The 57671-nt window shown below is 41.8% G+C and carries 58 protein-coding genes (2 of these 58 running past the window's edge); 20 read left to right on the top strand and 38 right to left on the bottom strand.

Annotated elements, in window-relative coordinates:
• Together MKY14_RS04185 and MKY14_RS04180 are read left to right on the top strand one after the other, a co-directional pair.
• Nucleotides 1–339, top strand: partial view of an ABC transporter permease gene (locus MKY14_RS04185; protein ID WP_076126075.1) — the end only. The gene continues 423 nt to the left of window position 1, outside the view; 339 of the gene's 762 nt are visible here — the last part of the coding sequence; its start codon lies off the left edge, out of view; its stop codon occupies nucleotides 337–339.
• Nucleotides 340–350: 11 nt separating this feature from the next.
• Nucleotides 351–1058, top strand: coding sequence for an ABC transporter ATP-binding protein (locus MKY14_RS04180; RefSeq protein WP_076280763.1), 708 nt, complete (start codon nucleotides 351–353; stop codon nucleotides 1056–1058).
• 116 nt (nucleotides 1059–1174) lie between these two features.
• Here the strand turns inward: MKY14_RS04180 and MKY14_RS04175 are convergent, their stop codons facing one another.
• Complete coding sequence (locus MKY14_RS04175; RefSeq protein WP_076126071.1) at nucleotides 1175–1642, bottom strand: hypothetical protein; 468 nt, start codon at nucleotides 1640–1642, stop codon at nucleotides 1175–1177.
• Between the two features lie 84 nt (nucleotides 1643–1726).
• Here MKY14_RS04175 and MKY14_RS04170 point away from each other — a divergent pair, with 84 nt between their 5' ends.
• Nucleotides 1727–2107: a hypothetical protein gene (locus MKY14_RS04170; protein ID WP_076126069.1), complete on the top strand. Its 381-nt coding sequence runs from the start codon at nucleotides 1727–1729 to the stop codon at nucleotides 2105–2107.
• Here the strand turns inward: MKY14_RS04170 and MKY14_RS04165 are convergent, their stop codons facing one another.
• The 3 genes from MKY14_RS04165 to MKY14_RS04155 all read right to left on the bottom strand — a co-directional run bounded on the left by MKY14_RS04165 (nucleotide 2108) and on the right by MKY14_RS04155 (nucleotide 5033).
• Nucleotides 2108–2566 (bottom strand): hypothetical protein, encoded by a 459-nt coding sequence (locus MKY14_RS04165; protein WP_340975852.1) that lies wholly within the window; start codon nucleotides 2564–2566, stop codon nucleotides 2108–2110. It abuts the gene before it with no gap.
• 113 nt (nucleotides 2567–2679) lie between these two features.
• Nucleotides 2680–2865 (bottom strand): hypothetical protein, encoded by a 186-nt coding sequence (locus tag MKY14_RS04160; RefSeq protein ID WP_312147790.1) that lies wholly within the window; start codon nucleotides 2863–2865, stop codon nucleotides 2680–2682.
• A 212-nt stretch (nucleotides 2866–3077) separates the two neighbouring features.
• Nucleotides 3078–5033 (bottom strand): AraC family transcriptional regulator, encoded by a 1956-nt coding sequence (locus MKY14_RS04155; RefSeq protein WP_340975851.1) that lies wholly within the window; start codon nucleotides 5031–5033, stop codon nucleotides 3078–3080.
• A 374-nt stretch (nucleotides 5034–5407) separates the two neighbouring features.
• Here MKY14_RS04155 and MKY14_RS04150 point away from each other — a divergent pair, with 374 nt between their 5' ends.
• A complete protein-coding gene (locus tag MKY14_RS04150; protein ID WP_076280766.1) occupies nucleotides 5408–7471 on the top strand; it encodes a methyl-accepting chemotaxis protein in 2064 nt (687 codons plus the stop codon).
• Between the two features lie 165 nt (nucleotides 7472–7636).
• Here MKY14_RS04150 and MKY14_RS04145 read toward each other — a convergent pair whose 3' ends face one another.
• From MKY14_RS04145 to MKY14_RS04135, 3 genes are read right to left on the bottom strand one after another with little or no spacing between them, the layout of a single operon-like run.
• On the bottom strand, nucleotides 7637–9775 hold the full coding sequence (locus MKY14_RS04145) for a M56 family metallopeptidase (RefSeq protein WP_340977021.1): 2139 nt from the start codon (nucleotides 9773–9775) through the stop codon (nucleotides 7637–7639).
• Nucleotides 9678–9878, bottom strand: a complete 201-nt coding sequence (locus tag MKY14_RS04140) for a hypothetical protein (protein WP_254847649.1) — start codon at nucleotides 9876–9878, stop codon at nucleotides 9678–9680. Before MKY14_RS04140 ends, MKY14_RS04145 begins: the two co-directional genes overlap by 98 nt.
• Entirely contained in the window at nucleotides 9862–10239 is a 378-nt protein-coding gene (locus MKY14_RS04135; protein ID WP_076126059.1) for a BlaI/MecI/CopY family transcriptional regulator, read from the bottom strand. Before MKY14_RS04135 ends, MKY14_RS04140 begins: the two co-directional genes overlap by 17 nt.
• A 204-nt stretch (nucleotides 10240–10443) precedes the next feature.
• Between MKY14_RS04135 and MKY14_RS04130 the strand changes: the two genes are divergently transcribed.
• From MKY14_RS04130 to MKY14_RS04110, 5 genes are all read left to right on the top strand, one after another.
• Nucleotides 10444–11934, top strand: a complete 1491-nt coding sequence (locus MKY14_RS04130) for a 4-hydroxyphenylacetate 3-hydroxylase family protein (protein WP_248548143.1) — start codon at nucleotides 10444–10446, stop codon at nucleotides 11932–11934.
• Between the two features lie 214 nt (nucleotides 11935–12148).
• Complete coding sequence (locus MKY14_RS04125) at nucleotides 12149–12808, top strand: response regulator transcription factor (protein ID WP_076135640.1); 660 nt, start codon at nucleotides 12149–12151, stop codon at nucleotides 12806–12808.
• Between the two features lies 1 nt (nucleotide 12809).
• The gene (locus MKY14_RS04120; protein WP_340975847.1) at nucleotides 12810–14183 is read left to right on the top strand and encodes a sensor histidine kinase; all 1374 of its coding nucleotides are present in this window, start codon (nucleotides 12810–12812) and stop codon (nucleotides 14181–14183) included.
• Nucleotides 14184–14243: 60 nt separating this feature from the next.
• On the top strand, nucleotides 14244–15056 hold the full coding sequence (locus tag MKY14_RS04115) for a hypothetical protein (RefSeq protein ID WP_076189931.1): 813 nt from the start codon (nucleotides 14244–14246) through the stop codon (nucleotides 15054–15056).
• A gap of 80 nt (nucleotides 15057–15136) precedes the next feature.
• On the top strand, nucleotides 15137–15514 hold the full coding sequence (locus MKY14_RS04110; protein WP_076126051.1) for a PilZ domain-containing protein: 378 nt from the start codon (nucleotides 15137–15139) through the stop codon (nucleotides 15512–15514).
• Nucleotides 15515–15647: 133 nt separating this feature from the next.
• On the opposite strand, the gene mnhG is transcribed toward MKY14_RS04110, so the two are convergent.
• The 7 genes from mnhG to MKY14_RS04075 all read right to left on the bottom strand — a co-directional run bounded on the left by mnhG (nucleotide 15648) and on the right by MKY14_RS04075 (nucleotide 22232).
• Nucleotides 15648–16046 carry a monovalent cation/H(+) antiporter subunit G gene (mnhG, locus tag MKY14_RS04105; protein ID WP_076126049.1) on the bottom strand — a complete coding sequence of 133 codons (399 nt, stop codon included), beginning with the start codon at nucleotides 16044–16046 and terminating at the stop codon, nucleotides 15648–15650.
• Nucleotides 16021–16314: a Na(+)/H(+) antiporter subunit F1 gene (locus MKY14_RS04100; RefSeq protein ID WP_036686407.1), complete on the bottom strand. Its 294-nt coding sequence runs from the start codon at nucleotides 16312–16314 to the stop codon at nucleotides 16021–16023. The genes mnhG and MKY14_RS04100 overlap by 26 nt, the downstream gene beginning before the upstream one ends.
• A complete protein-coding gene (locus MKY14_RS04095) occupies nucleotides 16314–16787 on the bottom strand; it encodes a Na+/H+ antiporter subunit E (protein ID WP_076126047.1) in 474 nt (157 codons plus the stop codon). The genes MKY14_RS04100 and MKY14_RS04095 overlap by 1 nt, the downstream gene beginning before the upstream one ends.
• 4 nt (nucleotides 16788–16791) lie before the next feature.
• A complete protein-coding gene (locus MKY14_RS04090) occupies nucleotides 16792–18270 on the bottom strand; it encodes a Na+/H+ antiporter subunit D (protein WP_076189930.1) in 1479 nt (492 codons plus the stop codon).
• Complete coding sequence (locus tag MKY14_RS04085) at nucleotides 18267–18602, bottom strand: Na(+)/H(+) antiporter subunit C (protein ID WP_036686402.1); 336 nt, start codon at nucleotides 18600–18602, stop codon at nucleotides 18267–18269. Before MKY14_RS04085 ends, MKY14_RS04090 begins: the two co-directional genes overlap by 4 nt.
• Nucleotides 18602–21466, bottom strand: a complete 2865-nt coding sequence (locus tag MKY14_RS04080) for a Na+/H+ antiporter subunit A (RefSeq protein WP_076126230.1) — start codon at nucleotides 21464–21466, stop codon at nucleotides 18602–18604. Before MKY14_RS04080 ends, MKY14_RS04085 begins: the two co-directional genes overlap by 1 nt.
• Nucleotides 21467–21593: 127 nt before the next feature.
• Nucleotides 21594–22232: a universal stress protein gene (locus tag MKY14_RS04075; RefSeq protein WP_232061321.1), complete on the bottom strand. Its 639-nt coding sequence runs from the start codon at nucleotides 22230–22232 to the stop codon at nucleotides 21594–21596.
• Nucleotides 22233–22577: 345 nt separating this feature from the next.
• Between MKY14_RS04075 and MKY14_RS04070 the strand changes: the two genes are divergently transcribed.
• Nucleotides 22578–22910, top strand: a complete 333-nt coding sequence (locus tag MKY14_RS04070) for an ArsR/SmtB family transcription factor (RefSeq protein WP_076183577.1) — start codon at nucleotides 22578–22580, stop codon at nucleotides 22908–22910.
• A gap of 52 nt (nucleotides 22911–22962) precedes the next feature.
• Nucleotides 22963–23499, top strand: coding sequence for an SRPBCC domain-containing protein (locus MKY14_RS04065; RefSeq protein ID WP_076183573.1), 537 nt, complete (start codon nucleotides 22963–22965; stop codon nucleotides 23497–23499).
• A gap of 63 nt (nucleotides 23500–23562) precedes the next feature.
• Here the strand turns inward: MKY14_RS04065 and MKY14_RS04060 are convergent, their stop codons facing one another.
• The 7 genes from MKY14_RS04060 to MKY14_RS04030 all read right to left on the bottom strand — a co-directional run bounded on the left by MKY14_RS04060 (nucleotide 23563) and on the right by MKY14_RS04030 (nucleotide 29262).
• On the bottom strand, nucleotides 23563–24315 hold the full coding sequence (locus tag MKY14_RS04060) for an alpha/beta hydrolase (protein WP_081393943.1): 753 nt from the start codon (nucleotides 24313–24315) through the stop codon (nucleotides 23563–23565).
• A gap of 11 nt (nucleotides 24316–24326) precedes the next feature.
• Entirely contained in the window at nucleotides 24327–25127 is an 801-nt protein-coding gene (locus MKY14_RS04055) for an alpha/beta hydrolase (RefSeq protein WP_248548138.1), read from the bottom strand.
• 19 nt (nucleotides 25128–25146) lie between these two features.
• Nucleotides 25147–26151, bottom strand: coding sequence for a FecCD family ABC transporter permease (locus tag MKY14_RS04050; protein WP_340977019.1), 1005 nt, complete (start codon nucleotides 26149–26151; stop codon nucleotides 25147–25149).
• Nucleotides 26152–26176: 25 nt separating this feature from the next.
• Nucleotides 26177–27184: a FecCD family ABC transporter permease gene (locus MKY14_RS04045; protein WP_445669861.1), complete on the bottom strand. Its 1008-nt coding sequence runs from the start codon at nucleotides 27182–27184 to the stop codon at nucleotides 26177–26179.
• Nucleotides 27185–27206: 22 nt separating this feature from the next.
• Nucleotides 27207–28223: an ABC transporter substrate-binding protein gene (locus MKY14_RS04040; protein WP_076126035.1), complete on the bottom strand. Its 1017-nt coding sequence runs from the start codon at nucleotides 28221–28223 to the stop codon at nucleotides 27207–27209.
• Between the two features lie 220 nt (nucleotides 28224–28443).
• Nucleotides 28444–28896: a hypothetical protein gene (locus MKY14_RS04035; RefSeq protein ID WP_340975844.1), complete on the bottom strand. Its 453-nt coding sequence runs from the start codon at nucleotides 28894–28896 to the stop codon at nucleotides 28444–28446.
• A 27-nt stretch (nucleotides 28897–28923) separates the two neighbouring features.
• Nucleotides 28924–29262, bottom strand: a complete 339-nt coding sequence (locus tag MKY14_RS04030) for a winged helix-turn-helix transcriptional regulator (RefSeq protein WP_076126032.1) — start codon at nucleotides 29260–29262, stop codon at nucleotides 28924–28926.
• Between the two features lie 165 nt (nucleotides 29263–29427).
• Here MKY14_RS04030 and MKY14_RS04025 point away from each other — a divergent pair, with 165 nt between their 5' ends.
• The 3 genes from MKY14_RS04025 (at nucleotide 29428) to MKY14_RS04015 (ending at nucleotide 32298) form a co-directional block, all read left to right on the top strand.
• Complete coding sequence (locus tag MKY14_RS04025) at nucleotides 29428–30156, top strand: SDR family oxidoreductase (RefSeq protein WP_076279085.1); 729 nt, start codon at nucleotides 29428–29430, stop codon at nucleotides 30154–30156.
• Between the two features lie 991 nt (nucleotides 30157–31147).
• On the top strand, nucleotides 31148–31468 hold the full coding sequence (locus tag MKY14_RS04020) for a hypothetical protein (protein ID WP_076183557.1): 321 nt from the start codon (nucleotides 31148–31150) through the stop codon (nucleotides 31466–31468).
• A 5-nt stretch (nucleotides 31469–31473) separates the two neighbouring features.
• Entirely contained in the window at nucleotides 31474–32298 is an 825-nt protein-coding gene (locus tag MKY14_RS04015) for a DUF2971 domain-containing protein (RefSeq protein WP_076183554.1), read from the top strand.
• A 1658-nt stretch (nucleotides 32299–33956) separates the two neighbouring features.
• Here MKY14_RS04015 and MKY14_RS04010 read toward each other — a convergent pair.
• Nucleotides 33957–34121 carry a hypothetical protein gene (locus MKY14_RS04010; protein ID WP_175617294.1) on the bottom strand — a complete coding sequence of 55 codons (165 nt, stop codon included), beginning with the start codon at nucleotides 34119–34121 and terminating at the stop codon, nucleotides 33957–33959.
• Between the two features lie 222 nt (nucleotides 34122–34343).
• Here MKY14_RS04010 and MKY14_RS04005 point away from each other — a divergent pair, with 222 nt between their 5' ends.
• Together MKY14_RS04005 and MKY14_RS04000 are read left to right on the top strand one after the other, a co-directional pair.
• Nucleotides 34344–35444, top strand: a complete 1101-nt coding sequence (locus MKY14_RS04005; RefSeq protein ID WP_340975842.1) for a serine hydrolase domain-containing protein — start codon at nucleotides 34344–34346, stop codon at nucleotides 35442–35444.
• 42 nt (nucleotides 35445–35486) lie between these two features.
• Nucleotides 35487–36275 (top strand): tyrosine-protein phosphatase, encoded by a 789-nt coding sequence (locus MKY14_RS04000; protein WP_340975839.1) that lies wholly within the window; start codon nucleotides 35487–35489, stop codon nucleotides 36273–36275.
• 470 nt (nucleotides 36276–36745) lie between these two features.
• On the opposite strand, the gene MKY14_RS03995 is transcribed toward MKY14_RS04000, so the two are convergent.
• The 6 genes from MKY14_RS03995 to MKY14_RS03970 all read right to left on the bottom strand — a co-directional run bounded on the left by MKY14_RS03995 (nucleotide 36746) and on the right by MKY14_RS03970 (nucleotide 43555).
• Nucleotides 36746–37468 (bottom strand): sensor domain-containing protein, encoded by a 723-nt coding sequence (locus MKY14_RS03995; protein ID WP_076217792.1) that lies wholly within the window; start codon nucleotides 37466–37468, stop codon nucleotides 36746–36748.
• Nucleotides 37469–37623: 155 nt separating this feature from the next.
• Entirely contained in the window at nucleotides 37624–38763 is a 1140-nt protein-coding gene (locus MKY14_RS03990) for a toxic anion resistance protein (RefSeq protein WP_076280780.1), read from the bottom strand.
• A 24-nt stretch (nucleotides 38764–38787) separates the two neighbouring features.
• The gene (locus MKY14_RS03985) at nucleotides 38788–40476 is read right to left on the bottom strand and encodes a VWA domain-containing protein (protein ID WP_076279088.1); all 1689 of its coding nucleotides are present in this window, start codon (nucleotides 40474–40476) and stop codon (nucleotides 38788–38790) included.
• A gap of 13 nt (nucleotides 40477–40489) precedes the next feature.
• Entirely contained in the window at nucleotides 40490–41233 is a 744-nt protein-coding gene (locus tag MKY14_RS03980; protein WP_340975835.1) for a hypothetical protein, read from the bottom strand.
• Between the two features lie 152 nt (nucleotides 41234–41385).
• Nucleotides 41386–42627: a molybdopterin-dependent oxidoreductase gene (locus tag MKY14_RS03975; RefSeq protein ID WP_339190749.1), complete on the bottom strand. Its 1242-nt coding sequence runs from the start codon at nucleotides 42625–42627 to the stop codon at nucleotides 41386–41388.
• Between the two features lie 49 nt (nucleotides 42628–42676).
• On the bottom strand, nucleotides 42677–43555 hold the full coding sequence (locus tag MKY14_RS03970) for a LysR family transcriptional regulator (RefSeq protein ID WP_076281138.1): 879 nt from the start codon (nucleotides 43553–43555) through the stop codon (nucleotides 42677–42679).
• A 115-nt stretch (nucleotides 43556–43670) separates the two neighbouring features.
• Here MKY14_RS03970 and MKY14_RS03965 point away from each other — a divergent pair, with 115 nt between their 5' ends.
• Entirely contained in the window at nucleotides 43671–44960 is a 1290-nt protein-coding gene (locus tag MKY14_RS03965; RefSeq protein WP_076310423.1) for an adenylosuccinate synthase, read from the top strand.
• Between the two features lie 142 nt (nucleotides 44961–45102).
• Here the strand turns inward: MKY14_RS03965 and MKY14_RS03960 are convergent, their stop codons facing one another.
• Both MKY14_RS03960 and MKY14_RS03955 read right to left on the bottom strand, forming a co-directional pair.
• Nucleotides 45103–45291, bottom strand: a complete 189-nt coding sequence (locus MKY14_RS03960) for a hypothetical protein (RefSeq protein ID WP_036686376.1) — start codon at nucleotides 45289–45291, stop codon at nucleotides 45103–45105.
• A 119-nt stretch (nucleotides 45292–45410) separates the two neighbouring features.
• Nucleotides 45411–46652 carry a stalk domain-containing protein gene (locus MKY14_RS03955; protein ID WP_076126017.1) on the bottom strand — a complete coding sequence of 414 codons (1242 nt, stop codon included), beginning with the start codon at nucleotides 46650–46652 and terminating at the stop codon, nucleotides 45411–45413.
• 187 nt (nucleotides 46653–46839) lie between these two features.
• On the opposite strand from MKY14_RS03955, the gene MKY14_RS30775 reads away from it, so the two are divergent.
• Together MKY14_RS30775 and thyX are read left to right on the top strand one after the other, a co-directional pair.
• Nucleotides 46840–47136, top strand: coding sequence for a GNAT family N-acetyltransferase (locus MKY14_RS30775; protein WP_368665122.1), 297 nt, complete (start codon nucleotides 46840–46842; stop codon nucleotides 47134–47136).
• A gap of 47 nt (nucleotides 47137–47183) precedes the next feature.
• Nucleotides 47184–47849 carry an FAD-dependent thymidylate synthase gene (gene thyX, locus MKY14_RS03950; RefSeq protein ID WP_438357163.1) on the top strand — a complete coding sequence of 222 codons (666 nt, stop codon included), beginning with the start codon at nucleotides 47184–47186 and terminating at the stop codon, nucleotides 47847–47849.
• A gap of 53 nt (nucleotides 47850–47902) precedes the next feature.
• On the opposite strand, the gene MKY14_RS03945 is transcribed toward thyX, so the two are convergent.
• The 8 genes from MKY14_RS03945 to MKY14_RS03910 all read right to left on the bottom strand — a co-directional run bounded on the left by MKY14_RS03945 (nucleotide 47903) and on the right by MKY14_RS03910 (nucleotide 57074).
• Nucleotides 47903–49309 (bottom strand): GNAT family N-acetyltransferase, encoded by a 1407-nt coding sequence (locus tag MKY14_RS03945; protein WP_081390616.1) that lies wholly within the window; start codon nucleotides 49307–49309, stop codon nucleotides 47903–47905.
• Between the two features lie 171 nt (nucleotides 49310–49480).
• On the bottom strand, nucleotides 49481–50701 hold the full coding sequence (locus MKY14_RS03940) for an outer membrane protein assembly factor BamB family protein (RefSeq protein ID WP_340977018.1): 1221 nt from the start codon (nucleotides 50699–50701) through the stop codon (nucleotides 49481–49483).
• 432 nt (nucleotides 50702–51133) lie between these two features.
• Nucleotides 51134–52141 carry an ROK family protein gene (locus MKY14_RS03935; RefSeq protein ID WP_340975831.1) on the bottom strand — a complete coding sequence of 336 codons (1008 nt, stop codon included), beginning with the start codon at nucleotides 52139–52141 and terminating at the stop codon, nucleotides 51134–51136.
• Complete coding sequence (locus tag MKY14_RS03930) at nucleotides 52134–52820, bottom strand: N-acetylmannosamine-6-phosphate 2-epimerase (protein WP_038570497.1); 687 nt, start codon at nucleotides 52818–52820, stop codon at nucleotides 52134–52136. Before MKY14_RS03930 ends, MKY14_RS03935 begins: the two co-directional genes overlap by 8 nt.
• 8 nt (nucleotides 52821–52828) lie before the next feature.
• Entirely contained in the window at nucleotides 52829–53746 is a 918-nt protein-coding gene (locus MKY14_RS03925) for a dihydrodipicolinate synthase family protein (protein WP_076304195.1), read from the bottom strand.
• Between the two features lie 58 nt (nucleotides 53747–53804).
• Complete coding sequence (locus MKY14_RS03920) at nucleotides 53805–54692, bottom strand: carbohydrate ABC transporter permease (protein WP_340975830.1); 888 nt, start codon at nucleotides 54690–54692, stop codon at nucleotides 53805–53807.
• A gap of 12 nt (nucleotides 54693–54704) precedes the next feature.
• A complete protein-coding gene (locus MKY14_RS03915) occupies nucleotides 54705–55601 on the bottom strand; it encodes a carbohydrate ABC transporter permease (RefSeq protein WP_428323518.1) in 897 nt (298 codons plus the stop codon).
• An 81-nt stretch (nucleotides 55602–55682) separates the two neighbouring features.
• Nucleotides 55683–57074: an ABC transporter substrate-binding protein gene (locus tag MKY14_RS03910; protein ID WP_076183515.1), complete on the bottom strand. Its 1392-nt coding sequence runs from the start codon at nucleotides 57072–57074 to the stop codon at nucleotides 55683–55685.
• A gap of 262 nt (nucleotides 57075–57336) precedes the next feature.
• On the opposite strand from MKY14_RS03910, the gene MKY14_RS03905 reads away from it, so the two are divergent.
• Nucleotides 57337–57671, top strand: partial view of a response regulator transcription factor gene (locus MKY14_RS03905; protein ID WP_340975829.1) — the beginning only. It continues 1294 nt past the right edge of the window; the window shows 335 of its 1629 coding nt (coding positions 1–335); it begins with the start codon at nucleotides 57337–57339; its stop codon lies off the right edge, out of view.

Genomic DNA, 57671 nt, shown 5'->3' with positions numbered 1-57671 from the left:
TTTGCGGCGATCGATGGCAAATTGATGCGGATGGCCAAGGTCTATCATGTGCCCGGCAATAAGATTCTCCGGCATATCATATTGCCTTCGCTCAAAAGTTATCTGAAATCAGGCATGATCACCTCAGCGGGACTGGGCTGGAAGCTGGCCGTAATGGCGGAGCTGTTGACCTCCGTCGACGGGATCGGCAGCCTGCTGTCCGATGCCAGAACAAATCTGGAGACCGATCGTGTGTTTGCCCTGGCGTTGTTTATGGCTATTTTCTGGAATGTGATCAAATCTTGCATTACATTTCTGTTCCGCAGCAGGGTAAGCCTGCCGACGCATTTGAATAAATAAGGGTGGGGCTTATGCTTATTACACTACAAGAAGTTTCCAAACGCTATTCGGGAGTTCCAATCCTGGAAAAAATCAGTCTTGAAATCCAGATGCCGAAAATCATTTGTATTCTAGGCCCTTCAGGTGCGGGAAAGACAACGTTGCTGAATATCCTGTCACAGTCCGAAAGCGCCGATTCCGGCAGGGTCACTGTGCATCCAGAGCTAAAGCTGTCCTATGTCTTTCAAGAGGATTGTTTGCTGCCGTGGTCTACAGTTGGTGAGAATATCAGCTTTGTTAAGGAGGCTTCTCCGACCTCTGCGTCGGAAATCGAAGCATTTTTGGAAGAGGTCGGGCTTGCTGCCTACAAGAATCATTATCCTCATCAGCTGTCAGGAGGCATGCGGCAGCGCTGCTCCCTTGCCCGCGCTTTTTATCACGGCGGAAATATGCTGCTGATGGACGAGCCTTTTCACTCCCTGGACTATCATCTGCGGTTTGATTTAGTTCAGAAATTAATCGCATTGTGGGAGCGCAAGAAATGCGCCATCGTTTTTGTTACGCATGATATTGATGAAGCCCTGCTGTTGGGGGATGAAATTATGATCTTGTCCCGACATCCGGGCAGGATTGTAAAAATTATTGAAATTGATACTCCACAGCGCAGCCGTTCGCTGAAAGAGCTGAGCCTGCTGAAGATTCGCGCCGAAATTCTGGAGCAGCTGCTGACGGCACAGTAATTGCCTGAATGATGCAGAGCATTTCAAAAACAGGTATATAGAAAACGCGAGTCTGGGCGGCATTGCCCTGAACTCGCGTTTTTGTGCTAAGTGATTCGGTTATGTATTTCTAGCGCCTATTTTGCCGGGTATCGTTTCAACTGCTGCTCAAACACGGTATTATAGTAAAATTTTCGCGGATAGGTATCCTCCTTCAACACCTTGTAAAGCACGGATTGACCTTCTTCATAACGGACCGCAAATTCACATTCATCATAAAAACGCCGGGACAGCTCACGGATATTGTCTTTCTCGGACGAACAGCGCCATCCGAAATAAATCATGTCTAGCTGGTCCAGCGGATCACGGTAAGTGTCGAGGACAATACAAGCGTTTGGTTGCTCTGGATTGCTGTAAACGAGCACATGTCCGGTGTGAACAGGGTTGGCAAAAAAATGTTCATAAATCTCCGCAACGGGTACTGTAATACCCAATTGATCCATGATGATCTGAAAATTCGGGTGCGGAATATAGGTATCACTCTGCTCATCCGGGTACTCCACCAATTCTGTAATGGATGCCATGACCCCAAATTCATACTTCATATAAACATCCTTCCTGTTGATTGCTTGAAAAATATCCCTATGCTTGCTATGATAACAAAATTATTAGGATGAGAGGCGATTTTCATGAAAAAAAAGCTGCGTTCTATCACGCTCAGGGAACTGGAATACAGCTATATATTGGGCATGAGAATCCATGACGAACGGAGTCTGCTTGAATTAAAGATTTATCATAAAAATGTAAAGCTCCACCCCCTCCGCATCCAACTCCTAACATGGGATGATCCTATTGCCGGTTGTCCGCTAAATACAGGCTATCTGCTGCAAAACCATAAAAAGGGTTTTGAAGATGTCTATAATCTAAATCATCCACAGCGTATCCGCGAATGGATCGAATATGGAACGGCTAAAGGCTGGGACGGCACCCGGACAATAGAGATCATAAATGGATTGGATGCTATGCAGGAAATGGGCTATGATATTACTTCATTGCGCACCTCTATATAATCAGTCGAAAACCTGTTCCAGTGCTTGCGGATAATAAGGGCTGATAATTTTATAGGCATTCAAGTGAGGATTGCTTAAATCATTATCATAAATGATCATATGCTGTCTGCTTTTTAAAATAATATCAAATCGTTGCTTGCAGTCAGCCTGAACTATCGTAATATAATAGCTGAAGTTTTTGTCAGAACTGACATTTCGGGCCGATTTCATTAATTGAACATGAGAGAAATCAGCAAAAATCCGCTCAATAACAGCAGGATCAGTTATAATGATGTCTTTCTTTTCACCGGGAACTGAAGACAATCGCGAGATTTCTAGAGAGGAGATTTCTTCCAAACGGATGGTATTGGCTACGATTCGTTTAAACGAAGTATAGCGGCTTGCTGTATAGGCCATCAAAGAGACACCTACCCCTGTCAGAAGCGCACCGACAAGCATATATTTTCTATTTTTATCCATTTCCCCATTCCTCCCAGTAATACGATTAAGTAAACTACAATTATAAAACTATATAGACACCGGTGCAAATTCAGAAACATAAAGTTCAAACGGTACAAAAGGGCGGCGAGCTCCTAATCCTCAAGCTCGTCCAGCTTCGCTTCCAATTCAGCCAGCTTACGATTCGCTTGATCCAATATTTCTTGAAGCTTTGCAGCTTCTGCTCGTTTTATTTCTTTTTTAACGGCCTTAATCTGCTGCTCCAAATAAAGAATATCGGCTTCATTTCCTGAGTTGTTCCAGATCTGTGAGTAAGTCATAGTTAGCCTCCGTTTATCTATGTCGACGATTCAATCATAACCCGCATTCCACTTCTTCAGATTAATCGATGCTACTCTTGGAGTCTAGCTAATCAACAAAAAACAATGACCGATTACTATTCTATATTCAACCCTCTTTACTTTATAAACAAAATAAAGAAGCAGCGAGTTCCTCCTCTGCTTCTTTGTTGCGGATTAACCTGAGATCTCATTTATTTAGCCAGCAGTTTAGGGAACTCATCCAGCAGCATGCTGCTGGTCAACATATCGTCATAATTCCATTTAGTCTCCACAAAAGTAACTTTTCCGCTCTTTACAGCAGGGAGCGAGCTCCACAACGCAGTTTTCATTAACTCATTAAAGGAATTTTCCGCATCAGCATTGGCCGGATAGATGACAAACAAATGGTCACCAATAAGCATCTTATGCATTAGCTCAGGGGAGACCTCAATATAGGGTGCACCTTCTGCCGGCTCGATTTCCTTCACTGCCTCGGACATTTTGTAGCCCTGCGGCTGATACAGCAGTGCAGGAATACCACCAGTTTTCATCAAATACATTGTCTTGTTCCAATAATAAATCAGCACTACCGCTGTTTCTCCTTCGGCAAGTTTGCCTTCCTGACGCAATCCGCTCCACATATTCTCGGCCTTGCGATTATATTCGGACAACAGTTGCTCTGCTTCAGCCCTTTTACCCACTATCTCACCAATGACAGGCAGACGCTCAGACAAGGGTTTACTCTGGTCAAATACAACAGTAGGTGATATTTTGGACACTTCTTCATATTGTTTGTCCATCACATAACCCAGCATTGTCAAATCCGGTTCCAGATCCAAAACAAGTTCCAGATTTGTAGGAAATCCAATATCCTGAGCCGGGGTTGTCTCCTTATCCAAATAGACTGATTCTTCAATAAACCGGCGGTCGACACCGACCGGCTGAATCCCGAGTGCCAGCAGGTCTCCGATCGAATTACCTTGCAGCACAATCCGCTGTGGACGCTCTGGAATATCAACCTCATGCCCCTGACTGTCTTTATATACTCTTGTAGATTTTGAATTGGTGGCTGAGTCCGGTGGACTTGTCTCTGTTTGCACAGAGGATACCGGACTAGGGCCAGCATTCACAGAATTAACAGGACTGTTCCCTGAAGAACAAGCACTAAGCATTAAAACCAGACATAACAGCATCGCTGCTCCCATTGACATTTTTGTATTTCTAACCATCGGTAAATCCCCTTTTCTTCTATATTGATAATGATTATCATGATCATTAACAATATAACTTGGCTCAGCCCATCCTGCATTAGACAATCTTAGCCTGATTTTAGGACGATCTGATCCTTTGGCAGAGCCTAGGGCCAATGACTTAAAATTACCCGGAGTCACACCGGTTGTTTTCTTGAAAATACGGATGAAATAGGATAGGTCCGTGTACCCCACTCCGGCGGCAACCTCCTGCAATGATGCATCGGTATTTAGCAGCAGTTCCTGCGCCTTATCTATTCGCGTCCGAATAAGAAAATCAATCAGACTGGTACCCGTCTTGCTTTTAAACTGCTTCGCCACATAGGCCACACTATAATTAAGCTGCTCTGCAATAGAGGATAAGGTAATAGGCTGACTGTAATATTCTCGTATGTATCGAACTGCTTGCTCCACCAGATCCGGCTTGACGGAATAGACTCCATATGCCTGTCTCTGCCGCTCAACTTCGTAGACAAATTGATAAAGCATTGCTTTGATCTGAATCCGTTCAAGTGAACTTGAGTCCAGCCATTTCCGGTGCATCTCCTTTACTTGTGACAGCAAAGCCACTGGAGCATTCGGAGCAAATTCATATTGTTTTTGAAAAGGACTGTTTCTTTCAAAAAGTCTACGTACACCTGATCCGGACGTTAGCGAAAGTGAGGCTTTATAGAAAATAAAATAAAACTCCATTTCCTCCCTGACCCAATCAATATCCAGTTGCCCTCCTTTTCCGCTGTGTAGGATATGAAAACGTTCTGCAGCATGTTTATTTCCATTGAGCCGAAAAACCACGTTGCCGCGAACCATATATAAAAAACCTGCAGCCGGGAACCTATAGGAGTTCAGCTTGTCTCCTGCCTTAAACAACATATGGCGAATATCAATCAGCCGGATATGTGCATAATCCCAGAGCATCAAATTATCATCAGCATTTAAAATCTTTACTCGCCTCCTTCCTATCGGAAGTATAATTGATAATCATTATCAACCGCAAGAGCTGGAAGCAATCTACAAACAAGAAGTCTGATAAAGGCAGTTAAGCATCACCTAAAAAAACAACAGTTCGCCTTTAATCAGTAGCTGCAATGTGCCAAGCTACAGGCTAATTGTTAAGATCTCCCTCTCCCCCCACCATCTTGAAATCCCGCACCAGTCAAGGATTTATTCTGTGCATCATCCATTTTAATTTAATTTTTTCATTCTCAAAATTACTATTTCGAAAATCTCACTATCTTCCGATATGTTCTTATGAGCTATTTGCTCAGAGACAACTTGGGGGAGATGGTAGCATGTTACAACAACTAAAAAAAAGGCGGTTTGGTTCATCAAGCATAGCAAATACTTTGTCCATTGTACTTTTAGTTATTATTGTTGTCGTCTTCTCAATCTTGGGAACCTTTATGTTTTCCAGCACTCGCAGCATACTTGTGAAACAACAAGAATCTATGCTTCAGACCAAAACACAGGCACTTGTCAGTCAATTTGATGCACTATTTAAGGAAAAGGGTTCACTGGTCAAGCAAATGTCAACGAATAACTTATTCAAACAATACATCGAAACCACCGAAGCTCCTGAAATGGCCAAGACTTCTCCGCATGCCGCTGAAGTAGCAAAGACACTAGCTGACATAGTAAAGGTGGAACCCACTTTTGCAGATGCATGGATTGCGAGTACTGCCGGCAAAGGTTTTTATATCCTCAACAATGGTACGACATCAGATGCTGCTTTTAACATTAAAGAACGGCCGTATTATAAGCCAGCAGTCGAAGCAGACGGCCTGTACTACTCCGATCCTTATATTGACATCACTACAGGTGATATGCTGATGGGTATTTTCTATCCGATAAAAAATGACAACAATACATTAATCGGTTTTGTCGCGGTTGATATAGCGTCTAAAAATATCCCTGAGATAATGGAAAGCTATAAGCTAGGCAGCACAGGTTATTCCATTCTCGCCTCCAAAACAGGTGATATTCTGTATCACCCAGACCAGTCTAAGGTCACAAAGGAAAAGATTAATGAGCTGCCAGGTGATCTTGGGGGAATCGGCAAGAAAATGATCGCTGGTGAATCCGGCGTACATCTGATTAATGACAACGGAGAACGCCGTTACATCGGCTATGCTACAAGTAAAGATACCGGCTGGTCCGTAGGTTTAACTATTTCAGAGCGGGAAGTGCTTTCCGAATTAAAAAAGTTCACCTGGATTACGATTGGCGGGTTTGTTGCAGCGGCGATTCTGCTCGTTCTATTTTCGTATATCACACTCCGTTATCTGCTCAGATCCATACCGAAGCTGCTTACCAAAATCAAACGGGTGGAAAATGGGGATTTGACGGTTCAATTTGATGCCTATTCCAACAACGAAATTGGACAAATCTCCAACGGAATATTCAACATGGTCCAGAAAATTCAAGGGATGCTCCAAATAGTGGGTACCTCCGCTCAGGTATTAAACCAGTCCTCAAAGGATCTGCAATCTATTTCTTCCCGCACAGCTATAACGATGAACGATACAGCCACAGCCATTAATGAGATTGCGAATGCAACCAACTATCAGTCGATCGAAACGGATACGATTTTGCAAAAAACCGGATCATTATCTGGTCAAATTGACGAAATCGCTAATGATGCCATAGCCATAGAGACGATGGTGCAGGCTTCTGCCGACCAGAGCGAACTGGGGTTGGGTGTATTAGATCAGTTATCAAAATGGGCAGAAGAAAATCATAACTCCACTCATTCGATATCGTCTGCCATCCATGATATTGATCAAAGCCGTCATGAAATTTCGAGCATCGTGGACACGGTACATCAAATCGCTACGCAAACCAATCTGCTGGCACTAAATGCTTCCATAGAAGCAGCACGTGCGGGAGAACAGGGACGCGGATTTGCCGTTGTTGCCGGAGAGGTTCGCAAGTTGGCGGAGCAGACTGCACAGGCTACACAGGAGATTGGCAGAAAGGTTCATGAAATCGAAGAGAAAACTAGAGCATCTGTGGAATACACAGCCCAAGGACTTGAAATTGCCGAAGAAAATGCAAAATCCGTGCAGGCTACGAAACAGGTATTCTTTAGCATCAACAGCGATTTGGAGGCTTTAAGATTACGTATGATTCAAATCAGCAGCAACACCTCCAAAGTCCATAAACACAAAGATGAAATCCTACAGGCACTCGAAATCATTTCTTCAACTACAGAAGAGAATTCCGCTTCAACGGAAGAAGTTAGCGCAAGTACGCAAGAACAATTGGACAGCATTGAACAGGTTGCCGAACTGTCCCTGCAGCTCAATCAGTTGTCCAAAAAGCTTCAGGACGAATTAAACCAGTTCCAGGTCGAATAGTCCTTTAGTCATCCGTAATTTACACAGTCGTAAGACTGTCCTCCCTTCAAAAAAAATTAAGCAGCCAGTGCATGCCGATAATCTATCGGCGCGTACTGGCTGCTTTTAGTTTCAATTCGCTAGTAATGGTCTCTTCAATAATACGGTACAGACCTTGAAACTTAACTATTGATACGGGTCAGGAATTTCCTCCCACTGACCAGTAAAGACATCTACTTTAATCGTGAATTCCCTGCTTCCTTGCCTAACATCACTGAACAAATAACCATCCCCGATAAAGCCTGAAATCCAGTCCGTATCTGTTGGCTTGAAACCCTCTGTATCAAAGATAGGTTGGAGTAACTTATACAGTTCCTTCTGGTATTCTGTACCGTTAGAGATGTTCCACAGATCTATCGCTTCTCGGTTTACAAGACTTCTCAGTGGACTGCCAGAAGTTACGTCATGAACCGTTCCGGTAAGCGGATTTATTTTATAGCTATTGCCTTCCCCTACGCCATTCAGTGGATCTATATCCACCCTATACTGATCTCCGTCTTTGCTAAAGGTCCAACCACTTGCCGGAAGCTGTTTTTCCATCATGGACTTGATATCCTGTTCACTGAGTGGTGGAGATATAAACGATCCATAGTACATCTGTGCGCTCTCAATGGTCAGATTCTTCCCGTAAACGGCAATAACTTCGAGCGGAAACTCAGACATAGACGCCGCACCGGACATATGGGCTACAATTTGGTCATCTATCAGTTCGTATGAAACTATAGAGCCAAATCCGACCTTCTCTCCCCAAGCTCCCTCCGTGTAATCATACACTTTGGTCAAATGCTTTCCGTCCAGTTCAGCAGATACATAAGTGTGGTTATTTCGATGTGTAATGGATGATTTCAGCTTCTGATTCAACGTTTCGATCGGATCTTCGACCACAAGCTCTTCCAAGCTAGCAGGCTGAAGCACATGAATCTCACTCATAGAAAGTCCAGTACCCGTGCCGGTCGTAATGCGTATGAAAATTTCTTTCGTTCCATCTCCGTTCACATCTGCTTCTTCAATCAATGGAGGCCGAGTTTTATCTTCTCCTGCATTCCACAAGAACGTACGGCTTACTTCACCACGCACATCTACCGTGACTTTATGCAAAAGTGTATTCTCCCCAGTGGGATTAGCAAATACCGTGATTCCGTTTTTTTCCGCCAAAAGAGTGCCTTTAACCCCGGAAGCCGTGGTATTTTTATCCTGCACTTCTGCCTGAAAAGTAGCAGGAGCGCTCATTGCCGGAGCTGATGCAGAATTCAGCTTTGCTCCTGTAAGGGTACAGCCACTTAAGATCATAATTACAGCGAGGCCCAGCATTGAGCTTTTTGCCGTAAATTTTTTGTGCCTGGTGATCATAATAATCCTTCTTTCCATTTCCTTTTTACTGCTTGAAATGCCAGCTGTACCTGCCAACCGGATCGGATCGGGTAAGGTTTCTAACAATTTGAGAAGTGTCAAGGCATAACTTCTGTGGCAAGCCGGTTCAAGATGCTTCAAGGCCAGAGCATCACAGGCAACCTCTTGATCCTCTTTCATTTGGCGTACGGCATACCACAACAGAGGATTAAACCAATGCATGGCCAGCAGCAGACCTGTCAGCAGATTTAGCAAAATGTCATGGCGCTTCACATGCGCCAGCTCATGAAGGAATATATGACGGAGTCCGTTCGTCTCCAGAGTGTGTAAAGTAGAGATGGGCAGCAGCAACTTGGGCCGCATAACGCCAAGTAGTGTCGGTACGGCAATCTGCTTCGTCCCGATCAGCTTGACTGGGCGACGCACCTGCATTTCCTGCTTACAGGATTCGAACAACCGTTGGACTTCTGAGGAATGAATCTCCGTTTCCTGTCGAACCCGTGCGGTAAATCGCAGTTGCGCTCGAACCGACATGCCCAGCACCACCGCCGCTCCGCCAAACCACATCAAAACCAGTACATGTATCGGCTGCCATCCTGAACCGGTTTGCGGATTGACTTGTACCATAACATCCGATGTCGATTCTCCCGGCAAAGGTCCACTTTTTGCAATTCCAGTAACTGACGGCGGTTCCTTTTCCCCTCCGGTCAACTCTGGGACATAAGTAAAGCCAACTTCCGATTGCGCTGACGAAATAAAGGAACTCTGCGCCGTTTCTTTCTCCAGCGGCAACAGATTAAAAATACTAAATGTGCTTTCAGGTGCCCAAGGTATAACCAGCCTCACGATCAATGGTATCCACAGAAGATACGTCCAGGTAGGTTTCAGACGATCCTTGAACAGGAAGCGGGTCAATAAGATCAGCAGAGCCAGCACGCTCGCCATGGCAGACAGCGACAATACCTTGACGAACAGATTGTATGCAGCTTCCAGCAAGCGGCTCAGTCCTTTCGTTCATCCAAAATTCTCTTCAGTTCTTCAATATCTTCCCGGGACAACTTTTCATCCTGCAAAAAATTGACCAACATCGGGCGCAGAGTTCCACCGTAGATCCGCTTCAGAAAGGATCTTGTCTCCGATTGGACACATTCCTCTTCCCGCACCAGCGGATAATAGGAATACACCCTACCTGTCTGGTTATAACCAATAGCCCGTTTCTCTGTCAGACGCTTAATCAACGTCCGTACCGTCTTTGGGTTCCAGTCCCTGCTGCCTTCTAGTGCTTCAACAATCTCACCTGCAGTGCGTGGGGCACTTGCCCACAGCACCTTCATCACTTCCCACTCGGCATCCGAGATCTTTGGAGTTTCCGTAGACATCATTCTATCCACCTTTCTCTCCTCTGTATGACTACACTTGTAATCCAATATCCAAAATATACAAGTCAGCATCGTTTATGTCAACCCTAAACTCCCAGCTCACCACGGTTTATGGACAATGTACACGGAGATTCATGATTACGTACATTAATAGCAATAATACGGCTTTATTAGTCAAAGATGACTTCAAAAGAGGTGGAACCTATGCCTATAAAAACAGGTAATCAATACATCGAACGAATCGACCGGCAAAAGATCAATATCTGGTACAAAGGAACACGTGTTGAAGGTCCTTTATCCAAACACCCTGCCTTTCAAGGTCTCATACAAACACAAGCCGAAATGTATAACATGCAGTGTGATGAACGTTATTTGGCGCAGATGACCTATCCTTCACCTGATACTGGAGATCCGGTTGGTTTATCTTTTCTTCCACCCAAAAATGCTGAAGATTTAGAACGCCGGAGAAAAATGATTGAACTCTGGTCCAACAGACATCACGGATTTTTAGGACGTTCCCCCGATTATATGAATACGGCCATCATGTCTCTGTTCACAGCTGCTGATATCCTAGAGGATCATAATCCGAAATATGCTGAGAACCTCAGAAAATACTATGCCTACTGTCGAGATCATGATATTACCTTATCCCATGCTTTCATCCAGCCTCAAGCCAGCAAAATATCCGGCCAGATTGATGCTACAGAGGATTCTATCGCTGCAAAAGTCGTAGAAATCAATGATCAAGGGATGTTTGTTACCGGTGCTTTTATGATGGCAACACAGGGAGCTACATGCGATGAAATGCTTGTATTCCCAACTCCCTCACCCTCACTTGTGGATGATGATAATCCCTTTGCGTTTGCCTTTGCGGTGCCTAATGATCTGCCTGGGATGACTTTTTTTTGCCGTGAAAGCTACGCTGCCTCATCCACCTACGACCATCCGTTAAGTTCAAGATATGAAGAAATGGATACCCTTGTTATCTTTGACCGCGTACTGATCCCTCATGATCGTATATTTTATTATGGCGATGAGAGGTACTGTTCCCGATTATTCGGCGAGAGTAACTTTCATACGCATATGGCCCACCAAATTATCACCCGCTATATTGCAAAGACCGAGTTTTTTCTTGGTATGCTAGAGTCTTTGGCGGAAGAACAAAATGCTGTCCTTGAGGCCTACACGATTTTGCCTATTTCCAGAATATTAGCCTATTTAGAAACTTTCAAAGCCTTAAGACTTGCAGCGGAAATAGGGGCTTCGCTCGACAAATTTGGATATCTCGTTCCAGATAAAGGTCCACTGTTGGCTTCAACCATTCACTTTTCAGAGTTTTATCCAGAGATGGTTGAAATGGTTCAAAACCTCAGTTCAAGCGGGCTCATCATGATCCCCTCTGAAGCCGACTTTACATCAAGCGCTGGTTCGTATCTTTATGAGTATTTGAAGGGAAATGTCTCGGATGCGTGGTATCGAAATGCCTTATTCCGGCTGGCTTGGGAACTAGGAGCGGGTGCATTCGGAGGTCGTCAAACCCAGTTTGAGCGGTTATTTTTCGGCAACTCCCAAACAGTGGCCTGGCGTATGTACAACAGCTATGATAATCACGAGTATTTTCGTCAAATCGTTCACGAATTTATTGCCCCTGATGCCCACTTGTCTAAGTCAACAACAGATGGAATTTCCAATTAATCAAGAGTTCCGAAGGTTTATAATGATGTTTTTCAGGATTGATTAAGAGACTGCTTCCGCTCTCTTTTTCAGTCCTTTTTGAGCTTTATCAACAAACCAAATTAGGAAGAACTAGATGCTTTTTCATACCTGCACTGGACAATTCTGTAATAAGTTGTTTATAGTTTATTAGCATTAGGAAGTGATTTGCTAGCTTAGGAGGGAACAATGAACTATGGGCCATATCATAGTCGTAGAAGATGAACGTGCAATCAGTGACTTAATTACTATGAATCTAAAATTAGTCGGACATACCTATAGCAAGGCTTATCGCGGGCTGGAGGTTATTGAACTGCTGGAACGTGAAAAGGCCGATTTAATTCTGCTCGATATAATGCTGCCCGAACTGGACGGTTTTGAGATCATGCAGCGGATTGCTCACTTACAAATTCCGGTGATTCTGATCACCGCAAAAGATTCACTGGCTGATCGCATCAAAGGCTTTGAACTGGGCGCCGATGATTATATTATTAAACCTTTTGAAATCCTTGAATTGTTGGCAAGAATCAATGTAGTGTTACGTAGGAGCGAAAAAGGCATTTCCAATTTTCTCTGTGAAAACGTTGAGGTACGTTATCTTGAGAGGCTTGTGATGGTGGATCAGATACCCGTAGATTTAACCGCTAGGGAATTTGAGCTGCTTGAGGTCCTTATCCGCAACAGAAATATTGCTTTATCAAGGGAAAAGTTGCTGGAATTAGCCTGGGGCTATGATTTTGAAGGAGATACCCGTACCGTAGATGTTCACATCAGACAGCTGCGCAAAAAACTAGGCTGGGAAGAACGAATTAAAACCGTATTTAAGCTTGGTTACCGCTTGGAAGTTCAGGTCTAGTATGAGATTCTGGCATAAAATTCTGCTGTCAGTCCTCGCTTTCTTCATCGTCGCCCTAGATGTGAGTGTAATCATGATTATGAAAAAAAGCTGGCAGCTGAACATGGACAGCGAAATGCAGCGTGCTTCAAGCGAACAGCTATTAATTGCAAACAACATTTATGAAAATCTTGAATCGATTCAGACCCGTGGGGCCACACTTACCTCTACTTTAATCTCAAGTGTGGCTCAATCCTATGGTGAATTTTATCATAAGCAGGGAATCGGACTACAGCTCTGGGAGAATGACCAGCTGGTTTATCCGAATGTCGGAGTCCCATCAGTCTCAACACCGGAGTCACATTCTATTCAACTCTCTACTGAACTCCCTGCTCCCTATCAAGCTTTGTCGATCGTTTATCAACGTGATATCAGTGACCTGTATGCTAAGCAGCATGAGCTGAACCGTTTTTTTGTAATGATTAACTGGATTATCGGTCCAATTCTGCTCCTATTACTCTACTTGCTGATCCGGCAGTTGACCAAACCACTTAAACAGCTTTCAAAGACTACAAAAACGATCGCTGAAGGCAAATATACCGAGCGCGTGCAGTTGCGCAGTAAAGATGAATTTGGTGAGTTAGCCCTGAACTTTAACCGAATGGCAAACGCAGTGGAGCAGCACGTGATCGAACTGTCTAATATGGCCGATGAAAAGCAGAGAATGGTCGATAACCTCGCCCACGAACTGCGCACACCTTTAACCAGTATGCAGGGATTTGCTGAATTTCTGACTTCCGCAAATATAGGCCAGGAAGAACAGCAGATGGCTGGTCAATATATCCTTAGTGAAACCTTACGCCTGAAGAATTTAGCCTTCAAACTGCTGGATTTGTCCGTCCTACGGCATCATCCTCTGACTCTGAAACAAGTAGACATATCAGATTTGTTCAAATCGGTTAAACAGATTGAGCAGCTTAAATTGGACGAAGCAGGCATCAAACTAGAAATGGTTTATTCCATCCCTGCGGTTTGGGGTGATCATGATCTGCTAACTTCCTTCTTGGTTAACCTTGTCGAAAATTCCATTCATGCATCTCCGCAAGGGAGCACCATCCGCTTGCTTGCCTATGTATTGCAAAATGAAGCCATATTGGAAGTATGTGATTCAGGATTTGGGATGACACCGGAACAGAGCGCGCGTGTATTTGAACCCTTTTATCGAGGTGAAAAATCGCGCACACGCGAATACGGGGGTGCGGGTCTTGGTTTATCTTTATGCAAGCAAATCGCAGATGCGCATCAAACTAGAATTTCACTCAATTCTACTTTAGGTCAAGGAACAAGTATCCGCATCTTTTTACAACTCCATAACATCTGTTCACCTACTCTATAACATCTATAGTTTAAGGTTAGGAAGATTCAGCATCATCCGAAGCAAATGGAGGTTATTCAAGTGAATAACAAAAAATTCCCCACTACTTTAGCTGTACTCCTGTTCTCGGGGAGTCTGCTAATCGTCAGTGCAGTCATTCAAAACACCACCCATTTAGCTTTAACCAGCACCAAAACCCAAGGGATGAAGTTGGAAGCACCAACGCCGGTGTCCTCCACAGTGAATGACGATCTACAACCGCAGATGAGTCCTAAAGAAATACAACCCATTAACAATTTCATAGACATGGCTGGTCATGAGACTTCTGAATCCAAACGGACCACTGTCACACCGCCTGCTGCAGGGAATTTGAGTCAGACTGATGCCGTTATTCTTGCTGCTACAAGCGTACGCAAATTATTCGATGTGGATATTGCCAAGCTGCAGATGCGGGTTATTCTGAGTGATACCCGAACCTCGCTGCCGTGGACATGGGCTGTACATTTCAGTCCATATAACGCCAAGACCCTAGAAGGGCAAGGTAAGGAATTCTGGGAATATGATGTACTAATTGATCCCATAAACGGTATGGTAGTGAACACGACCGCGATTAATATTGCTCTGAAAAGAACACCAATTAGCGCTTCTGCTGCCAGCACTATCTATAAAGATGCCCGTTGGATCAATGCGGCCATAACTATCCTTACAGATAAACAAAAAGAAAGCCGGAAAATTGCTACAGCAACACTGATCAACACTGACACCAATGATAAACGCGGCATGGTCGCTGTTCAGATGATGCTGGAAGATGGCAGCAGCTACACGGCAGAAATGCGTTATCCTGATCAAAGTCTGCGCTGCCTTACCTACGAGACTGCTCAAGTAGTGAAATAAATCAAAAATTGAATCAGCTCTTCACTAATCCTACTTTTATGTCGATAATTTATATTACATGGAAAAGTATGGAGGAGCATATGAACACTAATCGCAGAACCGAACCTTTTCGATATACCCTTAAAGAACCTGTAACATTTGATCTTCATATTCTTACTATTAACGGAATTCAGGTTCCTTCCAAGCCTGTAAGGGCTGTATTGTTCGACATCAGTCGATCGGGTTGCCACTTATCGTTACCCCTCAATATCAACCCAGAAAATAACCTAGTACGCATTGGCATGGAAATGAATCTTACGGATGAATCTATGTACATAGAAGGAATATTGAAATGGAACAAAGAACAACAAGGCAGTTTCCACTACGGCATTCAATTGGACATCCCTGAGAATGATGGTGATCGACTCCCAAGGGTACTTCGCATCCTTGCTGGAGAAGGCAAAATATTAGTTCGTTAAGATAACAAAAAAGAGTAGTTTTAATCTAAAAAAGCAACAACCCCGCGTTTTCATGCAGGGTTGTTGCTTTTTAGCTATTGCGATCCAAACTTATTGTTGTAATCCGAAATCGCAGATCACCATTTCATGGATTTTATTCTTGAGGCACATCCCGTTCAGGGGATGCTGCTACAGCTTTTTCTTTCTCCAGTACCTCTCTTAAATCATCTTGAATTCTGCGATTCCATAAGGGAACCCCTGAGCGATAAGCAGCTCTGCCCGTCAAATGCGCAGATAAAGGTGAGGTCATAAATACAAAGACAATCCCCAGTAGCAGCTTAGCACTTATATGATCTAGAAAAAATGCAAAATATAGAAAGGCCCCGCTCAGAACACATAAAACACCAAGGGTGGCACTTTTGGCAGCAGCATGTGATCTCAGATAAACATCAGGCAGCCGAATCAGACCATAAGCACTTACAGCACTAAGCAATGCCCCCATCAGTATTAATAAGGCAAACAGCAATTCACCGACTGTCTTGATCATTTCCATGTTCAAGCACCACTCCCCTTTCGATGTATCTGGCAAATGCCGTCGTGCCGATAAAGGAAAGAATGCCTATTAACAAAATAATTTCGATAAAAGCCTGCGTTCGGAGTAAAACAGAAAGAACGGCTACCATGGCTAACAGATTAATTCCAATCGTATCCAGTGCCGCTACCCGGTCGGGCAAAGAAGGTCCCTTCAACAACCGCCAGGCACATACACCAATCGCCAGCGCCATAATCGTAAGCGAGAGCATAAGAATAAAATGGATCATTAACGGGTCACCTCCAATATCGCACGCTCAAAGGTGTCACGGATATTCGCTCTGAACTGTGCGGGATCCTCAACATCCATGGCATGAATATACAAAGTCCGGTTATCATCCGATACTTCAAGTACCACAGATCCGGGAGTAAGGCAGAGCAATGTGATCAAAGTAGCCACTTCCCAATCCGATTTCAGCTCTGTAGTATATTTCAAGATTGCTGGACGTATATTAAGCTCCGGTCTCAGAACAGCTTTTACTACTACATAACTTGAAACGACCAGTTCCCGCAGCAGCAACAGGATTAGCTTAATAATTGCCCACACTTTTCCTAGATATAATCTGGGCCAAAAACGTCGCATTCCGAGCAGAATGAGGATACCGATCAAGAAACCAATGACGAAACGTGGCCCAGTCCAGTCATTGTGCAGGAACATCCACAGGAATGCTATCATGAAATTCAATAATAGTTGAAAAGCCATAGTATCACTCCTTCATGACAGCGTTAATGTATAGTGCTGGATCAGCCAGTACAGCTCCGGCTTGGCTGACAAGTCCGTTTACCGTCTCCGCACCCACACCCATCAGAATTACAATTGCGAACAGAACAGCTGCCGGTGCCATCATAGCTTTATAATGAAGCGGTTTGACTTGTTCTTCCCTTTTCTCGCCACCCCAGAACACTTGCTGGAATACCTTGATCAAGGAATATAACACTACGAAGCTGGATGCAAGTGCAATCAGCGCCAGAGCCACGTGATTCTCGCCAAATCCACTCCGCACCATCATCACTTTTCCAGCGAAACCACTAAGGGGCGGAACACCAACCAATGCCAAAGTTAGTACAAAAAACATCCAGCCGGTCCACGGATAACGTCGGATTAAACCACCCATTTCTTTTAAGCGGTCAGTGCCTGAAGCTGAGATAATCATCCCACCCAGAAAGAATAATAATGCTTTGGCAACCATGTCATGCATTAAATAAAACACTACACCATTTAACGAATCCTGAGTCGCGACAGAGATCCCAAAAGCAATAAATCCTACACTGATGATGATATTATAATTAAATATTCGGCCCAAATCGTTGTATGCCAATGCCCCGATTGCCCCAAGTATCATCGTCGCCCCCGCCATCCAGGCAATCAATGTATGGGTGAGTCCCGGTTCTTGAATAAAAATCAAAGTAAAGGTACGAGTAATTGCATACAATCCGACCTTGGTTAGCAAAGCCCCAAACAGGGCTCTAACAGCCAATGGTGGTGCACTATAAGAATCGGGAAGCCAGAAAAAGAGCAGTAAACCTGCCTTAATCGAAAATACAATTAGCAGCAGGACCGCAATGACGTTCATTACACCGCCTTGTCCCGCCTCTGCTACACGCATAGATAGATGCGCCATATTCAGTGTTCCTGTCGCGGCATATAAATAAGCAATCGTCGCCACAAACAAGGAAGAGGAAATCACATTAATTAATACATACTTTAATGTCTCTCGCAGTTGACCCTTGGACCCACCAAGTACGATCAAAGCGTAAGAGGCAACTAACAGCACCTCAAAGCAGACAAACAAGTTAAACAGGTCCCCGGTGAGGAAAGAGCCAAATACCCCGGTTAATAAAAAATGGAAAAACGGATAGTAATAAAACCGTTCCCTGTCTTCCCCAATGCTAGCGAAGGAAAAAAACAGACAAGCCGCGCCAACAATGGCCGCAGTCAAAACGAGCAATGCCGAAAACATATCGGCAACAAACACAATGCCATAAGGTGGACGCCATCCCCCCATATATAAGGTCTGGATACCGTTTGTATTTACCTGATACACAATGAATCCTGCAACAAAGATATTTACAAACACACTGACGGCACTTATGATTCGTTGCAGACGTACTCGTTCTTTCAAAAAAATGAGTATAACTGCCGTAATGGCCGGAATCAGCAGAGGCAGCACTAACAAGTTGTTCATCGTCTCTCCTCCTTGGTTCCTTCCACATCATCGGTACCCGTCGAGCGGTAAGTCCGGTATGCCAAAACAATAAAAAATGCTGTTACTCCAAAGCTAATTACAATAGAGGTCAAAATGAGCGCCTGCGGCAAAGGATCGACATAAGCTTCCGCTTCCTCACCCAGCAATGGTGCAGCACCTGTCTTGAGGCCAGACATTGTCAGTAACAACAAATGAACGCCGTGCGTTATTAAAGTGGTTCCCAGAAGGATGCGCAGCAAGCTTTTGGAAAGAACTAGATAAACACCTACGGAAAACAGTACACCGATCGCCAGGGCAATAATAAGCTCCATTAGCTATCCCTCCCGATCGTAAATATGATATTCATAGTGACACCAATAACAGCTAAGAAAACACCGAGATCAAAGAACATTGCTGTGGTCAGTTCTGTTTTGCCCATAAGTGGCAGTTGGAAATAGCCAAACGCTTGGCTCAGAAAAGGTACATCGAATAAAAACGAACCTATTCCTGTAAGAAAAGCTACAGATACCCCAACCGCGATTAACTTACGATAGTCGATAGGCAATACCTTCTCAACCATATCAATCCCAAAAGTAATGGCGAGCAGTACCAATGCGGCTGATGCCATCAATGCTCCAATAAATCCGCCTCCCGGATTATTATGTCCGGCGAAAAACAGATAAAGCGAAAATATTAATATCATAACGAAGGCTACTTTAGCTACCGCTTGTAGTAACACATCATCACTTACAGAAGAACGTGGTTTATTATCCTTCACAGCCCGCTTCAGTGGGGCAATAGTTCCATCCGTATCCAGCTGCAGTTTGATCATGGAATAAATAGCAAGTGAGGCAAGGCCAAGCACTGTAATTTCAAACATGGTATCAAAGCCGCGGAAATCAACGAGCAGAACATTAACAATATTTTTACCGCCACCCAAGGTATAGCTATTCTCCACATAATATTTCGAGATGGATTCGAACGGACTACTGCCTAAAGCAGCAAGTGCAACCAATGTCATAGTTATTCCCATCCCGATGGAAATAATTAGCTTAGGCAAGCGGGACCGAAGTTTGAGCGGCTCTTTCTCCAGCTTAGGCAAATGCCGAAAACATAGCAGGAACAATGTAACGGATACTACTTCGACAATCATCTGGGTAAGCGCCAGATCAGGTGCCCGGAACAGAACAAAGAGTAAAGTAACCATATAACCAACCATTCCTGTTAACAAAATGGCTGTGATTCTGGAACGAACAAAGGGGATAGCCAAAGCGCCCACAAGCATAACCATAACAACAATAACTTCAAACAAAGAAAACGGAGCATATTCAGTTGTCCCAAGCGTTATTCCATCGGTATACCACACGGCTCCACCAATGGCTACGATCAGGAAAGCGAAGATATACATCAAGTAATGGCGCATGGAACCTGTCATATAGGTGCCAGTCAACGCCCTAGACGATTTCTCGACCAGCCGGATTACTCCGTCATAGACTTGATTTAAAGTGTAGCCACTGCCCCATTCTTTATCGACCAGACTCCAGCGGCCATAGATTCGGTATACAATAATACCAAGAATCACAACACCAAGTGTCATCCATATTTCTGGTGTAAAGCCGTGCCAGAAATGAATATTCACAACAAAGGGTTCTCCGGTCTGCAAGATAGGGTGAATAGCATTCATTGCAGGGATAATAAGTGTTTTGGATAATATATTCGGGAAAAAACCGATAAATATAGACAGCACTGCTAGCAGGCACGGGGCAAGCAGAAGTCCAAATGGGGCTTCATGCGGTTTTTTGTCCAGCTTCTCAGGCTGATATTTTCCGAAAAAGGTGTGGAAAACCAAAATCATACTGTATGCAAAAGTAAACACGCTGGCAATCCAGGCCAAAACCGGGAAGAGCGTAAACAACGAGGGAATAGACAATATATCCAGGTTTCGGATATTCAGAACAGCCGTAAAAAACATCTCTTTACTTAAAAACCCGGAAAATGGCGGCAAACCAGCCATCGAGAAACTGCCGATCATCGCTACCGTAAAGGTAACCGGCATAATGGAAATCAGTCCGCCCAGCTTTCGCAGGTCGCGGGTACCCGTCTCATGGTCAACTATACCGACCATCATAAACAAAGAGCCTTTAAAGATGGCATGGTTAATAAGGTGAAAGATAGCCGCTGTTGTTGCAGCAGTGTAAAAGACTGAATCTTCCCCTACATAAAATGCCGCTGCCGATCCCATTCCCAGCAATCCCATAATCAGTCCAAGTTGACTAATCGTTGAATAGGCTAATAGAGCCTTCAGGTCCGTCTGCTTCATCGCCTGGATGGAGCCATAAATCAAGGTGATCAAACCGACGCCTGACACAACCCAGAACCACTCATATTGCCCCGCAAAAACAGGGCTGAAACGGGCGACAAGATACAATCCAGCTTTAACCATCGTTGCCGAGTGCAGATAGGCGCTGACGGGTGTCGGTGCCTCCATGGCATCCGGCAGCCAGATATGAAACGGGAACTGAGCTGATTTGGTGAAGGCGCCTAAGAGAATTAGTAGCATCGCCGGAATAAATAAAGCATGCCCGCTAATATCGCCAACCTCACTCCAAATTTCCCGGATACTAAAGGTGCCTGTCATTACATAAAGCATTAAAAAGCCGGCAAACATCGCTAAACCACCAAATACGGTAATCAACATAGATTTGAGCGCACCATACCGCGATTTTTGCCGCCGATGCCAAAAGGCAATTAACAGAAATGACGAAACACTTGTTAATTCCCAAAAGCCATATAACACCATCAAGTTATCCGAGAGCACAACGCCAAGCATCGCCCCCATAAACAACATTAGATAAATATAAAAAGGGGTTAACGCTTCTTTTCGCCGGTCCAGATAATAAATTGAATAGATAATTACAAGACTACCCATCCCAGTGATTAGCAAAGCAAACAACAAACTTAATCCATCCAGATGGAAAACCAAATCAATTCCTAGTGAAGGAATCCATGAAATGGTTTCATATCCCAAATCCCCACCTTTAATAACGGGAATCCGGGTTAAGAAATAAACAAACAAAACGAGTGAACCAGGGAAAACAAGCCATCCTCTATGAAGGTTGGGTGCTCTCTTGGACAAAAGTGCGATTACTAAGGCCATTAGAAACGGAACAAGTATGATTACATGCAGCAAAGGCAGTCCTCCTTTTCCACTTGAGCTTATCAAGTTGTGAACTTTAGTACTTACTTTTTTACCAAAAGCCAAAGATCATATGATTGGTAGGGCCTTATATACAAGGCCCCAATGTTGATAAGGGCAAGCCCGATTATAAAGAATCGGTCAATGTGCCATCACAAATATGCAGATATCTAGCCTTTCCATCTTCTTGCTCAATTCTGAATAAACCGTTCTCAAATTCTGTGTGTAGTTCGTGAAAGAACTTTCCCTTAAGCGAATACTCTCCCTGAGGTTCATCACTGAGCTGATACTCAGCCCCGTTTTTGACCAGGTAAGCGATAACGCCTTCCTCATGGGTTTCTTCCAGCCCGGCACGCATCCGCTGCACAGCCACGACATGCAGATCCATCATTTTCATTTTACCAATGAGTTCATTGATGAAATTACGTTTGGTAAGCTCCTGCCACCGAGTTTGAGCAGATTGTCCAATGACGATCTGTGTAACCTCATTCTCTTCAGCAACTTCTACAATAATGTCTGTTGTTTTTCGGCCTTCACGTTTCCGAATGATAAACTCTGCGCCAGCTTCATCGGCAAGACGTTTCCAGACCGTCATATACATTTCTTTGCTCTGATTATATTCATCAATATCCGAACTATCGACATTTAATACAAACAATGGCGCCCCTATAATTTCAGATAGTTGGACACCACGCCGGATTAAACGCTCCCCATGCGGACCATAATGAACACAAACCATAATCTTTTCATTGTGTATGACCTTCACCCTCCTGTAACATGGCCAAGAAATACAAAAGGAGCCCACTGGCGTTAGGCCCCTTGCGTAATTCTAAAACCCGATAAGTTATACTTAATTATATCTATTCCTATGTTTTTTGTAAAGTTTGTTGGTTATCATGGAACATATTTCTTTTTAATGCTTGTATCATGCCCTTATTTAGCATTTGTCATACAATGGTTATTATATATTCCTTTACAGGAATATTCCCTCCGTGGTATGTTATCATCACTAACAGGAAATACCAAAAAGGAGGCGCTATAGAGCCGCTCAACCACAGTATGTCATAATAGAGATACGAATGAATTTAATGAATCGAAGTGATCCTTGTTTATGAATACTAACGTTATGAGTGCCTTAGCTGAGCCCCACCGCATGCAGATCGTTGAACTATTACGCGAGAATCCTCTAACTGTTGGGGAGATTGCAGAAAGTCTTCAGCTACGGCAGCCTCAAGCGTCCAAGCATTTGCGCGTCCTTAGTGAAGCGGGATTAATTGAAGTTCAAGCTGTTGCTAACAAGCGCATTTGCAAGCTCCGTCCTGATCCATTTAAGGAAATAGACGATTGGTTAGACTCCTACCGCCATATATGGGAAGAACGATACGATCGACTGGATGATTATTTACAAAAGCTACAGAGCAATGAAAACAATAAAAAATCATAGCCTCAGGCCGAAATTGGCAGGAAGCAAACAAATTTTGAGGAGGATCTATCCCATGACAAATTCTAACCCGTCCAACCAAGTGGTATCCAAAGTTGTTGATGGCAACACATTAGTATTAGAGCGCGTATTCCAAGCTCCACGTGAGCTAGTATTCAAGGCTTTTTCTGAGGCTGAGCATTTGAAGCACTGGTGGGGTCCAAAAGGTTGGACGCTTCCCGTATGTAATGTCGATTTCCGTCCAGGGGGTACTTGGCATTATTGCATGAAGTGCGTGGATAAGAATCAAGGGGATTTCTACGGTATGGAGTCTTGGGGCAAGGCGTTGTATAAGGAAATTACAGTCCCAGAACAAGTCATTTATACAGATGGATTCTCAGATGCAGAGGGTAATATTTCAAAAGATTTGCCTGAAACGCTTGTCCAGCTAGATTTTATCGACCTGGAGGGTCAAACGAAGCTGGTGAATACCGGTAAATACACTTCTCCGGAAGCCTTGCAACAAGTGATTGATATGGGGATGTTAGAGGGGATTTCCCAAACCTTCGACAATTTGGATGCCCATCTTGAGAATTTACAGAAGAATAACTAGAGCAGCTATCACACGATAAATAGGACGACGCAAGGATACTCTCTCCTGCTCGTCCTATTATGTTTATTTTGCAGGAAATAAGAACCTGATACTATTCGGAAAATATTGCAGGAAAAACGTGTCATTATGCGTGCCCAGCGGATCCGTCTCAAACTTCACTCGCTGATCCGCTCCAACAATCTTCTCTTTTAAAATATCATAAGCACGTTTGCTGTTAGGCACCATGTCCTTCTGGGCATTTGTCTTGTGGATCCCTTCCTGCTCACCAACATACATATAAATTCTGCATTCCCTATCTAGTCTTGATGTCTCCATGAAATGAATGAAATCTTTAAACCATACAGACGCAGATATCAATATAAAATTCCCAACAGTAGCTTCAGTCTTGTACATCGCGTACAGACTTATTAATCCACCTAGTGAAACACCACCCAAAGCCAATTTCTCCGGCTCGTTGGAGATGCGATAGGAGCTTTTGATATAGGGTACAAGATCCTGATAGACATAATTCAAATAATCATCGCCCTTGCCCCCAAAGGACCAATCCTTAAAAAGAGCAGGCATTTCCCAAGGTGTATATTCATCATTCCGCAACTGAGAATCAATCCCTATAAAAATAACCGGTTCTGTTACTCCCTCTTCCATATCTTTCTCTATAGCTGTAATCGCCTCTTTGAACAAAAAATCTCCATCCTGTAAGAAAACCGCTGGGAATAACCGCTCCGGGAATAAATGGTATTCTTTCGGTAAATACACGGTAATCTGACGATCCATATGTTCAAAAAGCACAAGCTCGCCTGCCCTCATTTGGGTCATATCCCCACTCCTTAACAGTTCAGTACTCGAAACGCTCTACTCATAATCGTTGGTACTACAGAAGCGTGATTTTCATTGGGTGCGACATAGTGCTTAACCTCTAAATTAGGCAAAGCATACTCATTCAATTTTGAAAATAATATTGCTGCGTCATCGACCATAAACGACTCTTCACTCCCTACGGTAATCAATAACTTTTGTTTATCGGCCGTCAACTCTTGACCCTTGCTATAGAACTGCTCCGCATACGTCAGGATTTCATGATCATTCCACCAAATGGATGGACTAGAGGCCAAATAATACTGGAATAGCTTCGTACGAGTGAATAACGTCCAGAGGACAAATAGACCGCTGAGAGAGTGACCAAACAAGGCTTGTTTATACTGATCCACATTATATTTCTTGTTGATTGCTGGCATTAACTCTAATTCTAAAAAAGCCAAAAAATTCTCAGCCCCACCATGTGGACCTATGTCAGCATTTTTCAATCGGTCCGGATATACATAATGCTTCGCTGGAGGTGTGAAATCATAAAATCTTCTTTTAGAGACCTCTTCATCTGAACCATAATGTCCAATGCCAATCACAATTGCTGGTGCAATAAAAGTTTTCGGGGCATTTCTTGACTGCAATTTCACAACATCCCGACCCAATTGAAAATATGAATTACCATCGAGCATGTAATACACGGGGAAGCCCTTTTCTGGTGCTGCTTCTCTGGGAAGAGAAACCTTTATATCGTACGTGTAACCCATATACTGAGATTCAAGTTTCCATGATTCTGTGTGTTCGAGCTCTACTTGTGTTGTCATTTTTTCTGTACACTCTCCCCTACACTCTTGACTTTGCTAATAAATATAAGAAATAAGGAATTCCAATAATCGAAACGACTATACCTACGGGTAACTCTGCCGGCTGAAATATTGTTTTGGCAAAATAATCAGAGATCACCAGCAAAAACATCCCGACCACTGCACTGGACAACATAATATAGCGGTGATTAATCCCTACTAATCTTCTGGCGATATGAGGAGCCATCAAGCCTATAAAACTTATAGAACCGGATACAGATACACAAACACTTACGATCCCCACACTGCATAACAGAAAGATCAGCTTTTCTTTTTCTACAGAGATCCCTAAGCTCTTTGTACTGGAATCCTCCAATTGAAAATAATTGAGTAAATAGCTTTTTCGATACATTATAAATCCTAAAATAAGCACCCAAGGTGCGATCATAATGATATAAGTCCAGTTCGCGCTGTAAATACTTCCGACACTCCAAACCGCAGCCATCTCATAATCACTTGCATTCATTTTCAGAGAGATATACAACGACAATGCACCAAAACCACTGCTAATCGCGATCCCTGTCAAAATCAAGCGTTGCATATCGAGTGCACCATTCCGCCATGAAAAAATAAAGATAATGACAACTGCGGCAAGCCCACCTACAAAACCAAACAGCGGCATGGCTAGTATCGAGAACCAGCTTTCTTTAAAAAAAGTAACTCCCGACATCTGAAAGAAAAACATAAACGCAACGATGGCAGCTCCTGCGCCTGCATTAATCCCAAGGATACCTGGATCAGCCAGCCCGTTACGGGTAGTCCCTTGAATGACAGTTCCCGCCATCCCCAGACCTATTCCTACTAATGAGGCAATAATGATCCGTGGTAACCGAAACTGAAAAATAACCAGGTCAAATTTAGCATTAGGATCTATTCGCAGCAGTGTTTTTATCACATCCATTACAGACATATCAAACACGCCATTCGTAAGATGAAAATACCCGGCCACAAGGGTTAACAGGATAAAAACTAATAGTGTAAGCATATAGCGGCTAAACTGTACTTTACTTCTATCCACGCTGCTCTCCCCCTTTAACCCGAATTAAATAAAGGAACAAAGGGATGCCAATAAAGGCTGTTACAACACCAATTGGCGTCTCAAACGGAAAGTTAATATAACGGCTTAAGACATCGCAAAACGCTAAAAAAACAGCTCCAATCACCGCTGAGCAAGGAATGATAAAGCGATAGTCTATACCTACGATAAAACGTGTAATATGAGGAATGATTAGACCCACAAAGGCTATCTTGCCGACTAAAGCTACTGCTGTCCCGGTCAGACATATAACAGATATAATACTGACAATTTTCACCCATTTTGTTCGTTGACCCAAACTAATCGCGGTTTCATCCCCCAGGGAAGCAACCATTACTGACTTAGAAATACTAACCGCCAAGAGCAGTCCAACGATTATAAAAGGAACTGATAATATTAGCATATCTGGATTAACGGTATGTATTTTCGAGCTATACCAAACGCTAACATTTTGTGAGACTTGAAAAAACATCGCTACTGCTGAGGCGATACTACTTAAAAAAGTACCAATTACAGTCCCAATAATAGCTAACCTGACTGGTGATAAACCGTTTTTAACCAATGAACCAAATCCGAAAACCAAACCTGCTCCGATGGCTGAACCCACCATAGATAAAATAATCATCTGAACATTCGATAATCCCGGATAAAACACCATAGCCAACGTAATAACAAATGCCGATCCGTCATTTACTCCCATAATCGATGGTGATGCAAGATAGTTACGTGTAACCCCCTGCATTAACGCCCCTGAAACAGCCAGAGCCGCTCCAACTAATAAAGCGGCGATTACACGCGGAAATCTAGATGTCATAATAATGTTGTGGTCCACATTATTAGCATCGAAGTGTGTAATCGCCTGCCATATTGTCAATATTCCAATATCTTTAACACCATATAAGACGGATACAACCATTGCTAATACGATGAATAATGGAGAAGTTGATAGGATCAATATAACTTTCCAATTTTTTGTATTCATCTTATTCATCGCACCTTCGGTTTTACTTCAACAGGTTTTCAATTGCCGCATCCAGGAATCTTACTTTAGACCAAGCCGTTCCACCTTGTGCCAACGGATCAATTGCATTTACAAACACATGATTATTTTTGACAGCAGTTACGCTTTTGAAGATCGGATTCTTGAGCAAATCATCAAGAGCTGTTGCATTATCTGTATTCTCACTAGTCTCAAACTGCAAGAAAATATAGTCCGGATTAATATCCGCCAAAGCTTCTAATGAAAGCTCTGCTTGTGCTTCTGTAGAGGAAATCACCTCAGGAATGGCAGCACCCAGATCTTCATAAATAACCGGATTCAAATAAACGCCAGCAGGATACACACACATACTGCCCTGACGAATACGAATGACTAGAATGGATTGATCTTTCAGCTTTTCTCCAATTTCAGCCTTTGCACCCGCAGCTTTAGATTCATAATCACTAATAATTTTTTCTGCATCTGTGGTCTTACCGGATAATTGGCCTAATAAGAGCAAGTTATCTTTCCAGTTTGTTGAAATATGTGAATAAGGAATCATCGTTTGAATTTTATTAAGTGCGCCGGCCACATCTTCCCCAAACTTGGAAGACCCTAAGATAACATCTGGATCCAGTTGCAGAATCGCTTCATTACTTGGAGCAAATTTATCCCCCACTAAGGATGCACCCGCTAGGTCAGTTGACAGATAACCTGGAATAGCATCAGCTATTGCAAGTACACCTACAGGTTTCACTCCCAGTATGGCAGCATCTTCCATAGATTCGAGACTTGCTGCTACAATATTATTAATCTTTGCAGGCACGACATAATCCTTGCCCAAATATGTAACGGTTTGTTCAGTGGCAACAGCCTCCTGAGCCGCATTTCCTTTGTTATTTGCAGTTCCTTCTGCTGCTACTGCAGCATTATTTGTGCTTTTTTCTGAAGCTGTCTTATCCTTTTCATTGTTACCGCAAGCTGCCAAACTCAAAGCTAAAACTGCTGATACCCCAGCTAATAAATATTTTTTCTGATTCATAATCAATCTCCCCATCTATATTTTATTTATCATTCTTCAAACTAAAGTAATGATAATGAGAATCGTTATCATATTAAATCATATGAGAATAATTATCAATACTTTTCTTTGATTATATGAAATCTTGTAATTTAACAGTTGCGTTAAATTATTAGTGAACATGCAGAAGAACCCGCACCAAATGCGGGTTCTTCTGCACTATAAATATGAGTCCATTTTTTTAATCAGCGTTATAAAACTCAGATAAGTCACGGAACAATAATCCGCACGCCTCTAGTCTATTAAGTTCCTCATCCACATCAGTGAGCAAATTGCTTTCTCTCTCATGGGCTGTATTGATTAGCCACGGTTGTCCCTGTTTTAGAAAACAAAGATCATCAGGCAGCCTGGTCTGTACCCACGAGTACAAGCTGGTGGAATAGGATAAAAGAATATTGACCGCTTCAGGTGAACAATCAAAAAAATAAACATCTGCATAATGCCCCATAAGCCGAGTCCCCGGCCAATAGTCATCTTTTATGACCTTTTTGAGAAAAGGTTGCAGCTGTTCAAGCAGTTCATATCCTTCTGGCTCCAACTCCATCTGATCACGTTTTGCTAGAATAAATTCATCACATACTTCCATAGCTACCTGTACCAGCGTCTTGTAGGTCTGACCCGTTGGTTCCTGCAAAATAGTATGAATAATAATGTACCCCCTCTACTTACTTGTATTATTCAAATATTCTTTATGCATCCTACCCCAGCCACACATGCTATCCAAAACTGTAATTAGCGATTTGCCATGTTCTGAAATACTATATTCCACCCTGAGTGGAAGCTCATGATAACTCACCCGATCGATAAGCTGATCCTCTTCAAGCTCCCGTAATTGTTTAGCTAACGTACCTTGGGAGACATCTGGGATAATCCGTCTAAGTTCACCAAATCGTTTTGTGCCATCTATCAATAAAATAAATAAAATGAGCGGCTTCCACTTTCCACCGATCTTTTCAAGTGTTGTAAGAACCCCGGTTAATCTCGGCTCCAGCAAATCCATGTGATCCCCTCTTTCGATAGTTATATAACTGTATGTTCGAACCAGCTAGTACGAAAAATCGTACCTAGTACGAAAAAAGTGCGTACTGTGCAGGTTATATTTTATAGCTAATAATAAAAAACAGAACTTAATAAGTCCAATTAACTATGAACGGAGAAGATAAATATGTCCACTATTTCATTAAAAAACCAGCGCATCGTCATTATTGGAGGAAGCTCCGGAATAGGGCTTGCAACTGCCAAACAAGCGGTAGAACAAGGTGCAGCTGTCATAATCGCTGGGCGATCACAAGATAAATTAGAGAAAGCTCAACAGCTTCTGGGATTCGATTCTGTTGAAATTCATTCACTAGATAATCAAAATGAACAGGACTTGAAGGATTTCTTTGAAAAAATCGGCGTTTTTGACCATTTGTTCACTCCGGGAGCCTCCTATGTTAGAGGACCGATTACTTCTAGCTTGGAGATTGCACACAGTTGCTTTAATGCAAAGTTCTGGCCGCAATATAATGCTGTAAAGCATGCCATCCCTTTTATCAACCCTACAGGCTCCATTGTTCTTATGTCCGGCGCATTCAGCCAACGTCCACTTGCAGACGGTGCCTCCTATGCAGCTTGTAACGGCGCGATTGAAAGTCTGGGAAAAGCATTAGCAGTAGAATTGGCTCCCATTCGGGTAAATGTCATCTCCCCTGGAACCATTCATACCAACTTTAATTGGGAAGGCGCAGAACAGGAAACTAGAGACAAGGCTTACGACGAATATACGAATATCAATATCCTTGGGAGGGTTGGTCATGCCGACGAAGCAGCACATACAACGATTTATTTGATGACCAATAGCTATACAACAGGAAGTACTTTATTTCCGGATGGGGGATATATTTTGCGATAACTTTGTTAATAAACGCGCCATATGAAGGATTAGGGGGGAATTACTGTAGATTTAACTGTCGAAAAGGGACGAAAGAATGGTCTCAAGTTCCATTGACCTATAGAAATGAGAATAGTGAAAAAATCTAACGAATCTCAACGAAGAAATAAACTCATCCAAGATTTCATTTAATCCAACTAAATTCTTTTCTTGCTAAAAAATCAGATTTTACAGAAACAAAACTAATATCTTGAGTGTTCTCAATTTCAACTAGATCATGAGTTAGTCACATTCTTCGTCATTGGTAATAAATTCTTTCATAACCACACCTAGAGAGCAGAACAGCACGTAATCCAACCTACCACTAGATGCTAGCATCGATAATAATTCTTCTTTAATCAGATTGCTAACTTCTATTATAAATCGCTTGTTCTCTGGTTGCCCCAAAAATTTCTCAAGGTCTCGTTGAAATGTCTGCCTGCTATCCTTTGATAAAAACTATCAGCCGGATATTACATTCGAATGATACCTTTGATGGATATATGTTGATTCAAGAATTTCATTTATTCACCTTAGTTATCACTCATGAGTTCAATTCCGTGAACCATGTTTTTAGAGTAAATAAGTCATTTTAATTTCCCTCCCATAAATCATAAAAGATTTATTGTCTATGATATTAACCTCTCATTAACTTTTTGATTTGTTAGTTCTTAATCAAACCACTTTCTTCAACGTAATCAAGGACAAAACCACTTGATGAATTGTTTCTAAATTTAACAAATGAATATATATTGCATTTTAACCAATGTATAATATAGTTCTAATTGTTGCTTTTTAGTAGAGAAATCCAAAGTAAGAATCCTTCGTGGAAATACCTAAGAACATCAAAATTAGGATGCGTAAATAAAAAAACGTTATATTAACCGTGGGATCTCAGCCTTTGTTAGATTATAGACTACTCATAATAATTGGTTTATACTTACAATAAAATCATATAAAATGAGGTGTATTAATGAGTGACAGAAAAAACGAATATACGGAGTTAGTTAAGAGTTTAAAACAATCTTTAACATCATCTGAAGAGGTAGCATGTATTAGATTAGATTTGGTAGGAACAGGGCTTAAGCCCGAGCGTTATAGTGATGATATGTTCCTGTATCGTGATGAAGATGATAAATTTATATATATCCACGATAATGAAGACGAAACTTCTGGAAAATTAGATTTAAATTCACTAAAAATCATTTTAGACAATATCGCAAAAAGATGGATAGATGAGAAGTATGAACGAGAAGAGCTTGAAAAATTTCTAAATTCTGAAGAAGTTGAGTGATAGTTATGGAAAAGCTTATTTATCACTTCACAGGATCAGAGGCATTAAAAAGTATTATTTTAAACCAAACCTTTTGGATTACAAAAAGTGATTATCTGAATGATACCACTGAGCAACTTGTTATAAAGCCACTACTACAAAAGTTTTTCAAACAACACATAAGAATGAGTAAAAAAGTTCAGGATTACATTAGTAATCAACTAGACTATTATTTAAATGAATACAATTATTATATCTTATCTTGCTCGCAAGTAGACGATTCTTTACCATTGTGGAATTATTATTCCGAAAATGAAGGGTATTCTATTGGGATTGACAAATCAGAATTTTTGAATATGTTTGAAAACTATTTCAAGGGAATCGATAACGAAGTTAATGTGATCATAACAGAAGTACGATATGTTGATCTTGGAGATGAAGATTTTTTCAAAGAAATGCTTTCCCCATTCACCTATTTTTCTGATGATGATTTGGAAGGTAAAAGAGACATTATAGATGAACTCATAATGGATCTTGCGAATTTATCTTTCTCTATTAAGCATAAGGCATATGCAGCAGAAGAAGAAGAGAGAATTGTTGTTATTTGTAAAAAGGAAAGTCCGATTACTAGTAGAGAAGAATTCCGAGTATTAAATGGTTCTTTTATTCCCTATATCATATTTAACAAAGAAGGAGCACATAGTTTTACAGTACCTATTAAAAAGATTAAATTAAGTCCTTACCCTACCATGGATCTTGCAAAAAAAAGTGTCCTGTATTTATTAAAAAAGAATTATAAAAATTTTAATGAAGATGATATATCACAATCGAAAATCCCCTCTCGGTATTAACTTCAACATAAGAACTGCTGATAATTTTGTACATAGTAATATTTATGGCATTCTATTTTTCTATTAAATCTTCATATTTTAGTGACCATATCAAATAGAATGCTACTAAAAAGTAATCTTTAAACAACCTGAGTCCAATATTAATAAGGAGTCAGGTTGTTTAGTTTCGCATGAAAAGTGAATGTTATTAGAAATCTATATAATTTTTTCGGAAGAATGGTAAAAATTTAGTTAGATACACTTGTTTTTTGACTGAAGAAGTCGCCTATACATGAATTGCCTTTGCCTTGCATTCGATCCTGTCTATATATAAAAGCATTTACACAATATCGCTTTAGCATGCTGCTGCATTACTACAGGTGAACCCTTAGTCTCTGTGAACATAGAAATATCTTAGTATCCTATAATTTCCTTATCGTTTTCCACCGTCTCAAACACCAGCTTGAAATCATTTCATTTTATGTTCAGTTAGTTGGCATTAAATCTCTCCTTAGATAATTGCAAGAGATACCATTAACATATTTCTTAATGTAGCCAAGTCTCTCCTTCAAATAATCATCTTTAACTCTAGTTTATCAACAAACTACTAAACGTTTATGATTAACGTATATGTCAAAGCTTCGATCTTAGCACAAGTTTCACCCTTTCAATACACCCTTAAATCTCTTGTGACTTCTCGTAACAAGTTAATATTTCACTTTGAAAATCCAGTTATTTTTGTAGTATTCATTTATACTATTTCAAATGAATATTGAAGATTTTAAAGAAATTGAACTGTTCGAAAAAGTCTACTTAACAGATCTTGATAATAATGATTCTCTCGTCAAAGATTTTATTTTGTAAAGGCTAAGCTAAAAACATCTACAATAAAATAAAAAGACTAGAAGATATGGAAGGAGATAATAAGAATTCAATTGGTTTATGTATTGCAAGCGGTGAAACTCTTTCCTATCCATTTAATTTAAATGCTCTACATAGTTTCAAAGCAAAAACTGGAGAAGTTATATTTAAGGTAACTTCTAAAGATCCAACAAGTAAGCAATTCGTAAGTTTGTCGAACAGCTTCCTCATTTGCTGTACGACCAGGAAGTATTGGTGCAACAAATGCTTATTTAATTAAGATAAGTATAATTAATAACGACAGTTCAATCCATAATTTTAATCTCAGTGTTTTTTTGAGTAGTCTTCTTTTTGGCTTATTGTTTTCACTATTGACTTGCCAAGTAGAGGATTTGTTAGCGGGTTTACAATAGGAGTCTTAACTGGAATGTGTACTAATAATATCTTAGAAAAAGTAAAGTAAATCTACTAGTGAAGTATTATTTAGGATTATGATCTTTTTTAACAAAAAATATTTCACAGTTAACTATCATTCATGACTTAATTATTATAATCATATGAACGTGCTCACCATCTGCCTTCCAAACAGTAACATTATTTCGATTGAAGCCTTGAGTCGCGGGGATAAATTCTTCATAGCTTAATAAAGAGCACATGTATTTTTCACTAGTAATAATGTCAAATTATTTTCGTCTCCTGTTCCAACTCCATTATAATTGCCTTTCTTAACCGATTTTGATTCTGTGTAACCTTCTCTATCATTATTTTGGGAGCATTTAGCCTAATAAGCTTTCCGGAGATATAAATTTTCACATAATCTAAACGTCTATCAACTCAGGATTAGTCACTGTTACTTTTTCAGGAGTGATTTGGAGAACTTTGTCTGAGTCATGAAAATAGTAAATCAGCCCACGAATCCAAATAATACACAATGAACATTCCCATACAAAAATACTTAACAACCTTTCCTTCTTGGTTTCCATACCTTCCCCTCCTATCTTCAGAATCGATATCAGACATTATATCAAACTCAGAAAAACTATTTAGTCTGTAATTCATTAAAGAAATCTTAAGATTTCTTTAAATCCGCAATGCTCTTTCCTATCCTTTAACTTTTGTAGAAACCTCAATTCATTAATAACGTAATAGTAAATAATGAGGTTCATCATTCTCAAAAATCAAATAAAAGAACGGGAGCTCTACTTATGATCATTTATTTGAAAAGGTTTGGGATTATGTTACTATCGATTTGCTTACTATCTGCTTGCTCATCTGATCCTGAAGTCATCATTCCAAGAAAAACAAATAGTGATTTGGAGCAACAAGTGGACAAGTATCTTACAGAGAAACAATTTAATGGTACTGTTCTCATGGCTAAAGGTGGGGAAGTCTGGATTAGTAAAGGGTACGGAATGGCTAATTTTGAAAAAGAGATTCCAAACTCGCCCAATACTATGTTTAGAATAGGTTCAGTCAGTAAGCAAATTACAGCGCTTAGCATCCTTAAACTCCAAGAACAAAATTTACTAAATGTGAAGGATACTCTGAATAATTACATCCCGGATTATCCTAATGGAGATACAATCACCATACACCACCTCTTGTCACATACTTCAGGAATTCCAGAATATCTCACATTTGATAGTTTGACCTTTTCTAGTTGCCAAAATTATAATTCCCCTTCAGATATCATTGATACTTTTAAACAGAAAGCACTAGATTTCACCCCAGGTACACAATTCAGCTATAGTAATTCAAACTATATTTTGTTGGGATATATTATTGAAAAAGTATCGAAGGAATCCTATGAGGACTATATTAATAACCATATCTTTAAACCCCTACATATGAAACATTCTGGTTATGACATAAATGATTACAATGAAGATACTCATGCTAAAGGATACGAAGGTACAGTGAAGCGGTATGACGAACCCTCCTACAAAATTGATATGTCAGTGCCCTTCGCAGCAGGAGCATTATATTCGACGGTAGAAGATCTCTTTTTATGGGATCAAGCACTTTACACAGATAAATTAGTCTCTAAGGAATCTCTTGACATTATGTTTAGTCCAAAGGTTATCATGGAAGATAATAAACTAAGTTACGCCTATGGTTGGTTTGTATATCACGATCCAATTAATCTAGTGGGTCATGGTGGAAATATATTTGGATATTCCTCTTTTATTCTTAGGGATCCAGAAACCAAGAACTTAATCGTAGTCATGACTAATTTTGATTCCTATCGTGAAATTAACTGGGTTGCAGAAGATTTAAATAAACTGTTAGATGAATTTGTTAAATAGTAGAGAGAGATAAAAAACCAACCAAAGGTGGTACAAAAGAAAATGAACCAGAAACCAACAAATGATTCTCTAAATCATGTTCTCCCCTTTAAAGGTATCCTTAATTTCCGTGATATGGGAGGTTATACAACACTAGATGGCCGGCGGGTGAAGCGTGGTTTATTTTTTCGCTCTGCTGAATTAACGGGAATGACGGAGCAAGATGTGGAACTCTTTCAATCCCTTGGCATTAAAACAATATTCGATTATCGTGGCGTAGAAGAAGTCCGTTTAAAGCCGGATCCAGTAATTCCCGGAGTAAATAATATCAGTATACCTGCCCTAGTGGAAGAAGTGCCTGGGGACATGAGAGATGTGGTAGGTTCTGAATTTCTGAAGCATTTTACTGCAGACTTCTTAGCTAATATGTATTTAAATATGGCCTTTAACAACCCTTCCTTTAAGCGATTAATGGAAACTATTATGCTCCCGGACCAATATCCTATATTGCATCATTGTGCTGGCGGAAGGGATCGCACGGGTGTTGGATCCGCCTTTATCTTTCTCGCACTTGGAGTCCCGAAAGAAACGATTGTTGAAGACTATCTGATCTCTAACCTGACACTCGCGCCTATGAATGAACAAATAAAAGCGCAAGTCTCACAGCATCTATCCCCGGAAGAAGTAGACAAGGTTATGGCATCCCTAGAATTACGTAGAGAATTCATGGAGGCTATCTTCTCCGCCATTGACGAACGCTATGAGAGCATTGAGGCTTTCCTTGAACAGGAGTTTGCTATAACAGCCGAAAAACGCGAGCAGCTGCAAGTATTTTGCTTAGAGGCTATATAATTTGTGCGATTGCACCCCAGCGAAAATTGATGCAGGAGTGTTGACGGGGGCAATTTGTAAAAGCGCTCAAGTTTAATTGTTCATACAACTATAATCCAATAGAACGCTCGATCACTGGATATAAGTGTATTTCATGCAGCTATTTTCTGAAATTACTCCCTTATAAGTGGATTCTCTAGTTTTTAGTTGTATAAAGTGCAGTTAAAGTCAGAAGTATTCTTTTAGCACTCGAAATAACTGCACAAAGTACAGCTATTTCGCAGATTCCATCAACATCCATCACCAGTAACCGACACTAAAAAAAATCAATGAAGCAATCAGGCAGCCTCCACTAGCTCATCATTTGCAAAAGCAAACCTCCCCGCAGACCAAAAACACCAGACAGTGATTCTCCACGAACTGAAGGATCATTGTCTGGTGTTTTATTCAGATTCAGTAAGGGTTGTTTGGAGACAATCTCTTCTTTTCAATTAGTACTGTTGTCTTTCCTCGTAGGATACGAACAGCATTCTACGTTGCACATCCATAAGCATACGAATTACCCAACTTGCTAACAAGGCAACAACAAATCCAGCTACTACATAGGAGATATATTGTTGGGATAATGTCCAGTCGATCTGGAACAAAGCAAACACACTATTCTCTAAAATGTTCAAATCCATGGTTTGCAAGAAAATCTGGTGCAGCACAGGTAGTGTAATCAGGCCCAATGCAGCCGCTACTACAGTTACTGTTATTGAAAAGAAAATAATGCTGGATACGAATCGACCCATAATCAGCATGACGTTACGGGCAAACTTCGCTCCATGAAAACCTAACTTCATTCGTTGCAGGAAGCCCGCTCCCTCTAGCTGCATATCCGATCTGGCCTCTTCACTAGGTCTAGGAATATCTAACAATGATCTGACCAGCTCTTGCTCAAATTGTACGATGTAATCCAATCCCTTAGCTACTGCAAAAAACAAAGGAATTCCGATGAATATTGGGGTTAACGCAATGGATAACGTCAGCCCTGTCACCATAAACACAAAATATACAATCGTAAGCGGTAAAGAGATTAAGAAGTATAAAATACTCCGATATGTCTTTGGACTTGCTCCACGTTTGCGCGTTTTAGATTGGGGTTGTGATTCTGCTGGAATATGCATGGAATCAAGAGCTCCCATCGGCATAGTGTATAACTTATCATTCATTTCTATTGTCCTTCCTCTCACGTTTTTCAATTAATCTCATTATACGTGGGAAAAAGAAGGCTCAAAACAGTCTTGGGGCTGGAGTCATACCAGACTAAAGGCTAGGATTTGTTGCTTCGAAGCGCATAATTAACCAGATTTATGATTTTGCTAGGCTACAACCCCAACTTATTTCCCTTTTCCAGCCGTACAATCTGCTGTTCGCCATTATCTGCCAGCTCTCTGAACTGATTAATGGTTTCACGCATTTTGGGGAGAGCTTCCTGCTTATAAGTACTGATGGAATCGAGAGCGGATAGCACATCTGTAAAAGCTTGCTTTAATGTATCCACTGAAATACTTGATTCTAACGACTGTTTATGGATTTCCGCCCCTTGGTTTTTCAACATTTTTGAGGTACCGCTGATCAGGCTATCGGTGGTTTGATTTAAAAGTTCGATCTTTTTCAAAACAATTCGTTGATTATACAGCGCACTAGCTACCGTAACCGATATTTTCAAGGCAGACACGGTAACATTTCTAGCTCTGTCCACCCCTCTGATCAGCTCTTTATTATTTCGAATAACCACTTCTATGGCCATAATTCCTTGTTGATTCACTACAAGCATCTGTTGCAAATCCATGACACGCTGCCGCAACGGAAAAAGCACCTCTTCTGTAATGAACCGAACTTTCTCCTCATCCTCATCACGCAGCTTAGCGGCTTCCAGTTGCGTCTCTATTTCCTGATCCATCAGCATGCCGAGCTGAATTTCTTTTTGCAGCTTTTTTGTAAGTTCCCGAAGTGCCTGTTGCTCAAATTCCAGCGTAGTATTGTCGTTCTTCAAAACGGTCTTTCCCTTGTCTAAAGAAATTATAATATCTGAAATGACAGCATCCGCCTTTTGATATTTAGCAAAATAACTACGTAATGGATTAAAGAACTTCCCAAGAAAACCCGTCTTGGCAAAATCTACTGCACTGGGATCCAAATCCTTCAGCTGGAGATTAAGCTCCGTCAAACCTTTTGCTACTTGGCCGCCTTCATCCCCTGTCTTTGATAAATTCCCCACTGAAACCTGCAACAGGGAGTTTTTGTCCGAAGAGGATCTCATCGTTTCCAAACCGAAGCTATCAATGGATTGCAGCACCGCTTTCCGCTTATCCAGTGACTCTAAATTCAGATCCAGAATGGCGGAGACATTGTTTACTGCCAGTGTTTTCAGTTGTGATACTTCCTCAGGCTCAGGTTTGACCTGCTCTTCAATTACTGATTTCAGCTTTTCCTGACTTACGACTTCCATAGTAAACGACATAGAACCCCTCCTATAAAAAATAGCTTACATTTGAACATTGAGCAGGTTGCCAATTTTATAGACTACATCATCTGTATCTGCATTGATGTTGGCCGCTTCATTTATACTCGAAATACTCTCAAGCGCCTTAATATTCGCATTGTAGCCAATCGTGTAAATCGGGATTTTGTAGGTCTCAATAAGACCTCTGATATCATTCAAGGAATGCCCTTCATTGGTCTCTCCATCACTTAATACAAAGATCAACGGCTTCAAATCCGGATTTAGCTGTAATTCCGTTTGAAGCATATGGATGGCTACCGCGATCCCGTCAAAAGTAGCCGTCCCCCCATTTGCTTGAAGACTATCAATCGCACCAACAAACATGGACTGCTGGTTCGTGTCATATTTTCCAATCGGAAGATTGATTGTAACGTTATCAGAGTAAGAGACAAAACCAATGCTGTTATCCTTGCCCAAGTACTTCTGGCCTGTTAATAAAGATTGCTTTAAGCGGTTCAAGGGTTCCCCGTTCATACTTCCTGAGACATCTGCCACAAATACTGCGGCGATAGGTTTATTGCCATTTTTCTTCTCTTTCCACAGCTTCTGAGCTGAGGATATGAGACTGCCATCCACTGTACTAAGCTCTGATTGGTAATCATTAAGACCATTGAAGCCTTTTTTCTCACCCAGCTCCTGGTATTTATCCTGTTCAACAAACTCAGCAAACTTCTTAATAATATCGAGTTTTTCCTGAGGAAGATCACCTAAAGCATAAAGCGGGCTGTCATGTCTTACACCAAAAGGAGTGAATACATACCCCCCTTTCAAATCTGTTGCATTCAAAAAGATCTGGTATTCTAAGACAAAAGCATCAAGCTTACCGGTTTTTGCAGCCTCTCGCATCTGTAAAGTGGTTGAGGCAATAAAGGGAACATTTGCTTGGAATTTCTCAAAGCCCTGCACCGCTTGCTCACCAAGTAAGTCTGAACCGCCAAACGTCCCAAGCGCTGTTACCAGAAAGTTTAAACCCGTAGAACTGGCAAAAGGGTCGGTATAGCCCATTGATAATTCATTATTTGCTATGGCATCTGTAACCGTCTTGACGTTTAAAGAACCGTATTTCTCTATTAGTTCATCATATTTCGCCTTACTGGTAACAATACCAGCTACATTACCTACAAGACGTTTAGTGATTAGCTGAGTGTTCATCCCGTTTGCTTTTACCATTTCGCCCCACAGCTCATTTGAAGGGGTAAAGGCATCTGGCACATACTTCCCAGATCTTATGTAATCTGTCGCTGTACCTGAAGCAATATTACGGATTTTCACAGAAACATGACTCCCGTTCACCTCAATATTAGAGTTGTTAAAATCTGTAGCAACTTCATTTAGCCAACCATCATTACCCGTTCCTGATTTCTCTGTAGAAGAAAATATCTCTACAAAGCTATCTGTTGTATTGTCTACGGATACAGGAAACTTTGAGATATCTGGTAGTGAATCCCCAATCGCGACAGGATCCAGATCAATCTGGCCTTTGATTTGCTCAGCAGTGGTCACGTTTATGTTCTTATATAGCTTCTCAAGCTGCTTCCCCGCATCTTCGGAAGAAATCTGGGTTTTGGTTTTTCCTATATTAGAAGTCAAGGTGATTCCAAAATACACGAGAGCAAAAACTACCACCGTAATGGTCCCTAAAACTGCTACTGTTTTTCCTTTATTAGCCATACACATCTCCCCTTCATTGCTTATAGAATTTCGTCTGCTTGATCAGCTCATCGATTTCCTTCATACAAGGCATCTCTTCAACATCTGTATAATCTGTACTGTCAAGTAGCGATATTTCCAGCAGCAGCTTATCCAGCTTCAGCAGAATCTCTTCATTTGCCCCAAGATACCCTGTTACGTAGGCTAAATATTCATTGTACAAAGCTGTCTTTTTTTGCACCAGTTTATCTGAGAACTGCGAGGGTCTATGCTGGCTGGAGAAAAGGGTGAACTCTGAGGCATCAAATACACTGAGTTTATTCAGAATCCCTCGAATGTTCAGGTAAAAAAGCTTTGCTACTTCATAACTGACTGCATTAAATTTTTTGAAGCTAAGTTCAGTGGATTCGAATCTCTGACCTAAAACATCTAACAAGGTACTTCTCTTCTTTTCCATCCGGGATATCTGATCTAGAGCAAGCGCAATGTCTTTTTTCAGCACTTTGACATTTTTGTATTGAGTAAGCGCGGCTATATAATCCTCATAAGATTTCAGTATTTTCACAGTAGGGATAGATGAAGGTTTAAACAATAAAATATAACTTCCGTAAAGAACAACAAGTAGACTAACAAACAACAATGTCACACCTAAAGCTATTTCAAATACACTGGTTCCTCCGATTTCCACCCCTAATAAACCTGGTGACAACACGATAATGTTCAGTAGTACCACACCGAAAATAAGTCCCAACAGCTTTATGGCTCTAACCCCGTTCATCACAACCACCTCCTGCATCCCAGTCACTTCTATTGTATGGAGCAATTTCTGTTATTACGTCTCTTCATTTGCTATATGCTAAAAAAATAAGGAATTAATCAACAAAAAAACCTTAACAGGCAATAAGCCCATTAAGGTTAACGATCCCTATTTTATACCCACGCATCATTTGAATACCCGCGTTGCTCCCAATATCCCGTATGATCGCCTTCGATCAGCTCAATCCGGTTCAGCCACTTCACAGACTTGTATGCGAACATCTTCGGAACGATTAACCGTACAGGACCGCCGAGATCGCTAGGAATCGGCTTTCCATCATGCATTACCGCGACCAGCACATCATCCATGTCGGCTTGTTCCAATGTGAGCGTATCCGTGTATACACCATCACCCGAATAGAATTTCACAGTCTTAGCTGTGGGCTTCACACCGGCCTGACTCAAAAGATCTTTTAGCTTGATTCCTTCCCAGGTATTCTTATAGACTGACCAGCCTGTCACACAGTGAAAATCACTCACCTGAACGGTCCGCTTCAGCTTTACGAACTGTTCCCAGTTCCACTTGAAATTCTGCTCCACAAGCCCATCTATCGTAAAAGACCAATTGTTGTTCGTAAACTCTGGAATCGGAGTGACTGTGTAAACACGGAATTGTCCTTGCGCCCCTCCTCCGAGAGGGGGTGAGGATGCCGCCAGTGGCTGGGGTGCAGGCAACAACTGATTACGATCACTTTCGATCAGCTTATCAATTGTTTCGCTGCCTCCGATATTTCCAATTGAACTGCCGAGCCATTTTATAAACGATGGACCTATAGTTACCGCAAGCCCAACACCAATCGATCCGCGTATGAAAGCTCTACGTGTATAAACCGGCTGCGGGGTTTCCCGATGATTCGAAGGGCTGCCTGTCTCAATGCCACTTTTCACTATCCGCCGGCTCGGTTCTTTAAGCCATTTTACCCGAGTCAAAGAATGATAAATAATATAAGGAAGGCCTATCCAGGTCAATAAGTCATGGACGATCAGAGCAACGTTCGATACATGTGGACCCACCACGCGGAATTGCCAGAGTAGTACTCCTGAAACGAACCAGCCGAGCAGCAATGAAAGTACAACGATTACATTAAAACGTTGCCAAGGCCGCTCCTTCAGTTGTTTCCAATGTTTCCCTGCCAGCAGCAAATAATAAATAACCGGAATGATCGAAGCGACACCGACCACGATATGAAGCCCTTTGATCCATACTCTGCCTTCCCCTAAGAAGCCACGCCAGAAGCCACCTACAAGTACAAGTCCTGTGAGTGTGAGCAACACAACCAGCCAGCCATTCCAGGTATGAAGCGCCCGAAGCTTTTTCCCGTATCCCTTTCGCAGCCGAGCCAGTAAAGGATTCATTACCTTTCCTCCTCTTCACTATGTATGCTCTAATAGCTCTTTCCTGATTCTACTCTAATAATGTTAGAAAAGACTTTGAAGCAGCTGTAAGAGGAACTCCACGCAGGGTAGCAATTCCTATGTTACGTTCTGGCAAAGGTGGGTCCAGAGGAATCTCGACAAGCTCACCTTTCTTCAATTCTTCGGTTACGTAATCACGAATAACAAAAGCAAGGCCAAAACCACGTTTCGCAAACTGAACAAGCAAATCCACACTTCCCAGTTCAAATTCAGGTGTAATCGTCAGATGATTAGAAGCTAAAAACTGATCCATATACTTTCTGGTGCTGCCACCCGCTTCTAAGCATAACAACGGATACTGCTGAATGTCTGCAAGCGGCATGGTCTTGTCCGCCAAATGACGAAAACCTTTGCCCCCTACCAGGCAATCTTGAAGCTGAGTACTTTTGCGAAAATCAATCTGTTTATCAGATGTCGGCAAGCTGACGATACCAAAATCAATTTTCCCTTCTTTTAAAAGCGTAAGTGTTTCTGGTGTCGTACGATTTGTAATATGAATGCGGATATTGGGAAATTGTTCATGAAATTGCTCCAAAAAAGGTAACAGATAATATTTGCATAAGGTGTCACTTGCTCCGATATGAATCTCGCCGCTGTTCAGATTGTTCATATCTGCGATCGCTCTTTCGCCCATGTCTACATGATGAAAGGCTTGCTCAATAAAGCTTAGCAGTACTTTTCCTTCTGTTGTTAGATCGACCCCGCGAGAAGTGCGAAAAAATAACGGGCCGCCCATTTTTTCTTCCAATTGTTTAATCGTGTGACTTACTGCCGGTTGTGTAATATTGAGTCGATCTGCCGCAGCAGTTAAACTCCCAGTATTCGCTACCCAATAAAAAGAGCGATACCACTCCAAATTAATGTCCATCCCCACGTCATTACTCCACCTTATAATAGATATAACTTATATCAATTTTTCTAATGATTTAACTAGCATTATACTTAGTCCTGTAGCCAAAAACAAGCTTGGGAGGCGAAAACGCGTGACCGTAATTGCAATTGTAGGAGCAAACTGGGGCGACGAAGGAAAAGGAAAAATGACGGATGTGCTAGCTGCACAATCTTCCTTTGTCGTTCGTTTTCAAGGTGGTAGTAATGCTGGGCATACCATCATAAACCAATATGGAAAATTTTCATTGCATATGCTGCCATCTGGGGTATTTTATCCTTCCGTTACAAACATTATTGGACCCGGAACAGCACTTGATACAGAAGTATTAATAAAAGAATTGAAAGCTTTAACGGATAGAGGTGTGCCAAAGCCTAGATTATTCGTATCCGAACGGGCGCAAATCGTGCTTCCAATCCATCGTTTGTTTGATGAACTAGAAGAGGAACGTCTGGGATCTCAAGGATTCGGTTCAACAAAACGGGGAATCGCACCATTTTACGCAGATAAATATGCAAAGCTAGGCATACAGGTAGCGGATTTATTTGATACCGCCCGACTTGAGAAACGTCTTGAACAATTACTCGCTTCCAAAAATATCTTACTTGAGCATTTATATAAGAAAGCGCCGATCCAAATCTCGGAATTAATGATTCAGCTGCAAGAAGAAGCTGCACAGCTAGTGCCTTATGTAGCCAATACAACAGACTTGCTGCAAGAGGCTTATGCCAAGGGAGAGACTATCTTACTTGAAGGTCAGCTTGGGGCTCTGCGTGATCCTGATCACGGTATTTATCCTTACTCCACCTCCTCTTCAACACTTGCCGGGTTTGCACCTGTCGGTGCCGGTCTTCCTGCAGCAGCTATCACGAATGTCATCGCTGTAACCAAGGCCTATTCCAGTTGTGTCGGCGCTGGACCTTTTGTTACAGAATTAGAAGGGCCCGTTGCGGATGAACTTCGTACAAGAGGTGGCGATGCCGGGGAATTCGGGGCTACGACTGGCCGTCCTAGACGTATGGGCTGGTTTGATGCTGTAGCTACTCGTTACGGTTGCCAAATGCAGGGTGCCACTGAAGTCGTGTTGACTAATCTTGACGTGCTTGGTTATTTGGAAGAGATTCCAGTTTGTGTGGCTTATGAGCTTGAAAATGGAGAGATCACCGACAAGTTCCCGGCTACGAATAAACTGAACTCTGCAAAACCGATATTCACGCATTTATCTGGCTGGAACTGCGATATCTCTCAGATCACCGACTTCGAAGATCTGCCAGAACAAGCTAAGCTTTACATTGATTTTATTGAAACCTCTATTGGCACGCGTATTACTACGATTTCCGTGGGTCCTAGACGCGAACAGGTCATTAATCGGATAACGAAATAATCATATACGTACTAAATCTCTGTAAAATTTAAAAGAAGCGCCTCTCTTATTAGAGAAGTGCTTCTTTGTTTTATTCATGAGAAGGGCTGCCTCATACGTAGAAAAATCCACTTTTGAGACAGCCTCTTTTTGTGTACTCTTTTTAAATCAACACGGCATCCACTTTCGTCTGCGGAGCCTTGTCACAGCGTTTACAGACCTTAACGACTGCTCCATCCGTTTTTTTCTTGGGATAAAGCAGCTTAATACGGGTGTTCTGACAGATTGGACAAGTCCCCCTGCCCCTTGATGGTAAATTCCAAAGTGCATGTCCACGTTTTGACTTTGCCATGAATAAACCCCTCATTTCGGCCAACAATAGTCAACACTTTAATTCTGAAAGTGCTTCTCCAAAATGATATGTCGCAAAGACAGGCTCTATGACTAAAGTAACGCAGAAGTTAGGAAGAATTAATTCGTATAAATCATGGAGACAACACCGTTCGTAAAGGTAACATAGTTATAATTACCATACTGCCAGGTCTCCACTTGAATGCCACTACCTGATAATGTGGATTTACTTATAGGCTTACCCCAACTAAACTCCACTTGTTGCTTGGTCATCCCAGTAGCAACTATGCTCTTTTTAATCTTACTCCAAATCGCATCCGACCACTTATAGGTCTTAAATGGATCCGTTGTTAAGAAATATTCTTTATTTCCTAATGTACGGATCAACTCATCCCCCGACATTGTATAAGAGTTAAGAATTTGCCCCGTTGATAAAACCTTAAATGAAATGGCGAATTCACCTTCATAATCAGGTAAAATATCTACAATAGTGACTTTTTGGAACTTATAATCGGAGTCGAATTGATTGAGCCAATATGTTTTTCCAATGAACTTAACGAGGTTTCCTTGTTCTTCTTTCTTAAAAATCTGCGCGGTTTGTTTCGTATAGGCGAACAACTCTGCTTTGCCGAAGTAGATCTCCATCGTCTGATAATTTCCATCCCAAATTAACTCTGCTGACAGTGCAGTTTTTAAAAGCGTGGCAGGAAAAACTGTAGATCCGTCGATCTTTTGCACTTTACCACTCATTTTGACCTTCGCACCATTCACCATTGCAATATCGCTTCCGAGTTGAAGCTGTATTGGTAAATCTCCTAGGCGAATGCTAAAGATTTTAGTTGCTGTATTAACTTGGACTGTTGCTCCCAACGTTTGAAAAACCGATTGAACCGGCAAATACATTGTTCCATTAACAAATGCACCTTGATCAATATCATGGTCCGCACTGATCGAAACTTTTATTGTTTTGGAATCTGATCCTGAAATGACCGTTACGTTCGTTTCTCCTACCGCTAAGGCTTTCATTGTGCCATCGGCTTGCTTTTGCAGCAAATAAGGTTTTTCAATTACGACATTTGCTTGAGCTAACGGAACGCGTTCAGATATGCCATCGGCATCTTTAGCATAGATTTGTACCGGAACATTGTCCCCAACAGTGATTTCGGTCGCATCCATCTGAAAAATCAAATCTTCAACCTGCGGATTGCCTTCATTGTATGATGACGAAACTGAACTGGCACTCCGTAAAATACTACCTTGATCGTAATCGACGTTACGCGTATCTGCCGCCTTCACTGTATGTATTGGACCCAACATAGATACTGCTAACGCTGCAGTGATGCTCCATTTAATAGCTTTCATTTTCCTTACATCCCCCTCTAAATATATAAACCTTAATTACTGTATCACAATTCCACAATTTTACTAGAGAAAAATTTACAGAAATATTTTTTTGTATTTCTAGTGAATTTACTCCGTGATAATTACAGAGTCTTCCATTATAATCATGGATTAGGAGGTATTAACTCATGGAAATAATAGCCGACAGATTGATATTAAGAGATTATACAAGCGATGGGAGATTGGCTGGGTCCTACTGCCGGAATACTGGAAAATGGGCTATGCGACAGAAGCCGTCAAAACACTGATAGGCTACGCCTTTAGCTCTCTTAATGCCCATAGAGTCGTTGCCTATGCCAATGCAGAGAATCTTCAATCTGAAAAAGTTATGATTAGAGCAGGAATGATTAGGGATGGAATCCTCAGAGAGACTAGATTTTGCAATCAACAATGGTGTGACGAACTCATTTACTCTGCTTTGGAAAAGGAGGCTACATTAAATTGACAACAATCAAAGTTTTAAATGAAGGTTATGTAAGATTAGTAGATCATATGGGCTCAGATTTAACGGTTGCTAACGCTGCGCGTGTTTCTTATGCAAAACAATCTTTTGAGCTTAGTGATCGGGATATTAAACTAATAAAATTCCTTGCCCGTGAAGGACATACCTCTCCTTTCCGCCATGCCATCACTCAATTTGAGGTTTATGCCCCATTAATGGTTGCGAGACAGTGGTGGAAATACGTAGTCGGTTCTGCTCATTACGAAGGGACTGGAGATAGCTTGGAAGCCTGGAACGAATCCAGCCGAAGATACATAACAGAAGAACCCGTTTTTTATCAACCTGCTGCGGGAGAATGGAGATCCAAACCAGAGAATTCCAAACAAGGCAGTGGTGACATCATTGCATGGGAGCTTGGTGAAAAATACACCCGTGAGCTTCAAGAATACACCGAGTTAGGATTATCTAAGTATGAAGCAGCTTTAGCAGATGGCATATGTGCTGAACAAGCAAGACTGTTTCTACCCGCTTATGGATTATTCGTTCGTTGGTACTGGACAGCTTCAGTTCAATCTGTAGCCCATTTTTTAAATCAAAGACTGGAGCATGACGCTCAGAAAGAAATTCAGGAGTATGCAAAAGCAATTTTATCGCTGATTGAGCCACTATTCCCTGTCTCTTTTGATCAGCTGCTGGCTACCGGTTCTGTAGATTAATTTATTTCCTTATATAAAAAAGAGCCGCCAAACCCTTGGCGGCTTTTCCCTTTTTAAACTACCAACCCTCGTACAACTTCAAACTCGTCCCTACTGACTTCAACGAACCCGAGTGATGTATATAAATTCGTAGCACGTTCGTTTTCGATCCGATGGCCAATAACGATTTTGTCGCAATGATGTTCTGCTTTAATATAACGAATTAAGGTATCCATACCCGTTCTGCCTAAACCCCTGTTCTGATATTTCTGGTCAATCATAAAAGCCATAATCCAATAACTTCCATCCTCAGGATCTACGCTATACACAGAGAAACCTACCAATTCTTCATCTGCGTATAAAGCGAGCGGGGTCATACCACAATAAGCTGCTTCGGCTAACCAATAGACCACCGGTACAGGAAAAATAGCCTTTTGCTCATCCGATACTTCTAATTGAGTACAAGCGTACCAGTTTTTTTCAGTAATATCCTTCAGCACTATATGTGCTTGAAAGCCGGTTCGTAATCGGTCACAAACTCTTTCTAATTTCAGTTTAAGCTGTTTCGCCCAATCCGGGAAAATAGAATCATCCGTATTCTCCATACACCGAAGTAATCTAGCAAAACTGTATAAGTCTGCAAATCTTTGAAATTCAGGTATCAACTTCATATACTCATCATCTAGCTGCTTAACCGATCTATATCCATTAATAAAATGGTCAATGTTTCTTCTACTCTCATTATCATCCGATTCCGTCAGGTCTCTTAACGCCGATGTAATATCCATCGCAAACCAGTGATACATAGAGTCATCAAAATCGATGGCACTGTAGCGGGATTCTTCTTGCATATAAAAGATATTATCCATCTCAAAATCATAATGCACGAGCCCAGTATGCCCTACTCCAAAAGGAAGCTCTGATAGCCAAGCTTCAATCCGCTCATATTCCTTAAGCGCCTTATGCTCCTCAGGATGCCTGCTCAATACGGAATAAATAAAATTCAATGAATCGACCCAGCTTTTGCGATAAGGTGTGCTCGGTGCATAGGTTTCCGAAAAATTATGCAGACGTGCAAGCGATTGGCCCCATTGATAAAAATGAGGTTCCTTCATCTCATCAAGTGAAACATATTCACCCTGGGCCTGTTCAAAAACTACCCCGTGGTATCGCCCGTGATCCGTTAACAACGTCTCAATCCAATTACCAGACTTAGAACGCACTGGAGAGACAGTCTCATAACCTTGTTCTAATAAATACATCATAAAATCCAGCTCTGCCTGGATATTGTCTGGAGAATTATCCTCTTCATGAGTAAACCTTAAATAAAAGCGGTTACCATTCCACTGAAAGGTATAAATAAAATTGCTGCTGGCCCTTACCATCTTTAAGGTTCCAGGCTCATGATTCCAATACTTAATCATCTCTTTAGCAGGAAGATCGTTTTCCGTTCCCCGCACCATGTTCATTAAAGTCATCATTGTCCGATAGTGCCTCCTGCTTCATGACGGATTTGATTCTGGGTTCCCCCATTAACATTATCGGTAAATTATTCTATTAAATCAAGGGAATTTAATAGGCAGAGCTTTTGCTCTTCCACCATATCTATAGCATTTTATAAAAAAACACTTTTCTAATTAGGACTATATAATTCACTGTGCCGGAGCAAATCTCCGACCAAGCGACTCATCGTCCTCTACCCAGTCATATTTCAGAATAAGCGGAGCAGGTACAATAGTCTCCAGTTGCTCTACACTCTCCCGCACATCATCATCAAAGTATCCTATAGCAAGTACAAGGGAAGAGATCAAGTTAGACAAAGATCTGGCGCTTTCACCAATCGTTTCCCAGTTGAATTTCTCCCCCAGTACTGTTGTCCAACCTTGGGACTGCCCGATGGAGATTTGCAAATGAAGTTCCCATTTAGGCTCCATCTTAGCCGTCCAATAGGAGGACAGGACGTAAATCACGTCATCATTTGCCAAAATCACCGAATGAATGGAACCTTTGATTGCGGTCTCCGCTAAATGCACTCCTTTTTGGAAAAAAATATCAACAACGGAGTAGCTTTCAATCGAGTTATCCATTAAGCGACTTTGAATAACGTTGCCGCATCGGCCGAGAATTGGCTGAGTTATTGCAAAACCTTTAGTTTCCGCTCTCCATAGCTGTTCACCGTCTCGCGTTAAACAAATGAATTCCCCGCCGGTCAAATTTACGTATAAATTACCGTCTGCGCCCAGGGAAGGGCTGGTGTCAACGTAGCTTTCCTCCGGTTGGTATATCCATTTCACTTCGCCATCCGGAGCAATGGCATATAACTGGCTAGAAAGACACCCATACATAACCCCATCCTGATCTATGACAGGGGGACGGTGCCCTTCTCCTTGACCCATCGGTTTCTCCCACAACAACTCTCCATCAGGACTAAAAGCATAAAGTTTGGAATTCACATTTTGACCAATATATATGATTCCTTCACGGGAAATAACCGGATCGCACCAAAATATGGACGAGCACTTGTAAACCCATCTTATGGTTCCATCCGCATCAAAAGCATAGAGTCTCCCAATAATTTGTGACTCATCTTCATATGTACACAGGTAAATATACCCTTCGCTGTTTACCACCGGCCTGCCATACGGTACACCATCCACTGCAGTCTTCCAATTTATCTGGCCGTTTTCGTCAACCGAAATGAGCTGATTATCTCGAATGCTATTGGTCGCAACTAAAATGGAGGCTGGGCTGATCAGCAGGGGAGACATAAGGGATGCCTTAGTCTCCAATAGCAGCTCCACAGTGTCAGATTCAAAGCAAACCCGAAACAGTTTGCCATATTGATGATTAAGCTCGAAATCACCCTGCCCCACAGCCAAAATGGCTCTCCTTTGTTCATTCACTGTAAACGAGCTTAATCCATATGAAAAATCCGGCCGCCCCGAGTCAACAACTCGCTTCAAAACTGAAAGCGATGTTGGAGCTCTGAATCGGGATTGTCTGGTCCAATTCGCCTCAATGGCTCAATTACACCGGATCTCAGGGGAATCTGAGAAATAGAATAAATGTATTCTATACAGTTATTTCGTAGGCGAATGCAATCATTTTGACTTTAGTTGCATTTTCTACAACTAAAAACACGAGAAGCCACCACTAAGGCTGTAAATCAAGAATATAGCTGTACAAAATACACTTATACCCATCGGCTGGAGGGATTCGAGAAATATAGTTGTACGATGTACAATTAAACTCGCTTCTACGTATTGCTCCATGACTTTCTATACAGATAGATGGTGAATAGACCCTTATAGCTCTGCTCTCTTTACTTTATCGGGACTATACTCCCACATCTGCAGCCCCGCACCGATCATTCCACATAAATTACCATAATAGGCTGCTTCAATACGAACATTTTCCAGCATCGATGGCATTACTCTGCCCTTTACTTCCCTTCTAATGCCTTCAAACAAAAGTTCGCCTGCTTCAGCAACTCCACCGCCAATGACGATGACTTTAGGGTTAAAAATATGGATTAATGAAGCAATCGCGGATCCGAGCGCAGCAATCGTGTCTTCCATTAACTCTGTGGCCAGAGAGTCACCTGCCCGCCATCTCGCTATCACTTCCCGTGAGTCTACATTCTCTGGGGACTGGTTATGTAATAAAAGCTTGTCGCGCATGCGACGTGCGATACTTGTGCCTGAAGCATACTGCTCCAAGCAGCCTGTTCCACCACAAACGCATGCAGGCCCTTTGAAATCTACGGACATATGGCCTAACTCTCCAGCCCCACCCCAAGAACCGTGGACAAGATGGCCGTCTACGACTATCGCTCCACCCACGCCCGTACCAAGGGCAAGACAGATAAAATCTTTTACCTCTTTGCCTGAACCTAAATATTTCTCTGTTATTGCTAATACATTCACGTCATTATCAACGATTACCGGAAGTTGAAACTGTGTCTGAAGCAACTCCTTCAAAGCTGTGCCAGCATAGCCAGGAATAAGCTCCGAAGCGGAGCGGACACGCCCAGCCTCCCAATCCATTTGCCCTGCTGATCCTACGCCAATTCCTTGGAGCTGAATTCCCGCTTGTTGTGCTGTTATTTCATCCATTAATGTCCGAATAGCTAGTATAATACGATCCATTGTTTTCTTCTGTCCTGTCAATGTGCTTAGGCTTACAGTATGTAAAACGTCCCCTTGTGAAGAGACGAGTCCGGCATTAATTTTCGTGCCGCCAATATCTACTCCGATCGCATATTCTATATGAGGATCATACCCTTCCATCGCGGACTCACCTCCGTCAGTCATTGAAATTGCTCACGGCCTTAACATATCTCGAAGTGATCAATTGCGGCCTAGTAATTGCACTTCCTACAACAACATAGGATGCCCCCGCATTCTTAGCTTTTGCTGCGTCTTCCGGTGTCCATATCCGTCCTTCCGCAACAACAGGAATGTTCACTAATTTGCTTAATTGTTGAATTAAGACAAGGTCCGGTCCTTCCTGCTGTGTACTGTATGGGGTGTAGCCTGAAAGCGTGGTACCGATGAAATCCACACCTAATTTCTCAGCGGCAAGCCCTTCCTCAAATGTCGAAATATCCGCCATAACCAGCACACCTCTCAGATGTGCATATTCTATTAATGGCTTTACTGACTCTAAGCGTTCTTCCCGATTCGTTACATCAAGCGCAACAATCTCTGCTTTTGCAGAAACAATCGCCTTCACTTCATCTAAGGTTGGTGTTATAAATATGGCTGATCCGGGAATATCCCGTTTAATAAGTCCAATGACCGGTACATTTACTTCTTTTTTGATAGCTACAATATCTGGAACACCATTTGTCCGGATTCCTATAGCTCCTGATTGAACCGCTGCTCTTGCCATTTTAGCCATTGTATCCCCACCATGAAGCGGCTCATGCTCAAGTGCCTGACAGGAAACAATCAGACCTTTCACCGGAAAGATATCACTTATTCGAGTCATTATTAACCCTATCCTTTCGCTTCAAGAATATAATCTAATATTCTATTGTTCAGAGCTTCCACCCGCTCCTGATCGGAATCCTTAATCGGTAAAAGCGGCATTCTTGGCTGACCTGTTTCAAATCCGCGCACACTAAGGATCGCTTTACACGCACCATATAATGAAGGAAAGGATAGCAATTCAACAATGAGATCATTGATGATAAACTGCCATTTCTGCGCCTCAGCCATCTCTCCTTGCACATAACATTGTTCCACTTTTAGGAATAACTCTGGCATCACCCCATAAGTTCCACCAATCCCGCCATCTGCCCCAATACTGCGGCCCGCCAAATACTGCTCATCAGGTCCATTTAAGACTAGAAAATCCTTCCCGCCTGCGGCTTTAAATTGCTGAAGCTCAAACGTGCTCTCCGCCGAAATTTTCACCCCGATCACTTTATCCTGAGCTGCCATCTTAATCAGCAAGCTTTTCGATAATTGAAAGCCTGTAGTTTGCGGGATGTGATAGATAATAAATGGAAGCGCTGTACTATTAATAATTGCCTGCCAATGACTTTCAACACTGTCCGGAGACAGACGATAATAGATCGCAGGAACAGCCGATACGGCATGTGCGCCAACTTTCTCAGCATGGATAGCTAGTTCAACACTGTCTCTTGTAGATGGAGCACCCACGTGAGCAATGATTGTAAGCTCTTTTCCAACCTCTGCTATAACTGCCTCGAGCATTTGTTTGCGTTCTTCTACAGATTGCAGCATACCTTCGCCAGAGCTTCCGCCAATATAAAGACCTTTTACTCCCGTAGAAGCATACTGACGAGCTAATTTTCGGGCTGCTTCTTTATCGATTTCCCCCTCAGCATCATAACTGGAGTACATAGCAATAATAATGCCTTTAAAGGATTCAAGATCATATGATTTCATAAATTACAGCCTCCATCGTTTAATTCATTACTATTAATTTTCGTTGTTATAAGAATAACTAGCCTTTTACAGCCCCCATAGTAATCCCTTGGGTAAAGGCTTTTTGGAACATTAGAAAAATTGCAATCATAGGAATAGAGGCTAACGCAGCACCCGCCATAAGCAATCCATAGTTTGTTGTGAATTCACCCCGAAGAGTCGCTACCCCAAGTGGTAATGTCATCATTGAAGTCGATCTGGTCATGATCAGCTGACTGAAATAATCATTCCAAGAAGTGATGAAAGTAAAGATTGCCAGTGCCCCTATTGCAGGCTTTAACAAAGGTAAAATGATGGTTCCGAACAAACGAATTTCAGAGCTGCCATCTATTTTGGCTGCTTCAATTAATTCTCCTGGAATCGTCTGCGCGAACTGCTTCATTAGGAAGACTCCAAATGGCCAGCCAATCGCCGGTAAAATAAGCCCTTTATACGTGTTGACCCACCCAAAATCTGCAAGCATCGTAAACAGCGGGACAAGAATAACTTGCTTAGGCAATGCCATAGCGGCAACAAACATCGTAAAGATAATGCCTCGGCCAGGAAAAGACTTTTTGGCTAGCACATATCCAGCACAGGAAGAAACGATACAAATCGCTGCCATTTCACAAAAAGCAATGATGAAACTGTTAAACATCCAGCGCTCAACGGGATTCTTAAATAACTCGGTCCAGTTTTGCAGAGTCGGCTTAGCCGGAAACCATTCCGGGGGGATCGTTGTTGCCACAGTCTGAAGCTTAAATGCCCCTGAAACCACCCAATAAAAAGGGAAGATAAAAAACAACGTTGCTAGAATCAACAGGATGGTCGCTAATATTTTTGGAATCGTCAATTCTTTATTCCATTTGCTTACTTTCTTAGATTGGCCAATAGGTGCTCTCAGTTCTAACGGATTCGTAGAATTCATGATGTCCCCTCCTTAATACTCAACATCACTGCCAAAGTATTTGAATTGAATGATAGAAATGATCCCGATCACAATCGCAAGGATGACACCCATCGCCGAGGCATATCCAAAATGACCGAGCATAAAGGCTTGTTCGTAAACGCCATACATAACAGTCGATGTGCTATACACAGGTCCACCCGAGGTGAGCAACTGAATTAGTGCAAAACATTGAAAGGTGTTGATCGTGGTAATCACGATAATATATAAGTTCGTTGGCATTAGCATTGGCCATAATATTTTCCGGAAAATCTGCCAAGGCGTCGCTCGATCAATCTCAGCTGCTTCTATGTAAGAAGTAGGAATGTTCCCAATAGATGCCACATATAAAATGATCGGCTGCCCTACAGAGGTCGTTATCAGAACCACGATAATAGCAAGCAGTGCAGTCCTCGTATCTCCTAACCAGGATATAGGCTCCATTCCCAAAAAGCTGGTCAAATAATTTAGAATCCCATAGTTCGGATGATAGATCCAGCCCCAAACGACTGTGATGCTTACGACCGAGGATACAGCCGGCAAATAGAACACTCCACGGAAAAACGATCTGGCAAACTCTTTTTTCTTATAAATATTCATAGAGATAAATAACGAGAAAATAATAACGATGGGTACGGTGATGAGTACAAGCAATAATGTATTTCCCATCGACTTCCTGAAGTTATCATCTTTTATTAAGGAGATATAATTATCGAGGCCAATAAAGCTGAAATCTCTCAAGGAGTAATCAAAGAAACTAATATAGACCCCTTTCACCATCGGATAAGCTACAAAAAGCAGGAAAAACCCAAATGCCGGCACTAAAAAGAGATAACTCATCATCCAGTCACGAATCACATAACCTTTTATTTTGCGAACCGTTGTCCCCACAGTCCTTCCCCATTTCTTCGATGATTTAAAAAGAAAAGAGTGCTTCCCGCACTCTATTCTTTTGGACACCATTCACTTTTTTTATTTCATTGCAGCCTTTGCTTTCGTAATCGCTTCGTTTGCTTTTGCAGCAAAGCTGTCCAAAGCTTCTTTACCGGTTGCTCCTCCAGTTAAAGCACGTTGTAATTCAGGGAACCAGAAGGTACGAATATCAGCATATCCATCGGCAATGGTAGGTGCATCTGTTGTGAATTTACGAGCATACTCAGCGTATTTGTACTCTGCATCATCATAGAGACCTGTAATCGAATTACGAACAGACAAACCACCTGTTTGAATCAAGTTTTTCTTCCCCCATACAGGATCATTAGCAATAAAATCAATCAGCTTCTTAGAAGCTGCAATCTTAGCTTCATCACCATTATTGAATACAGCCATACCGCCGAGGTAAGGTTCAAGCTTAGGTTCCGATCCATCTAAAGTAGGGAATGGAAGCAGAACATCTTCGAATTCAACCATTTTTTTAGATACGTTCTGAGCTTTAAGTACTGCAGAATAGTTGAGTGTAAAGGCTAATTTCCCTTGTAAAAATAAGTCGTTCACGTCAGCAGCCGCAAGGGAAGCCGCACCAGAAACGCTAAGTTTATCTTTTGTAGCTTGAACGATCCAATCCAACGCTTTTGCAGCATTATCAGTATTGATAGCGACTGCGGAATTATCTTCATTTAGAAATCTGGATACACCTAAGTTAGCAAGATATGCACGAGTTCCTTGATCTCCAGCCTGGCTCTTCGCGAAGAATCCGGTAGGAATAACATCAGGTGCTTTTTCTTTAACAGCTTCCAGCGCTTTCTTATATTCTTCAAACGTCCAAGTTCGGTCTTCCTTATCCAGAGGAAGCAAATCTAGCGCGCCAATCTTCTCAAAAACAGTCTTGTTTACCGCCATCATAAAAGGAGCTGTATTGATCGGGTACATAAAGATCTCTTCGCCAACACTAGACTGTTTCCAAAAGGCTTCCGAAATATCATTTTTCACTTCATCGGTCACCATATCATTAAGAGGTGCTAATAAGTCCTTTTTACCCCAGTCAATAATCCGTCCAGGAGCATCATAAATTACATCAGGTGCGGTATTCGAAGCAATTGCCACATTCAGTTTTTCAGGGCCGCCTTCAAAGGTGATCATCTCAAGGTTGACTTTAATTTCCGGATTCTTCTCATTAAAAGCTGCAATGATTTCCTTCTCATATTTGCCAACTTCACCATCTAAAGCTTGAAAGCTCGGAAAATTCCACCATGTTATTTCTACTGGTTTAGCAGCAGTCTCGGTGGCCGCGGGCTCACTCTTATCAGTATTATTACTTGGTTCATTGGCGGAATTCGCTGTATTCGTATTTCCGCATGCAACTAACTGTGTACCTAAAAGTGCGACACCAACAATGCTCATTAGCCCTTTTTTCATTGCTCTCATGTGCTACCCCCTATTATTTTTGTGGAATAGAATGCTTTCTCATTCCTTGCGCTAATCATAAATCAATTATAAATTCAGGAGAATCCCACTCCTTTTACATTTAGGGTCGTATTCTGACCTATACCTTCTTTCAGCCCCTCTTCAATGTTATAATACATTACATATTTCACCTATAATTATTTTAATTTTTAGCTTATAACTTACATTTGATGATATCGTTGTTGAAAAATCCACTATAAATCTAGTCTTCCGGAGGGATTTCATGTACAAGCTTATGATTGTAGAGGATGAACCGTTAATACGGACGGGATTAAAACATTACTTTTCGTGGCAGGAGCTTGGTGTTCAGAGTATTGTTGAAGCGGAGAATGGAAAAGAAGGCGTCGCTACCGCACTACGTGAGCAGCCAGATTTAGTGATCACTGATATTCGCATGCCCGAAATGGATGGTCTTCAGATGATAGAAGAGCTTCGCCAATTCCTTCCTGATACTTTGTTTATTATTTTGACAGGATTTAATGATTTCGAATACGCTCAACGAGCCATTAAGCTTGGGAGTGTGCATGCTTTTTTGCTCAAACCTCTGGAATATGAAGA

Origin of the sequence: Paenibacillus sp. FSL R5-0887, assembly GCF_038002305.1 — a bacterium.
GTDB classification, from domain to species: domain Bacteria; phylum Bacillota; class Bacilli; order Paenibacillales; family Paenibacillaceae; genus Paenibacillus_AQ; species Paenibacillus_AQ odorifer.
The sequence above is the reverse complement of the archived record's forward strand: the minus strand, read 5'-3'. Positions and strand labels throughout refer to the sequence as shown.

Coding starts and splice junctions, on each gene's coding strand:
- MKY14_RS03930 (WP_038570497.1), bottom strand. CDS start 52,820: ATGACTCGAATAAGTGATATCTTTCCGGTGAAAGGTCTGATTGTTTCC.
- MKY14_RS04120 (WP_340975847.1), top strand. CDS start 12,810: ATGAGATTCTGGCATAAAATTCTGCTGTCAGTCCTCGCTTTCTTCATC.
- MKY14_RS04090 (WP_076189930.1), bottom strand. CDS start 18,270: ATGAACAACTTGTTAGTGCTGCCTCTGCTGATTCCGGCCATTACGGCA.
- MKY14_RS04030 (WP_076126032.1), bottom strand. CDS start 29,262: ATGGATTTGCTGGAGCCGAGATTAACCGGGGTTCTTACAACACTTGAA.
- MKY14_RS04040 (WP_076126035.1), bottom strand. CDS start 28,223: ATGAATCAGAAAAAATATTTATTAGCTGGGGTATCAGCAGTTTTAGCT.
- MKY14_RS03910 (WP_076183515.1), bottom strand. CDS start 57,074: ATGAGAGCAATGAAAAAAGGGCTAATGAGCATTGTTGGTGTCGCACTT.
- MKY14_RS03925 (WP_076304195.1), bottom strand. CDS start 53,746: ATGAAATCATATGATCTTGAATCCTTTAAAGGCATTATTATTGCTATG.
- mnhG (WP_076126049.1), bottom strand. CDS start 16,046: ATGGAAATGATCAAGACAGTCGGTGAATTGCTGTTTGCCTTATTAATA.
- MKY14_RS04150 (WP_076280766.1), top strand. CDS start 5,408: ATGTTACAACAACTAAAAAAAAGGCGGTTTGGTTCATCAAGCATAGCA.
- MKY14_RS03975 (WP_339190749.1), bottom strand. CDS start 42,627: ATGAATCCTTTACTGGCTCGGCTGCGAAAGGGATACGGGAAAAAGCTT.
- MKY14_RS04050 (WP_340977019.1), bottom strand. CDS start 26,151: ATGCTTACACTATTAGTTTTTATCCTGTTAACCCTTGTGGCCGGGTAT.
- MKY14_RS04180 (WP_076280763.1), top strand. CDS start 351: ATGCTTATTACACTACAAGAAGTTTCCAAACGCTATTCGGGAGTTCCA.
- MKY14_RS04085 (WP_036686402.1), bottom strand. CDS start 18,602: ATGGAGCTTATTATTGCCCTGGCGATCGGTGTACTGTTTTCCGTAGGT.
- MKY14_RS03920 (WP_340975830.1), bottom strand. CDS start 54,692: ATGAATTCTACGAATCCGTTAGAACTGAGAGCACCTATTGGCCAATCT.
- MKY14_RS04055 (WP_248548138.1), bottom strand. CDS start 25,127: ATGACAACACAAGTAGAGCTCGAACACACAGAATCATGGAAACTTGAA.
- MKY14_RS04070 (WP_076183577.1), top strand. CDS start 22,578: ATGAATACTAACGTTATGAGTGCCTTAGCTGAGCCCCACCGCATGCAG.
- MKY14_RS04020 (WP_076183557.1), top strand. CDS start 31,148: ATGAGTGACAGAAAAAACGAATATACGGAGTTAGTTAAGAGTTTAAAA.
- MKY14_RS04160 (WP_312147790.1), bottom strand. CDS start 2,865: ATGACTTACTCACAGATCTGGAACAACTCAGGAAATGAAGCCGATATT.
- MKY14_RS03970 (WP_076281138.1), bottom strand. CDS start 43,555: ATGGACATTAATTTGGAGTGGTATCGCTCTTTTTATTGGGTAGCGAAT.
- MKY14_RS04125 (WP_076135640.1), top strand. CDS start 12,149: ATGGGCCATATCATAGTCGTAGAAGATGAACGTGCAATCAGTGACTTA.
- MKY14_RS03955 (WP_076126017.1), bottom strand. CDS start 46,652: ATGAAAGCTATTAAATGGAGCATCACTGCAGCGTTAGCAGTATCTATG.
- MKY14_RS03935 (WP_340975831.1), bottom strand. CDS start 52,141: ATGACTGACGGAGGTGAGTCCGCGATGGAAGGGTATGATCCTCATATA.
- MKY14_RS04025 (WP_076279085.1), top strand. CDS start 29,428: ATGTCCACTATTTCATTAAAAAACCAGCGCATCGTCATTATTGGAGGA.
- MKY14_RS04130 (WP_248548143.1), top strand. CDS start 10,444: ATGCCTATAAAAACAGGTAATCAATACATCGAACGAATCGACCGGCAA.
- MKY14_RS04165 (WP_340975852.1), bottom strand. CDS start 2,566: ATGGATAAAAATAGAAAATATATGCTTGTCGGTGCGCTTCTGACAGGG.
- MKY14_RS04110 (WP_076126051.1), top strand. CDS start 15,137: ATGAACACTAATCGCAGAACCGAACCTTTTCGATATACCCTTAAAGAA.
- MKY14_RS04135 (WP_076126059.1), bottom strand. CDS start 10,239: ATGTCTACGGAAACTCCAAAGATCTCGGATGCCGAGTGGGAAGTGATG.
- MKY14_RS04015 (WP_076183554.1), top strand. CDS start 31,474: ATGGAAAAGCTTATTTATCACTTCACAGGATCAGAGGCATTAAAAAGT.
- MKY14_RS03985 (WP_076279088.1), bottom strand. CDS start 40,476: ATGGCTAATAAAGGAAAAACAGTAGCAGTTTTAGGGACCATTACGGTG.
- MKY14_RS03995 (WP_076217792.1), bottom strand. CDS start 37,468: ATGAATGATAAGTTATACACTATGCCGATGGGAGCTCTTGATTCCATG.
- MKY14_RS04095 (WP_076126047.1), bottom strand. CDS start 16,787: ATGGCTTTTCAACTATTATTGAATTTCATGATAGCATTCCTGTGGATG.
- MKY14_RS04065 (WP_076183573.1), top strand. CDS start 22,963: ATGACAAATTCTAACCCGTCCAACCAAGTGGTATCCAAAGTTGTTGAT.
- MKY14_RS04170 (WP_076126069.1), top strand. CDS start 1,727: ATGAAAAAAAAGCTGCGTTCTATCACGCTCAGGGAACTGGAATACAGC.
- MKY14_RS04060 (WP_081393943.1), bottom strand. CDS start 24,315: ATGACCCAAATGAGGGCAGGCGAGCTTGTGCTTTTTGAACATATGGAT.
- MKY14_RS04100 (WP_036686407.1), bottom strand. CDS start 16,314: ATGATCCATTTTATTCTTATGCTCTCGCTTACGATTATGGCGCTGGCG.
- MKY14_RS04000 (WP_340975839.1), top strand. CDS start 35,487: ATGAACCAGAAACCAACAAATGATTCTCTAAATCATGTTCTCCCCTTT.
- thyX (WP_438357163.1), top strand. CDS start 47,184: ATGGGCTCAGATTTAACGGTTGCTAACGCTGCGCGTGTTTCTTATGCA.
- MKY14_RS03990 (WP_076280780.1), bottom strand. CDS start 38,763: ATGTCGTTTACTATGGAAGTCGTAAGTCAGGAAAAGCTGAAATCAGTA.
- MKY14_RS04175 (WP_076126071.1), bottom strand. CDS start 1,642: ATGAAGTATGAATTTGGGGTCATGGCATCCATTACAGAATTGGTGGAG.
- MKY14_RS04005 (WP_340975842.1), top strand. CDS start 34,344: ATGATCATTTATTTGAAAAGGTTTGGGATTATGTTACTATCGATTTGC.
- MKY14_RS03980 (WP_340975835.1), bottom strand. CDS start 41,233: ATGAACGGGGTTAGAGCCATAAAGCTGTTGGGACTTATTTTCGGTGTG.
- MKY14_RS04010 (WP_175617294.1), bottom strand. CDS start 34,121: ATGGAAACCAAGAAGGAAAGGTTGTTAAGTATTTTTGTATGGGAATGT.
- MKY14_RS04140 (WP_254847649.1), bottom strand. CDS start 9,878: ATGAACGAAAGGACTGAGCCGCTTGCTGGAAGCTGCATACAATCTGTT.
- MKY14_RS04155 (WP_340975851.1), bottom strand. CDS start 5,033: ATGCTCTGGGATTATGCACATATCCGGCTGATTGATATTCGCCATATG.
- MKY14_RS04045 (WP_445669861.1), bottom strand. CDS start 27,184: ATGAATACAAAAAATTGGAAAGTTATATTGATCCTATCAACTTCTCCA.
- MKY14_RS03945 (WP_081390616.1), bottom strand. CDS start 49,309: ATGATGACTTTAATGAACATGGTGCGGGGAACGGAAAACGATCTTCCT.
- MKY14_RS03960 (WP_036686376.1), bottom strand. CDS start 45,291: ATGGCAAAGTCAAAACGTGGACATGCACTTTGGAATTTACCATCAAGG.